Consider the following 57,671-nt stretch of genomic DNA (forward strand, 5'->3'; position numbering starts at 1 on the left):
CTATATTAACAGTCAGTTTACCCAGGTGCTTCAGTTTCCAAACAGTAACACTGCAAAGAAGGTTTTATCTGAGAGTGTTTTAAAGGGTAGTACGTGTACTGTGACTGTTAATAATGTTCAGGTTCCTGAGGGTTGGGAGTGGAATCTTCCGAATCCGGTAGTGCAGAAGGTGACGGAGAATACTGAGGTGCAGGTTGCTGTGGATGCTCTACCACCAGCACCAAAGCCAGCACCGTCAGAGCCAGCACCATCAGAACCAGCACCATCAGAACCGGCACCATCAGAGCCAGCACCATCAGAGCCAGCTCCAGCGCCAGCTCCAGCGCCAGCTCCAGCGCCAGAGACGGAGATGGAGACGGAGATGGAGACAGCACCGGAGACAGCGCCATCACCGGCACCAGCGCCAGAGTCAGAGACGGAGTCAGAACCGGTACCACCGGTGATGCCGGAACAGCCAGCACCGTCAGTGCCTGTTGTGCCGGAAACACCGGTAGCACCGGAGTCTGTTGCGCCAGTAGAAACGCCTGCGGATAGTAGTGAAACAGGTGCTAGGACACTGGTAAACACGGGTGCCGTGGGAACGGTTGTACCGTTGTTGGGTGGTGTTTTTGTTCTTTTGGGAGCTGGTGTTGTGATTATCACCGCTCACCGCCGCCGCAGCAGTAGGGCATAGTTTAGCTACTGTGTTTTAACACGACAGTTCAGAGAGAACCCCTTGGATTCGCTCGTGCGAGTTCGAGGGGTTCTCTGCGTTTAGATTGTGTGCACTGTTAAGCAACCTCTAAGTAATCATTTACAGTGCGAACGCACGCAAAACTCCAATTACTCAGCGAGACGATAGTAAACTATTTGCGTAATTGAGCGATCTGCTGCGCTCAGCGTTAGACCACGAGCAGAGGAATTAAAATGCCTGTTAATACAGAAGATCCTTACGCACCAAACACGCCGGATTCAGACCCCGCAGAGACCGCCGAGTGGCAAGAATCGCTCGACCAGCTCGCAGAGCAACGCGGTCCGAGTCGCGCACGCGAAATTATGACCTCGCTTTTGGCTCGCTCTCGCGAGCTGCACTTAAACGTACCGCAGGTGCCAACAACGGACTATGTGAACACAATTGCGTCGGTTAATGAGCCAGAGTTCCCCGGTGACGAATCTTTAGAGCGCGAGTATCGCTCGTACATCCGCTGGAACGCGGCCATGCTCGTGCAGCGTGCGCAACGTCCCGGCGTTGAGGTTGGCGGGCATATTTCGACCTACGCTTCAGCCGCGTCACTGTACGAGGTAGGCTTTAACCATTTCTTCCGCGGGCAGGATCATCCCGGTGGCGGCGATCAGATTTTTGTGCAGGGGCACGCCTCACCCGGGATATACTCGCGCGCCTTCCTGGAGGGACGCCTCACAGCAGACCAGCTTGACGGTTTCAGGCAGGAAGTGTCGCACCCCGGCGGTGGCATCCCGAGCTATCCGCACCCGCGTTTAATGCCTGATTTTTGGCAGTTCCCAACCGTTTCTATGGGGCTTGGACCAATTAACGCTATTTATCAGGCGCAGTTTAACAAGTACCTCACCAATCGCGGCATTAAAGACTGTAGCGACCAGCACGTGTGGGCTTTCCTTGGCGATGGCGAGCTTGACGAAGTTGAGAGCCGCGGGCAGCTGCAGGTTGCGGCAAATGAAGGGCTCGACAACCTCACTTTTGTTATCAACTGCAATCTGCAGCGCCTTGACGGTCCTGTGCGCGGTAACGGTAAAATCATCCAGGAGCTTGAAAGCTATTTCCGCGGTGCGGGCTGGAACGTAATTAAAGTTGTTTGGGGGCGTGAGTGGGATGACCTGCTCAACCGCGACAAAGACGGCGCACTGCTGAATCTGATGAACACAACCCCGGACGGTGACTTCCAAACATACAAAGCCGAAAGCGGCGCGTATATTCGGCAGAACTTCTTCGGGCGCGATCCACAAGCCCTGAAACTGGTTGAAAACTATAGCGACGATCGAATCTGGGCGCTGCGGCGTGGCGGGCACGACTATCGCAAAGTTTATGCGGCCTATAAGGCAGCAACCGAGCACAGGGGTCGCCCAACCGTAATTTTGGCGCACACTATCAAGGGTTACGGTCTCGGGCCGCACTTTGAGGGTCGCAACGCAACCCACCAGATGAAAAAGATGACGGTTGACCACATGAAACTGTTCCGCGACACAATGCGGATTCCTGTTACCGATGCGCAGCTAGAGGCCAACCCGTATCAAGCGCCATACTACCGCCCTAACGAAAACAGCGATGTAATAACCTACATCAAGGACAGGCGGCGACAGCTCGGCGGATACGTGCCGCAGCGCCGCAGTAAGTACACGCAGCTTGAGCTACCAGAACAAAAACGCTACGCAATAGCCAAAAAAGGTTCCGGCTCGCAAAAAGCAGCAACGACTATGATGTTTGTCAGGCTGCTAAAAGACCTAATGCGCGATCCTAACTACGGACCACGATTTGTGCCGATTATTCCGGATGAAGCGCGCACCTTTGGGATGGATAGCTACTTCCCCAGCTCTAAAATTTACAACCCAAACGGGCAAACATACACCTCCGTTGACCGCAACCTGCTGCTCGCCTACAAAGAGAGCGAGCAGGGCGTGCTGCTGCACGTTGGAATTAACGAGGCGGGCGCGGCTGCCGCGTTCACTGCCGTCGGCACATCCTATGCAACCCAGGGTGAGCCAATGATTCCGATCTATATTTTCTATTCAATGTTTGGATTTCAGCGCACCGGCGACGCTTTCTGGGCGGCGGGCGATCAAATGACCCGCGGCTTCCTAATCGGCGCAACCGCCGGGCGCACAACGCTCACCGGCGAAGGGCTACAGCACGCTGACGGACATTCGCTGCTGCTGGCATCAACAAACCCGGCGGTTATTTCGTACGACCCTGCTTACGGCTACGAAATCGGTCATATTATGCGCTCCGGGTTAGAGCGCATGTACGGCAGTGAGCATGAAGATCCAAACGTTATGTACTATATAACCGTCTACAACGAACCAATTGTGCATCCTAACGAGCCTGAAAATGTTGATGTTGAGGGCATTGTACGCGGTATTCACCGCGTACACGAGGGTGCTGCCGGAGAGTACAAAGCCCAGATTCTAGCTTCCGGCGTTGCTGTGCCGTGGGCGATTGAGGCCGCTGAGCTGCTGCACCGAGATTGGAAAGTTAGTGCCGATGTATGGAGCGTCACAAGCTGGAGCGAGCTGTATCGCGACGGAGTGCGCGCGCGCGATACGGCCTTTGCAAATCTCGATAAGCCGGCTCCGCAGCCCTATCTGACGCAGAAACTTGCGAATGCCAAGGGTCCTTTTGTCGCTGTCAGTGACTTTGAAAGCGGCGTACCAGAGCAGATCCGCGCCTTTATTCCGGGTGATTACAGCGTGCTCGGCGCTAACGGTTTTGGCTTCAGCGACACCCGCGCCGCAGCTCGCCGCAGTTTCAAAATTGACCGCGAATCAGTTGTTGTGAAAGTGCTGCAGCAGCTTGCAGCGCAGGGCGAAATTGCCGACTGGATACCTTTTGAAGCCTACAAAAAATACCGCATATCAGAAATAAACGCCGGTTCAACGGGCAGCACCGGAGGCGACTCCTAAGCTCGCTCACCCGTTAAAAACTAAGCCGTTAAAACTAAGGAAGAAGAGTGTAATGATTGTAATTGCGTGCCCTGGTCAGGGCTCACAAACCCCCGGCTTTTTAGAGCCGTGGCTTGCCGGCAGCGACGCTAAACGCTGGCTGCGCGAGATGTCAGAGCGGATCGAAATCGACCTGGTCAAACACGGCACAGTTAGCGATGCTGAGACTATCCGCGCCACCAACATTGCGCAGCCGCTAATAGTTGCCGCGGGGATTCTCTCGCTTAACTCCATCAACGCTGAACTTGCCAAACTGGACACTGCAACAGCTGCGGTCGTGCAGCAGCGACTGTGCTTTGCCGGGCACTCCGTTGGCGAGATCACAGCCGCCTACGGTGCCGGTGTTTTTAACGCACTAGCCGCGCTCGAGTTTGTTGCGGCGAGATCTCGCGCAATGCAGCGGTGTGCCGGCGCATCCGCTACCTCGATGGCTGCAGTTTTGGGCGCTGCCACCCCAGAACTGCAGCAGCGCTTGGAGGAGCTGCAATTAACCGTCGCAAACTACAACGGAGCCGGGCAGCTGGTGGTTGCTGGTGCGCTCGCAAACGTTGCCAAGCTGGTTAGCGATCCGCCCGCAAAAACTCGAGTTATCCAGTTGCGCGTAGCCGGCGCTTTTCACACTGACGCAATGGCACAGGCGCGTGATGAGCTGACGCAGGCGAAGCAGGAGTTCTTAATCGAGGATCCTAAGGTACCCCTCTACACAAACAGAGACGGCAGCGTTGTTGATTCTGGCAGCGCATATTTAGAGCTTTTGATTTCACAGATCGCAACCCCAGTGAGGTGGGATCTGTGCATGGAATCACTGCTGCAAGACGGCGTGTCGCAGCTGGTCGAGCTAGCTCCCAGCGGGGCGCTATCCGGGCTTGCAAAGCGCGCCATGAAAGGGGTTGCAATATCTAAGATCAGCACTCCGGAGGACGTTAAAATTTTAGTTACCAAGCTTACAGCAAACGCACAAAACGATTAGGGCATAACATGAACATTAAACTTCAGCAGACAGAAACCGCGCCGGGATCCCGAATTCTCGCGATGGGAGCGGCTCGCGGGGAGCTTGCGGTGACAAACAACGAGCTGGTTGCAGCGATCGATTCTTCTGACGAGTGGATTCAACAGCGCACCGGAATTGTAACCCGCAAGCGCGCCAAAAAAGGCACCAGCGCACTAGATCTGGCCGTTAGTGCGGCGCAGGAGGCGATCACAAAGTCGGGTGTTGACCCCGTAGAAATCGGTCTTGTAATAGTTGCGACAATTAGCAACGTGCAGCAGACCCCGTCCCTTGCGGCCGTGCTGGCCGATAAGGTTGGCGCGATCAACGCTGCCGCTTACGACAGCAACGCCGCCTGTGCCGGCTACTGCTACGGTATCGCGCAGGCGGACGCGATGATCCGCTCCGGGCAGGCTAAATACGCGGTTGTTATCGGTGCTGAGAAGCTCTCAGATGTGGTGGATCCAAGCGACCGTAGCATTTCTTTCCTGCTGGGCGACGGCGCGGGCGCGGCAGTGCTGGGCGCTGCCAGCGAACCCGGGGTTTCGACGACCGTGTGGGGTGCTGACGGATCGCGCGCCGCGGCAGTTGGCATGAACAACACGCTTATTGAGTTCCGTGATGGAGAGGCGGCATGGCCGACCCTGCGTCAGGATGGTTCCAGCGTGTTCCGCTGGGCCGTCTGGGAAATGGCGAAAGTTGCCCGCAAAACCATGGAAGCAGCGGGCATCGAGGCGAAGGATCTAACCGCTTTTGTGCCGCACCAGGCAAATATGCGCATTATTGACGAGTTTGCAAAACAGCTGGGACTGCCAGAGAGCGTTTTGATTGCCCGCGATATTCGCGAAACCGGCAACACTTCAGCGGCGTCCATTCCACTAGCGATGCATCAACTGCTGGCAGAAAACCCCGAGGCCAGCGGTGGTTTGGCGCTGCAGATTGGATTTGGTGCGGGGCTTGTTTACGCATCCCAGGTGGTGCGTTTGCCGTAAAAACACTAAAATACATATTTCAGATATAATTTAACGTAAAATCGTTAGCGGGAACTTTTTTTATTTACTACAAGGAGACACATATGGCATTTACCACCGAAGAAGTACTTAGTGGTCTGGCAGAGCTTATTAATGATGAAACCGGTATTGCGCCAGAGGTTGTTGCGCTGGAGAAATCTTTCACAGACGATCTTGACATCGACTCAATCTCGATGACAACAATTGTTGTTAACGCCGAGGAAAAATTCGATGTTAGAATCCCTGACGAAGAAGTTAAAAACCTGCGCACTGTTGGTGACGCGGTTGAATTTATCACAAAGGCGCAGGTCTAATTTTTAGACTAAAGATGTTGCGCGGGCACGTTTTCTAACTTTAACGTCCCGCGCAGCTTTTGTGTACGTCACAGATTTGCTGGAGTATTAACATGACCAAAATTGTTGTAACTGGAATCGGCGCAAGCACCCCCCTGGGTGGTAACGTGCCAGACACCTGGCAAGCTTTGCTCGCTGGTAAATCTGGTGTGCGCACACTAACTCACGAGTGGGTTAGCAAGTATGAACTGCCTGTTACCTTTGCGGGTGAGGCGCTTGTGCGCCCCGCAGAAATCCTGCCACGACCGCAGGCTAAAAGGCTGGATCCGGCAAGTCAGTTCGCCGTTATCGCCGCGATTGAGGCTTTCACTAACGCTGGCAACCCCGAGGTTGACTGCGATAGGCTCGGAGTTGATTTTGCGACGGGTATCGGTGGCGTGTGGAGTCTGCTTAACGGGTGGGACACCCTGCGGGAACGCGGACCGCGCCGCGTGCTGCCTATGACAGTGCCAATGCTCATGCCAAACGCCGCAGCTGCCGCAGTTTCGATGCATTTTAACGCGCGCGCGTACGCGCACACTGTTGCGTCCGCTTGCGCATCCAGCACGGAATCACTTGTGCACGCGATCCACAATCTCAAAGCGGGACTGGCGGATGTTGTTATCGCCGGCGGCACAGAATCCGCTATCCATCCGGTCACAGTTGCTTCTTTTGCGGCGATGAAAGCGCTGTCAACTCGCAACGACACCCCAGAAACAGCCTCACGCCCCTACAGTATTGACCGCGACGGTTTCGTTATGGGCGAGGGCGCGGCTGCGCTCGTGCTCGAAACAGAGGCGCACGCCAAAGCGCGCGGCGCACGCATTTATGCAGAGTTTGCGGGCGGCGGTATTACCGCTGATTCTTATCACATTACCTCTAACGACCCCGAGGGTATTGGCGCGCAGCGCGCAGTTGATCTGGCACTTGCCGAGGCCGGTGCGCAACCGGCAGAGGTAACCCATATTAATGCGCACGCAACCAGCACCCCCGTTGGCGATATTGCAGAGTACGCCGCACTGCGGCGCGTCTTTGGTGATCGCGTTAACGAGATTCCGGTGTCGGCAACGAAGAGCTCAACAGGGCATTTACTCGGTGGCACGGGTGCTCTGGAGGCTATTTTCACGGTGCTCGCGGTTGCTAATCGCACTGCCCCGCCAACGATAAACACTGTTGAGCAGGATCCTGAAATTCCGCTAAATATTTCAGCCGCGCCTGTTAAGCTTGGATCAGCGGATCAGCTTGCAATCAGTAACTCATTTGGTTTTGGCGGGCATAACGCGGTTATTGCGGTGCGCAGCTACTAACACTTAGCAAGTATAAGGGTGTGGCGAAAGGTTTACCTTTCGCCACACCCTTATTTGGCTGGGATACCTGGACTCGAACCAAGAACAACTGAACCAGAATCAGCCGTGTTGCCAATTACACCATATCCCAACAGTGTTTACAACATCGTAAAATTATACTCACAGTCTTGCTAAAAAATCAAATAAAACCACCGAATCAAAACGAACCACCTATTAGCCAAATAAACATCCAATTTATCTAACAACTGCCAAAGGAGTTATTAAGCACCAAACCATTACATATTCAGTTTATTTTCAGCCTCTTTTAGTATGTTTAAGCCAAGCTAGAAATAGCCAGCATTAGCAACACAGCTAACGCCCTGCACGGCAGATTTTACAATTTGCCAAACTCTGCAGGAACTGTTTTCTGCAGAGTTGCTGAAAATAGTCAGGTGCGGGTTATTCCCAAACAACCGGGATTTACCATAAGGAGGTAACAGTGATTACAAATAAGCTAAAGCAGGGATTGTATCAGCACTGGTCGTCTGTGCTTTAACTATATCAAGCCCAGGAACGGTGCGAGCCGAATACGGGTTAAAGAGTGATCTAAAACCGGCGAGGATTTATTGTGTTTAGAATAGGGAATATAAAAATCCACGGTAATACATATGCGCTTTTTTCCGCCGGACTAATATCGGTGGTTTACATCTGGCATAACTCTGGCGTGGGCGGGAGCATAGCAATGCTCGACTCGGAGCTATAATTCTAAACATCCTTTTAGTACGGCGCGAAAACCGGGAAAACAAGCATAACTAGTATTCACCTGGCGGGTCGGTCGCACAGCTTAAAACCGCAACCGACCCGCTGTTTTGAAAGTTTTTCATAACGCAAAGATGACGGTTTAGTAAAGATTTAATAACGCTTTTTTTGGTATATCCCAGCTAAGGCGGCTAAAATATTTATGTGCAAAATAATAAAAATATCAACAAAATTGCAGGTCTCGGTCTAGTAGGAAGCGTCTTAGGGTCCGCTTTAACCCCGCTCGCAGCAGCCAACGCAACCTTCTGGCAATCAGATCCGCGTTGCGTTGAAATACCCGGACCAATTATGCCGCACGATCCAACCGACGATCAGATAGCGGCGGCGCAAACCGCGGTGCAAAAGGCACAGCTTGCGCACGCAACAGCACAACAGCAAGCACAAGCGCAGGAAACAACGCTTGCCGCAGCAGCTCAAAAGCAAACTGCTGTGGCACAAGCCGCACAAAAAGCAAAGGCAAACACGCAACTCGCACAGCAGCGGGTAGCCACCGCCCTGCAACAGGCGCAGCGCAAAAGCGTGGCAGAACTTGCCGAGGCAAATAAAAACATAACAGATATTCCGCAGCAGATTAGCACGCAACAGACCGCAAAGCAGCAGGCGCAAAAACAGCTCGAACAGCTCGCCGCTGCAAGCGAGGAAGCCGCCGCTAACAGCATAGCCGCAAGAGAAGCGTTACGCGGCGCGCTAAGCTCAGTAGACAGCGCGCTCGTAAACGATCCGGCTACTGCCGAGAGAATTAAGCAGCGATTAGCCGAACTGCCACAAGAAATTGCGGCTCTTGATAAGCAACTTAAAGCCGCACAGCAGCAACAAAACGACCTAATTACCGAGATAGTGAAGCTGCAAACGCGGGAGCAAGACGCGCAACGCGAAGTTGATCAGGCGCAGACTGAGCTGCAAAATATAACAGCACAGCAGCATGAGACAAAGCACAAACTAGCCGATCTGCAGCAACAAGTGGCCAAAGCTCGAGAAGATTATGAAAAAGCGGCTGCGATAGAAGAGAGCAAAACTGAAGCAGCTAAAACAATCGAGCAAGAGATAAAAGAAACTGCAGCAGCTATTGCTGTAACAACTAAAAAATCTCAAGAGCTAGCACGCCAGATTGTAGATCTTGAAAGCGAGCTTACCGAGGCAACTACGACTCAAGATGATCTCAGAGAAAAACTCAAAACGCTTACCGAGTCAAGCACAATCGCTCAAACGTTAAAAGAACAGCTTTCACACCAGATCAAACAGCTACAGCAAGAGCTCGCACAGAACGAAACTGAGCTAGCCCAAGCACAGGATGATCACAAGCAGATCAGCGACACAATAGATAAGGCAAAAGCAAAACCTGCTGGTCAGGTTTCCGCAATGCCAGCTACTGCGCCAGCAACCTCCGCGCAAACTAAACCAGATGCAAAACCTGCTGCGCAAATACAAGATGCCGAGCTGCTCGCTGATATTACAGCGCAACCGGCTACGCTGTTCCGATCCGCCGCCGGAAAAGCTCCGGTGCGCATCACAGAAATTGAGCAGCTACCCAAGCGAAGCTATGAGTACACCATAGGTGTTAAAATGCCAAACGGCGACGAAGCAAGAATGCCAGTAACCAGCGTTTCAGAAACGGTTGAAAACGGGATTACACAGTACAAATTCAGCGCAGAGTTGCCGGGTCAAAACGGCACTGCACGCACAGTTAGCGTGTCTGTAACCCAAACAGCTCCTGTTGTTGATAACACCTACACATCGTTTGCAAGCCTGCTTAACGCTATGCAACAAAACCCGGCAGGTAACTTCAAACTCGGCAAAAACGTGTATGCGGATGAGGTTCCAGCACCAAACGAACCCAGCTACCTAGCAACACCCTTTACAGGAACTTTTGACGCCCAGGGGTTTCAAATTCACGGGCTCAAAAAACCCCTGTTTAGCGAACTAGCGGGCGCGCAGGTTAAAAATCTTGAGCTCACAGGTGTGAACATCGTAAGCACCGCTGCCGCCACCGCAGCGCTCGCACAAACCAGCACCGCTGCCACTGTTATTGAGCAGGTACACGTCAGCGGAAACATCGAAGCGGCGCAGCACGTAGGCGCAATTGTTGCAAACGCCTCACAGCTCACCGCAACGGGCGTTTCAATGGTTGGCACAATCACCGTGAAATACAAAGGCAACGAGTCTAACGTTGGCGGGCTTTTCGGCAACTTCTCCGGTGGTAAAATAACCGACGCCAGCTTCCAGGGCACTATTAACACAATGCACGGCAGAGACAATCGCAACCGAGTTGGCGGTATTGCCGGTCGCTTGGTAGATGGCTCCGCTGCGCACAGGGTCTACGCCGGAGGGCAAATTAACAACGTGAACGGGCACGGTCAAGTTGGCGGGCTCATCGGCTCTCTGTGGAGCGGCAGGCAAGGCACACTAAATCGTGCGCTGAGCGCAATGCAAGTGAACGGAGGAACTCTAATTCATGGTGACACCGGGTTTAGGGGCAAGATTCAGCAAGTGTTCATGCTTGAAAATGAAAGCTCCGGAAAAACGGATCGAGGCGGCAACTACGGCAGAACTATAGCACTTAATGTTGCTGAACAGTTCATGCGTGACGGGCTTCAACTCTCACGCGATGCCCGCGTCGTTGCCGCGCAGCAGGCATCAGCGCAGTTCAACAAGCCAGAGGCCATCGCCGAAAGAATACAAGCCTACCACAACTATTCACTGCTACTCCCCTACGCTGATGCAGCAACCGTTGTGAAAGCAGCTAACAAACTTGATGCGGCGGATGCGCTGGTTACCAAGGTTTTGCGCTCGGTTACTGCAACCGCTAACGGAGCACCGCTTGTAACAACAGCTACCCAAGCAAAGCGGATTGACGCGATTCTGCTGCACTTCAGCGACGGCACAGTCGAGAAACGCGCGGTTCAGCTAACACAAGACTCGCTCAAGTCTGACGGGTTAGCAAATTATTTGATGTCAGATGCTCTCCCCTACACGCCACGACAGGTGAGTGAGCTTAGCGCCACAGATTACAGAAATATCGCTTCTGAACTGCGTCGAGTTAAGTTTGATAATATTGACATCGTAAAACTTTACGGCGCTGATGCTTGGCAAAACGAGCTACAAAAACGACACGAGCGCGCAGTTGCTGAGGCAACCAAGAAAAACCGCCCTGCGCCATCTGAGCAGAGCACTCTAGCACAAATGCAACAGGACTACCGTGGGCTGCTGTATTTGCGTGAAACCATTGAGAAACAGCGCGATCAGCTGGCTTCGCAAATCGCAAAAGTGCTAACCCTTGACGGCTTTGTTGTTGCTGATAGGCGCACCCAGGAGCAGCTGATTATCAAGGCTATGCAAAACAAAGCAGCCCTGGTGCTCGGTCTTGCCTATGTCAACAAGTGGTATGACATTAATTTCGGGTCTGTGAATCTACGTGATGCACTGATATTCAATCCGGAGTACTACGGTCTCAATAGATCCGCTCTTGACACCCTAATTCGTCTGGGAAGTAGCTATAATCTACTTAATCCGCGCAACACTCTAAAAACATATGAACAGCTTTTTGCGGTAGAAACAGGTCACAGCGATATTGCAACCCTGCTTGAGCAGCTACGACAGCAGCACACCACGACGGCTAGCTTTGATGACTGGTTTAAACAAACCACAAAAGCGTACATCTTAGAAACGCCATCAACAGCTAACCCTGATGCTAATGTGCTTGCATCTGATAGATTCACTAAGAACTCCCGCTTCAGGAATGGCTTGCTGCCAATTCTTACCGTCAGCGAGAACAGCCTTTTTGTTGTTGTTAATATGACAAGCGTGGCGCTTGGCACTTTCCAACGCTACTATGACGCAACGACAACAACAGCTGCGGATGTGCCAGCTAAAATCGCTGAGGTTAAAGATCGCATCGGTGAATACGCTAAGAAATATCGTGACTATTACGATATGTGGTATCGCATCGGTAACGAAAAGATGCGCGAGAAACTCGTCAATGCGATTCCTGTGTGGGACGGCTATCTCTCACCTAAAGGCTGGAGAGAGAGCTACGGCTCAAAAAGCTTCCGCGCTATTGAAGAGTTCTTTGGTCCTATCGGCAGGTGGTATCCGGCAAACGGAACGTACGGATACTCTAACCACAGCGAGACCTTTATGGTTGTGCGTGGTATCCTCAACGGTGTTAGCACCTACACTCATGAAATGGTACACAACCTTGACCGCCACGTTTTCCTTGGCGGAGAGAAAACACGCCGCCGTTCAGAGCCTGAGCTTTACCCAACTTCGCTGCTACAAAACCCTGATTCAGCCTCGCACGATGTGTTCGGCTTCAACCAGGCTGATAATTTCACCCCCGGCGCAAACGACAGCTACCTGCACAATAAGAACCCTGACCGCTTCCAGAGCGTTAACGATCTTAACGAGTATTTCAAAGGCTATTTTGAAGCACTGCACCTGTTAGAAAACGCTGAGGCAGAAGCAATCTTGAAACGTAGCACAGCGGATCAAGCAAAAATTCTGGCGCGCCTCGGCAACCATCCAACCGGCACAATTCGCCACCTTAACTCTTATGATCCGCTAACACAGCAGGATATTGAGGCAATGAACCTGCGCAGTATCAGCGACCTGGTTGAAAACTCGCTGATGCTTACACGACAGCTACGCGCAACGGGTGAGGTGCAAGAACAGAACGGATACTGGACGATCCCGGTGCTTGATCCGCTATACGGAACAGCAGAATCTGATCTTGGCATAACAGGCGAGAGCGCGTTTAGACGCAACGCGTTTGAGCTACTCGCAGCGCGCGGTTACGAGGGCGGATTTGTGCCGTATGCCTCAGATAAATATGGCGCTGCTGCGGCTGCTGAGGGAGCTCGCAACCTACCAGACACCGCTATTATGCCGCGCATTTTTGAGGGCCAGTTCACCTCTTTGAAAGATTATAAAAAAGACGCCTACGCGCAGAATAAACTACGCGCGGAGTCTAAGCTGAAAGAGGTTACGCTTAATGATTTCCGCGGTGAAACAATAACAATCCGCAATTACGCAGATCTGCTCAGCCAGTTTGAAAAGTTCCTGCAGCAGGACTTTGAAAAGAATAAGTATCGCGCGCAAGACTCCGCAGCTTATCGCTTCAAAGAGGCTCTGTTTAGCCAGTTTATGCGCGACAGCGAAGAGTTTAGAAGCTCTATCTTCACCGATGGCAAACAGCAGACCGCCGCCCCAGCGCGACACCACGCTGTGTTGGGAGCGGTTGCGGATCGCCCGGTGCTATCCCTTGCAAACTATTTTGCTAGTATTGCAGATACCAGCAACAAAACCTCTGACACCCCGCCAGATCAGCTCACTGATGATGATATACAGCAGTTGCAGGATATTCTCAACAGACTGACGCAGGAGATAACCACGCTCACAGCGGAAATATCTGAAAAGCAGGCAAACTTGCAAAACTTGCGGGCATTGCACACGCAACAGGAGGTACTTCTTGAGCAGCTTAGGAGCGATATATCCGAAGCTTCCACGACTTATTACGATGCGGAACAGAAGCAACGCGCTCTCACAAGCCAGCTTGAGCTAAAACGCGAACAGGCAGTTGAAGAACAGGGCGAGTACGCACAATTACAGCAAACGCTCGCAGAAAAAACAGCTCAACACGGACAGCTTACAGTTGATGTTCTCATTGTGCTTGCTGCGGAAACTGCTGCAAAGAAAAATGTCTTGGATGAGTTCTTAGCACATCAGGAGCGTGCTGCTGCTATGCTCGCTGAGGTCGATAAGGCTCTGAACAGCGCAACCGCAGCTCACGGTCAAAAAACACTGCAGCTAGCAACTCTGAATAAAGAATTACAGTTGCAGGAAGCTGCGGCGCAGAAGGTGATGCAGGAAGCTATTGTCATTGCTCACAAATATACTGAGACAGCAGAAACACAGAAACAGCTAACAACTCTTGAAGCGCTCGCTAACACTGCTGCAGCTGCTGCTGCGGATGCAGCAGCAGCTCAGGAAAAAGCCGCTGATAATATGCGAAAAATAGCGGCTGCTATAAGCTCGCTAGAAGCGCAGCTTGCCGCAGCAAACAAGACAGTGTCTGAGTTGCAAAAAAAGAACGGGGTAATTTCTGCGCTTAGCGTAGAAACTCTGATTCAGCTTGCGCCTCAGGTAACTCCTCTGTTTCCTGAACTAGTTGATCCGCTTAATAAACTCGCAGCCGCAACAGCTGCGCTAACAGCAACGGAAAGTAAACAGGCGGCCACAGGAGCGGCTGTGCGCGAGGCAACTGCGCAGCGTGATAGCGCTGCAGCAGGGGTTACAGCCGCGCAGCAGCAGCTAGCACTCTTAACAGCTGAGCTGAACAAACTATTAGCTGAGCAGGCTGCGGCTAAACAGGCTGCAACAAGAACTCCCTACGTGATCGCAGAAACTCTGGTGCAAGATCCGCCGCCAATCTATGTGATACCTGCCGTGCAAACTGTATCCGAATCTACTCAGCGCATAGCTTCGCAGGAACCAACACAGCCGCAGCAGAGTATTGCGCACAGACTCGCCACAACGGATAACCCTGCCGCGCAAACTGTGCCCGAATCTACTCAGCACATAGTTTCGCAGGAACCAACACAGCCGCAGCAGAGTATTGCGCACAGACTCGCCACAACGGATAACCCTGCCGCGCTCCCGCTGCTGCTGGGCGCTTTAACTCTCACTGCCGCGGGCATTGCTCCAACAAGGGTGCGCAATAAGCGTAAAAACTAAACCATAGAGTTATTTGCCCACAAGTTGCAAAGTAATACGGCTCTCCAACTGTGAGAGTCGCATTATTTTTTAGCGCGCCAGTTTAATACATGATTTCTCAATCTGTGCTGCAACACCAATAATTACACCACTACTCACACCCTGCTACCAAGCTAAGCAGCGGCACAATATCGTGCAATCGGCTCTGTTAAATCCTGCGTAAAGAACTAAAGCTCCCACAATTACAGTACGCTCGTTGAACCGCTGCAGTTGGAATTTGTAATTGAGATTTTAGTTTCTCAACTTCCTAATCTTTATTAGAGCTTAAACTAGAATAACAGCACGGCAAAACTTAGTTCACATCAAGCATCATAAATTCAGTTTTATTAACGGATCATTACGTACTGTTAATAAATATCGATGCTCTAATTTTGTGGGCGATACTGGATTCGAACCAGCGACCTCTTCCGTGTCAAGGAAACGCGCTAACCAGACTGCGCCAATCGCCCATTTAATTGGAGGTGGCGACGGGATTCGAACCCGTGTATACGGCTTTGCAGGCCGCTGCCTCGCCTCTCGGCCACGCCACCGTAGTTTTTGTTAGCTTAGGTATTTGCTTACCGTCCACCAGAGCGGATGACGAGACTCGAACTCGCGACCCTCACCTTGGCAAGGTGATGCGCTACCAACTGCGCTACATCCGCACATTGCTTTTTACAATACAGACAACTATACACTAAAAACTGTAAAAACTAAAATCGCGCAACACGGTTATTTTGGCAAAGCTTTAAATCCCCTCTGTAAAATTAACAATTCAAGCTACACTCATTAATAACAAACGCACACAAGCGTATAAAATTAATGTACTACCCCCTACGAGATAATAGAACCGTGAGCACTAAAAAGTCCAGAACCATTAGCCGGGCAGTCACCTCGGTTCTTCTGTTGTGCCTGCTTCTCGGCGCGTTCTGGGCTTATTCGAACAGGCAGCATCTTAGCAACTTCATCAGCGCACAAACTTTCAACGCCAGCGGCCGCATTGCTGAAATTGCGCAAACGCTCGAGTTTACAAACACGGGCAAAATCGTGTTCTACGCAACGCACCCTGCCGTGCACACGGGTTTAGAATTTAAAGAGAGCTGCAGCCACGTCACATCGCAGGAAGCCACCCACGTGCTCGGCTGCTATCTGCCAAAGAGTAACCGCATTAATCTACTATCTGTGGCGGATGAGCGCCTCAACGGCATTATGGAAGTTAGCGCCGCACACGAAACGCTGCACTCCGTATGGCAGCAGCTCCCGCAGGAAGAACGCGACACTCTCGCAGAAAAACTGCAAAAACTATACGACCAGATGCAAACAAGCAGCCCTGATTTTGTAACAAGAATGAGCGTGTACAGCGATCTACCCCGCCACAGTTTTCAGAATGAACTCCACTCGATTATGGGAACAGAGCTTGACAATCTACCAGAATGGCTTGAAAACCACTACGCAAAATGGTTTCAAAACCGCCACAAAATAGTTAAGCTGCATCGCGGATACGACAGTGTTTTTAAACAGCTACAGGAAGAAAGCGACGATATTACAGCCACGCTAAAAAGTATGCACGAAGAGTACAGCACGCGCCAGGCGCAATTACAACAGGACATAGTCAGCTACAACTCCGATTTTAAACAGTTTATCCAGCGTAACGAAAACTATGAGTTTAGTGATGATGAAGCGCTGTTTTATCGCACAAAGGCCGCGTATGAGCTACGCCGCTCGCAGATAGAACAGGAAATTGAAGAACTCCAAAAATACGCTGTAGAATACGAAAACCTACGCGCTGAGCTAAACGAAATCCATAAAACGTCCGCTGAGCTCAGCGACCTGCTCGACAGCAACCTTGCAGAGCTTAACTCCGCCGGTTAAAACTCCATGCTAACGCCACCGATTAGCACCGTAACTGGCGGCGATAATGAGAATCGACAGCCTAGAACGGTAGCAGCGGATCCACAGCCATTGCAAGAGAAAGCAGAGTCAAATACCCGATTGAACCGTGGAAAACGCGCATCGGCTTGCCATCGCGCCCACGAATAGCGTTGCTATACAGCAGGTGCGCTTCAACAATGACATAGCCACCCAGAAGCATAGCCGCGCCAGAATACACGATCCCCATAGGGTAAATCGGAATCAACAGCAGCGATGCCGCAACGGTCGCCCAAGTGTAAAGAATAATTTGCAAGCTCACAGTGCTTCTGGTCCGCACAACCCCGAGCATAGGAACTTTAGCTGCCGCATAGTCCGCGCGATACTTAATCGAAAGTGGCCAGTAGTGAGGAGGGGTCCAAAGGAAAATTACGAGGAAGAAAATCCAGGGGGTCAGCTCTAAACTACCCGTTACCGCGGCCCAGCCAATAAGTACGGGGAAACACCCAGCAATACCGCCCCACACAATATTTTGCTCGCTGCGTCGTTTTAACAACAGCGTATAAATAACAACATAAAAAAAATTCGCCGCCGCCGAGAGCAAAGCAGCCAGCCAGTTGGTCGTAAAAAACAGCCAGATAACCGAAACAATCCCCAAAACCCAAGCAAAAATCAGCGCATTGCGCTCAGAAACATCGCCCGTTACGAGCGGTCTGTTTTTAGTGCGGCGCATTTTACGATCCATATCACGATCGATATAGCAGTTAAACGCACCCGCGCTGCCAGCGCTCATTGCCCCGCCAATTAAAGTTGCAACAACCAGCCACAGACTGGGCATACCGCGCTCCGCAAGAATCATCGCGGGCACTGTCACAACCAGCAACAGCTCCATAACGCGAGGTTTAGTTAGCGCAATATAAGCCTTTATTGTGCGCTTAAAATTAGGAGCGCCACCCTGAGTGTGATCGCCCCTTGCAGCGTGCAAAGATCCAGTAACCATTTCTTATTCAATTCTACTCTTATCCAGGGGATGAGTTGCTGACACCTTTTCTAGAATTATCAAAGCTAAAAACAACTAGACTAGAAATAGATTGTGTGTATTTACGGCGGGCGTGTTTTGTGCTGTCACAGCCTACGCTATCCCCACACTTTTAACCCCAGCAACAAGGAGCAGAATGCAACCCCTAGAGTGGAACGATCTTGACGATTTAGCCGTGAACACAGCTCGCGTGCTTGCCGCTGACGCAGTAGAAAAAGCGGGCAACGGTCACCCGGGCACGGCAATCAGCCTGGCTCCCGTTGCATACCTGCTATATCAGAAAGTGATGCGGCACGATCCGCAGAATAAAAACTGGCTGGGGCGCGACAGATTCATTCTCTCCATCGGGCACTCCTCACTGACGCAGTATGTGCAGCTATATTTGGGCGGATTTGGGCTCGAGCTGGATGATATTAAAGCCCTGCGCCAGTGGGGATCTAAAACCCCGGGCCACCCAGAATACGGGCACACTGACGGGGTCGAAATTACCACAGGACCGCTCGGGCAGGGGCTCGCATCTGCAACGGGGTTTGCATACGCGGCGCGCTACGAACGCGGTCTGTTTGACCCCGAAACCGCTGCGGGCGAGAGCGTTTTTGACCACTATGTTTACGTGCTCGCCGGTGACGGCGATATTCAAGAGGGCGTGACCGCGGAGGCGGCGTCGCTCGCCGGACACCAAAAACTCGGCAATCTCATCGCAATTTACGACTCAAATCAGATTTCAATTGAGGATGACACCGATATCGCATTCAGCGAGGATGTTGCGGCGCGCTACCGCTCCTACGGCTGGCAAGTGCTCGAGGTGAACTGGCGCAAAGATGCCGCCTATCGTGAGGATGTTGCAGAGCTTTACGCCGCAATCGAGCAGGCACAGCAGGAAACGGACAGACCAACGCTGATCATTTTGCACACGATTATCGGCTGGCCAAGCCCCAACAAGCAAAACACGGGCGGTATTCACGGCTCCGCGCTGGGTGGCGCAGAGCTTGAGGCGCTTAAAACAGAGCTAGGTTTTAACACTGCGGCAACATTTGCTGTTGCAGACGAGGTAATTACGCACACCCGCAAGCTGCGCGAACGCGCAACCGCCGAGGTTGCAAACTGGAAAAACAGTTTTAACGCCTGGAAAACCCAGAACCCCGAGCGGTATGCGCTGCTGCAGCGACTGGAAAATCACAAGCTCCCGGCGGATATTGCGCAGGCACTCCCCGAGTTTAGCAGCGAAAAAGCCATCGCAACCCGTGCCGCGAGTGGCAAGGTGCTGGCCGCGCTAGGTCCTGTGCTGCCCGAACTGTGGGGCGGATCCGCTGACCTGGCAGGATCAAACAACACAACAATTCCAGACTCGCTGAGTTTTGTGCCGGCAGAGCACAGCACCAAGGCGTGGCAGGGCGGTCCCTACGGTCGGGTTTTGCACTTTGGCATCAGGGAACACGCGATGGGCGCCATTCTTAACGGCATTCAGTTGCACGGCAAAACCCGCGCCTATGGCGGTACCTTCCTGCAGTTTGCCGACTATATGCGACCCGCTGTGAGACTCGCTGCGCTAATGAACATTCCGAGCGTTTTTGTGTGGACTCACGACTCAATCGGGCTGGGCGAAGACGGACCAACACACCAGCCAGTTGAGCACCTGGCAGCACTGCGCGCGATCCCGAACCTTGCTGTTGTGCGCCCCGCCGACGCAAACGAGGTCGCAATCGCCTGGCACGAAATTCTGAGCCGTCACGCGGGTCCCACCGGTATTATTCTAAGCCGCCAAAACCTGCCCGTTTTTGAGCGCGGCAACGCGCTCGCCGATCGCGAACAAACCCGCCGCGGCGCATACGTTCTCGCACCCGCAAACAAGACCGTTGCCGACGTGATCTTAATTGCCACCGGCTCCGAGGTTGAAATTGCGCTCGCCGCGCGCGAGCAACTCGCAGCAGAGGGTATCGCGGCAAGCGTTGTTAGCGCACCCTGCCTGGAGTGGTTTAATGAGCAGGATACCATCTACCGCGACAGCGTGCTCGATCCGCGTGTAATCGCGCGCGTTGTTGTTGAGGCTGGCATTTCAATGGGCTGGGAACGTTATGCGGGCGCGGCTGGTGAGTATGTGTGCGTGGAGAACTTTGGCGCGTCCGCCGATTACAAGCGGCTGTATCAGGAGTATGGTTTAATTCCGGAAGCAGTGACCGCGGCGGCAAAACGCAGCATTAACAAGGCGCTCTAGGAGGAAAGATGACGCAAACGCCCAACACACAAAAACTGAGCGATGCCGGAGTTAGTATCTGGTTGGACGATATTTCGCGCTCTCGCCTGCGCAGTGGTAATCTTAAGGAGCTAATCAGCAATTATAACGTGGTTGGGGTGACTACCAACCCCGCTATTTTTAACAACGCGATCAGCAGCGACAGTGCTTATCAAGCGGATCTTAGTGCGGCTGCCGCAACCGGGCTATCCCCCGCACAAACCGTGATGCGCCTCGCCTGTGAGGACGTGAAAACCGCCTGCGATCAGCTGCTCGATGTGTACCAAAAGAGCCACAAAAAGGACGGCTACGTTTCAATCGAGGTTGAGCCTGAGCTCGCGCACAACACCGCGGGCACAATCGCTCAGGCGGCGCAACTCTGGGAGCGCATCAGCCGGCCTAATCTAATGATCAAAATCCCGGCAACAACCGCAGGGCTTGCCGCCATTACTGAAACCATCGGCGCTGGTATCAGCGTTAATGTCACCCTGGTTTTCAGCCTTGAGCGCTATCGTGAAGTTATTACTGCGTTTTTAAGCGGGCTTGAGCTTGCGCAGCAGTGCGGGCATGACCTGGCTCAGATTGCATCGGTTGCCTCGTTTTTTGTGAGTCGCTTTGATACTGCAGTAGATCCGCTCCTCGCGAGGAGCGACTATCCGCAGGCAGCACAGCTCACGAGTAAAACCGCTGTTGCTAATGCGCGGCAGGCGTACAAAATATTTTTGGATTCCCTTACAACACCCCGATTTAAGGCGCTGCGGGCGGTCGGCGCACAGCCACAGCGCCTGCTCTGGGCCTCAACCGGGGTTAAAGACGCTAAGCTACCCGCGAGCTATTATGTCACCGAGATTGTTGCGGCGGACACTGTGAACACTATGCCCGAGCAAACGCTTTTTGCCGCCGCTAAAACCAGCGATACAATTTCACCAGACAGTGTTACCGCGAATTTCGCAAACTCTGCGGCAATAATTGCGAGGCTCGCAACATACGGCATCAGCTACGACGATATAACAGCCCAACTCGAGCGCGAAGGCCTCGAAAAATTTGAGCGGGCGTGGCACGAACTGTTACAAACTGTGACTCAGAAACAAGCGGAGGCGCTCTCTAACAATGCGCAATAAGCGGATAGAATTTGGGTCTGGAATCTGGCAACAAGCGTATCACGAGGCTATGCAGCGCCTGCTTGCAAGAGGGTTTGCCTCTGCCCTCGCCAAAAAAGACGCCGGCCTGTGGGGCGCTAAAAACGCTGCGGAGTCGGCTATCCGCATGGGCTGGCTTGATTTTGCGGAGCGAGCGGATGAGATTATCGCGGCAGCAGCAGAGCACCGCGCGCTGTTAAACTCGCGTGGTATTAATCAGATTGTGCTGTGCGGCATGGGCGGATCCTCGCTCGCACCAGAGGTTATAAGCGAATACTGCAACGTTGGAATCACGATTCTCGACTCCAGCCACCCAGCACAGGTTGCTAGCGCGCTAAATCGCGATCTGCATAGCACCGCGGTTGTTGTGAGCTCAAAATCCGGTTCAACGATTGAAACTCGCAGCCACCTTGAAACTTTTGAGCGCGCATTTCAAGCCGCCGGCATTGACCCCGACGAGCGAATTATTATTATCACCGACCCCGGCTCGGCACTTGCCGAAAAATACACGGCAACTAAGCGGCGCGTGTATTTAGCGGATCCCAACGTGGGCGGCAGATTTTCGGCGCTAATCGCCTTTGGGCTGGTGCCGCCAACCCTGGCGGGAGCAGAGCTTGCGCCAATTGTTTCTGAGGCTGAGCAACTGTTACCCAAGCTGCTGCAAAACAGTCCGGAAAATCCCGCACTCCAGCTCGCAGCTCGGCTGTACGCCGCCCTGCCCCAAAAAATGTGCTGCGCAATAATCGCCAACCAGCCTGAACTCGCAGGATTCGGCGACTGGATCGAGCAGCTCGTAGCAGAATCAACGGGTAAACACGGCAGGGGCGTTTTGCCGATATCCATAACCCCACAGAGCTCCGAAAACACGCTTTTTGTGCCTAATAATATGCTGCGCATCTTTATTGACCACCCGGTGACACACCTCGCGAGCGATGACGTGCTAATTCGCGGCGGAATCGGCGAGATTATGATTCTGTGGATGGTTGCCACCACAGCTCTCTGTTACCTGCTCGAGGTCTGCCCTTTTGATCAGCCCGATGTTGAGAGCGCAAAAATCGCCGCCAGAAAACACTATCAGGAAGTCGATAAGAACACGCTCGCAAACGGCACCGCGCTAAGCGACTGCGCAGCAACACAGCTCACAGCCGGACCGACAGAAAGCTCGCTGCGTGGTATTTACGAGCGGATCACAACCGCACTCAGCAGCAAAAAATACGGCTACCTGGTTGTGCAGCTGTATTTTAACCGCACTGCTGAAAATATTTGCACGGCAGAAAAACTGCGCAGTGCTCTGGCTGCAAAACTACGAGTTCCCGTTTCGGCAACCTTTGGTCCACGTTACCTGCACTCAACCGGGCAGCTGCACAAGGGCGGACCGCAGCAGGGCTTGTTCTTACAGATTATTGATCTGCCACAAAAGGATACACAACTGCCAGAGGTCGATGCGGCGCTATATTCGCGCCTGTTGCTTGCGCAACCGCACGGCGATGCCGCAGTGCTCAGGCGGCACGACCCCGACAGGGTAATTCAGCTCATAACAACAGACGCGGGCAAACTAATACAACTGCTGCAAGAGTTTACCGCGCAATAGTTAAAGGGTGTGACAGCGGCAAGTAAGCGCGGCAGTCACAGCCCTCCTGCAAATTTTAACTAGGTCTTATTTTGTTTCATCGCAAGACCCCGGCGATCACGCAAGCGCTGCAGCGCCTCTTCTAGCAGCTGCTCAGCCTCTGCCTCTGTGCGGCGCTCTTTAACATAAGCCAGGTGCGTTTTGTACGGCTCGTTTTTAACCGCAATTGGAGGATTGTCTTTGTCGCGCCCCGCCGGCAATCCGGTTTTTGGCGAGTCGATCTCCTCTGGAATATCTGCCGGGTCAATGTCAGCCGCGTAGTAGCGCACAGTTTCATTACCCTCGGCATCCCAGTAGGAGATACCTATTCGCTCAACCCGGACACCGTGATCAAGCTCACCGACAGAACCGTACCCCACTCGCGCACCGCGAATAGCCTGATTATTTCCTGCCATACGTTAACCCCTAAACGGCCGCAGGTGCGAGCTTTGCGAGCACGCCCAGCACAACAACACAGGTGAACCAGACCAGCGCCACAACAACTGTGATTCTGTTGAGGTTGCGCTCGGCAACACCGGAGCTGCCCAGATTAGATGTAACACCGCCGCCGAACATATCCGAAAGACCGCCGCCGCGCCCCTTGTGGAGCAAAATAAACAGCGTTAAAACAAAGCTGGTGAGCACTAACAACACGGTTAAAATTATCTGAGTAATTTGCACAGTAATCTTTCTAGTAATAATCAAAAAGTCGTATACACAACAATTCTACTTTAATACAGTATATCGCGAGTCGCGCATACAAGTAATCCACAACTGCTTAATCGCCTTACTCTGCTAAGCCCGTCTGATACTGAACTATCTTGGTGAACTCGTCAATCTTCAAACTCGCACCGCCGACTAAAGCCCCGTCAACATCAGGCTGCTGCATAAACTCGGCGATATTGTCACTCTTCACCGATCCGCCATAGAGAATGCGAGTTGCGGATGCAACCTCCTCGCCGCGCAGTTCGCGCAGTTTTGAGCGGATATGTGAGCACATTTCTTGCGCCTGGGCTGCCGTTGCGGCCTGTCCGCTCCCGATTGCCCACACAGGTTCGTAGGCAATTACGAATTCCGCACCCTCTGGCACCTCGGCAAGAACCTCTGTTAGCTGCACCAGCGGCACGACCGTGCCCTGCTCCTCGCGCTGCTGCAGGCTCTCACCGACGCATATAACCGGGGTGATTCCAGCGGTCAGCGCGGCAGCTGATTTTTTGCCCACGAGAGAGTCGGTTTCCGCGTGATACTCACGGCGCTCAGAGTGTCCAACAATCACATAGCTAACATCTAGACTGCTCAAAAAAGCAGCCGCAATGTCGCCCGTGTACGCGCCTGATTGCTCGTGCGAAACATCTTGTGCGCCAATTTTTATGGGCAGTTTTTCGCTGGCCACAATAGTTTGCGCAGAGCGTAAATCGGTGAACGGCGGGAACACCGCGACCTCGGTTACTGAACTATCGTAAGCGGTGTTTTTAAGACTCCAGGAGAGTTTCTGTAAAAACGCCAGAGCCTGCAAATGATCGTAGTTCATTTTCCAATTGCCTGCTATTAGCGGCTTGCGCTGTGTGTTCATGCTATTTCCTCCAAACCGGGCAATTTTTTGCCCTCTAAAAATTCTAGGCTGGCGCCACCGCCCGTTGAAATGTGCGTGAAATCAGCGTCACTAAAACCAAACTCACGCACCGCAGCGGCAGAATCACCGCCGCCAACAACCGCAACACCCTGCACTTTAGTGAGTGCCTGCGCCACGGTTTTAGTGCCCTGCGCGAACGCCGGCATTTCAAACACGCCCATCGGTCCGTTCCAAAATACGGTCTTGGCAGCTACGATCCGCTCGGCAAAATCTCTTGCGCTCTCAGGACCGATGTCAAGCCCGATACCGTTGTCACCGAACTTAGACTCCGCAATTTTAGCTGAGCTAACAACAGCAAAGGGAGAATCGGCGGCAAAGCGCTGCGCAACCACAATATCGCTGGGGAGCACAATTTCAACACCCTTTTCAGCCGCCCGGGAGAGATATTCGCGCACCGTATCGAGCTGATCTGATTCGAGCAAACTCGCGGCAACATCGTAACCCTTGGCTTTAAGGAAAGTGAAAACCATACCGCCGCCGATCAACAGCGTATCCACGCTGTCTAGTAGGCGATCAATAACGCCGAGCTTATCAGAAACTTTTGACCCGCCGAGCACAACAATATAGGGGCGCTCAGGCTCATCAATTAGTTTTTTGAGCATTTCAACCTCGGTGGCAACAAGCCTGCCCGCCGCCGCCGGCAGTAACCGCGCAACATCCGTTACGCTCGCCTGCTCGCGATGCACAACACCGAAGCCGTCAAGCACAAAAACATTCGCAAGAGCTGCCAGCTGCGCCGCAAACTCCGCGCGTTCCTGCGCGTTTTTGCTCGTCTCTGCGGCGTTGAAGCGCAGGTTTTCAAGCACCAGCACATCACCCTCAGTAAGCTCTGCAACGACCTCCTGCGCCTGCTGCCCTACCGTGTCAGCAACAAACCGCACATCAACTTCTAAAAGTTCGGTGAGCCGCTGCGCAACTGGTGTCAGCGACAGCCCATCAACAACTTTACCAGCGGGACGCCCAAGATGGCTTATCACAACAATTTTAGCGCCGCTTTCGCGCAGCTCATTAATCGTGCCGAGCGCCGCTCGCACTCGCCCGTCGTCCGTTATTTTGCCGTCTTTTAGCGGCACATTGAGATCAGCCCGCAACAAAACAGTTTTGCCCTGCAGTGCCCCTAGGTCACTAAGTGTGCGCATATATAAACTCCAGCTCTAAAGTTTTGAGGGCAACGCTGTTACCTGCGTAAAACCGTTGCCCTTAGTCATTTTTTTAACACTTAAGAAAGACGCTCGCTGATGTAGCTGGTAAGCGTAACAAGCTGATTAGAGTAACCCCACTCGTTGTCGTACCAGGCTGAAACTTTAACCAGGCTGCCCTGCACCGCTGTTAGTCCGGAATCAAAAATTGACGGATGCGGATTGTGCACAATATCGCTGGAAACAAGCGGCTCTTCGCTGTACTCGAGAATGCCCTGCAGCCTGCCGCTCTGTGATGCTTTGCGATAGGCATCATTAATCTCTGCCGCGGTTAAATCATCACGCTCAGCAATCAGTGTTAGATCAACGATTGAACCCACCGGAATTGGCACCCGGTAAGAGCTGCCGTCAAGTTTGCCGTCGAGTTCAGGAATAACCGCACCAATAGCAGCCGCCGCGCCCGTTGAGGTTGGTACAATGTTTGCAGCCGCCGCGCGTGCACGGCGCAGGTCACTGTGCGGCAGATCCTGCAGGCGCTGGTCTGCGGTGTAAGCGTGAGCGGTCATCATAAAGCCCTGTTTAATGCCAAAGTTCTCGTTAAAAACGTGAGCCAGCGGAGCTAAACAGTTGGTTGTGCACGAGGCATTAGAAACGATGTCATGCTTTTCAGGGTCGTAACTGTCTTCGTTTACGCCAACAACAAACATTGGCGCGCCGCCCTTAGCCGGAGCTGAAATAATCACCTTTTTAGCGCCCGCTGTAAGGTGCGCACCCGCGCCCTCCACCGTCGTAAACCGACCCGTGCTTTCAATCACAATGTCGATATTAAGCTCGCCCCACGGGAGATTCTTGGGATCTGCCTCGCTACAAACTTTAATTTTTTTGTTGTTAACCGTGATGCTGTTATCATCGTGGCTAATCTCTGCGTTAAACAGTCCGCCAACAGTATCCCTGCGGAGCAGGTGCGCAAGTGTTTTAGTGTCTGTCAGGTCATTAACAGCAACTACTTCGAGATTCACGTTTTGCTCAACAAGCGCGCGCATATAGTTACGCCCTATCCTGCCAAAACCGTTAATAGCAACACGTGTGCTCATATAAAGATCACTTGCCTTTCAGTTGTATAAAAATGAACCGGAGACTTTACCGTAAAGCAAAGCCCCGCACTATTGTTTTACGAAATATTAATTTTACTTTAGCTTTAGATTAGACCAGAAGTCTGAGTGCGCGCGCGTGCAAGACGATCCTGCACGTTCTGCCAGTTCACAATCTTCCAGAATGCGTCTACATAGTCGGCCTTCACGTTTACGTAGTCAAGGTAGAAAGCGTGCTCCCACATATCAAGCATTAGCACTGGCACGCTGCCGGCCGGGAAGTTTGCCTGCTGGTCAAAGAACTGCTGCACGTTAAGACGCTGCCCGAGCGTATCCCACACAAGAGCAGACCAGCCAGAACCCTGAATCCCCAGCGCGTTAGCAGAAAAATGCTTACGGAAACCCTCAAAAGAGCCAAAGAACTCGTCAATAGCGCTCGCGAGCTCACCCTCGGGGCGCGAGTCACCCTCCGAGGTTAGGTTCGTCCAGAAAATCGAGTGGTTAACGTGACCGCCAAGGTTAAAAGCAAGGTCTTTTTCGAACTTGTTAACACCGCTGAAATCATCCACCGCTCGCGCCTGCGCAAGCGCCTCAAGCGCCGCATTAGCGCCGGTCACATACGCGTTATGGTGTTTGCTGTGGTGCAGCTCCATAATCCGCGCACTGATATGCGGCTCAAGCGCGCTGTAATCGTACTCTAGCTCTGGTAGTTTATAAACTGACATACTAATCCTTAAATATCGGTTGCCGTAAACAGCCCAATTAGACTGGCATACCTAGCATTCTAGCCCAGCCGCCTCACACCTGCTTCAGTTTTTAGGCGACCCTGAAATATCCGCGCCCGTGTTTCGACCGCTATCAATATCCGCGTTTGTGTCCGGAATGCCTTTTTTCTCGGCAACTTTATCCGCGGTTTGTAACAGGCGTCGGATCCTGCCAGCGACTGTGTCTTTGGTGAGGGGCGGATCTGCTTTCGCGCCCAATTCCTCAAGACTTGCCTCGACATACTGCAAGCGCAGCTCACCGGCCTCGCGCAGTTTCGCTGATACCTGCCCGTCAAGAATCTCGAAAGCGCGCTTAATCCGCTTCCGAGCCACAGCAGAAGCCGCCGTAGAACGCTGCAGATTGGCGTCGTCAAAGTTTACAAGCCTGTTTGCAGCGCCGCGGCGGGCGCGCTCGAGCTTGGCTTGGTTTAGCTTGTTCGCGTGCATATGAGCACCTATCTCCTGCAGCAGCTTCACAACATCTTCGCCCTCGCGTATGTGCACCCTAACAGCTCCGCGCGTCTCACGCATTACGGACTTAACATTAAACCTGCTGATAGCACCCATAATTCCAGTTGCAAGCAGGTGGTTACCGCACTCAAACTCCAGACTGAGCGAGTTGCCCTTTCTGATGAGACTGCCGCGCGCCAAAAACGCACCGCGCAGCATTCCCCGCATCTCTTCGAGCGAGCCTGTCATAATGCTGTTTGGAAACCCCAGGATGTTTCTGCCCCGCTTAACATCCCAAATACCGGTTAAGCGGGTAATTTCAGCGCCCCGCGCGATCCGCACCGAAAAGCGCGGATTTTCCTTATTGCCGGGGCTTTTGAAGCCCTCACTCGCAACCCCGTACACCTGAGACAGCGCCTGTCGCACGCGCACAACAGTGTACTCATTGCGCAAATCAACCTCGTACACCGGCGCTAACCTGCCCGCAATGCGGCTCATACTGCCCGCCAGCCGCAGGATGGTTACCAGCTCAGCTTTGCGCACGCTCGCGTGCTGCGTTTTTACGCTACACAGCTCCCGATACACCAGACTGGTGTAATCAACGATCCCATCCCCCACAGAGCTGTCCTTTCTAAAATCTTATTCGCAAGAAAATATTGTACGCCAAATAGCGCCAAAATATTTACACCCAAACTGTTTTTGCCAGGCTCTAAACAGGCTGGTCATATACCGATGCCGGTCATATACTTGTGTAAAGAAAATATTACACAGAACCGAAAGAAGCACTTTGACAAAAGCAATCGAGTGGATCAGCACCCCCGCAGGCGGTTTTTTGCGCCTCATCGATCAGCGGGCGCTGCCAGCGACAACAGCTTATTTAGACATCACAACCGTAGCACAACTAATTGACGCGGTAAAGACCCTTGCTGTGCGGGGCGCACCCGCGCTCGGAGCCGCTGGCGCGTACGGGATTGCCGTGGCGATGCTAGAAAGCAAACGCGATGGCTGGGGCGAAGCGCAATTGCGCGCCGCTTTTGAGCAGCTAGCGGATGCGCGCCCCACTGCGGTAAATCTCGCATGGGGCGCAAAACAGGTTGCCGCGCAGTATTCACATGGGTTTGAGGCGGTGCTTACAGCCGCGCACAAAATTGCCCGCGCAGACGAAGCGGCAAACCGCAAACTGTCGCAGCTCGGGGCAGACTGGCTCACAAGCAAACTGGGCAAGCACAAACTGCGCGCAATCACCCACTGCAACACGGGAGCACTCGCAACAACCGCCTGGGGCACCGGGTACGGCATTTTGCACGAGCTGCATACGCGCGGCCAGCTTGAGATGGTGTACGTCGACGAAACCCGCCCGCTTTTGCAGGGCACGCGCCTCACCAGCTGGGAACTGACGCAGGATGGCATTCCACACCTGGTGCAGGTTGATGGCGCTGCGGCGAGCACGATTCTGCGCGGGTTAGTTGATTTTGCCATAATCGGAGCGGATCGCATCACCGCAAACGGTGACAGCGCCAATAAAATAGGTTCGCTTGCGCTAGCTCTCGCCTGCGCACGCGCACAAATCCCCTTTATTGTGGCGGCTCCATATTCCACTGTTGATGCTACAACCGCAAGCGGTGATTTAGTTGAGATTGAAAACCGTGATGACGCAGAGGTTTTGGAACTTGCCGGAGTTAAACTGGCAGCCCCGGGAGTCAAAGCCTTTAACCCAGCCTTTGACGTGACCCCGCACGACCTGATATCCGCTATCGTCACAGAGCGCGGCGTGGTTGAACCGGCAGTTACACAACAGCCGTTATTCGCGCCCTAAATCACGGTGCCGCAGCGAAACCTGCACACCCTCAAGCTCAGCGAGCTTTACCGCCAAAAAATTAGCTGAGGCAACCGACCTGTGCTTGCCGCCGGTGCAGCCGACCGCGAGCATAGCGTGGTGCTTGTTTTCACGCTGATAGCCCGCAAAAACCGGCTTTAGCGCTTCGCAGTACCCGTCAAGAAACTCGCGCGCACCCTCACGGCTCAGCACAAAATCACTAACGGCAGCATCAACCCCCGTTAGATCGCGCAACTGCGGATCCCAGAACGGGTTTGGCAAAAATCGCATATCGACCATTAGATCCGCATCCGCCGGAGTGCCGTATTTGAAGCCGAAACTCTGCACAACAAGGTGCAGTTTGGGCGCGGTGGCGGTGTCAAAAAGGTCTCTGATATGGGTTGTGAGCTGGTGCACGTTAAAACTTGTTGTGTCAATAATGTAGTCGCTTATCTGGCGCAGCTCATGCACCCTCTCGCGCTCGGCACGGATGCCGTCGATCAGGCTTCCCTCACCCATCAGCGGATGTGGTCTGCGCACAGAATCATAGCGGCGCACAAGCACCTCGTCGGTGGCCTCTAAAAACAGCAGGCGCACCCGCGCTTTGCCTGATAGCTCGGCAATGGTTTCACGTACGCTCCTGGTGATGTCGCGCCCGCGCGCGTCGATTACCGCCGCTATCTGTGACAGTGCGCCGTCTGTGCGCTCTGCCATATCCGCCACCGTTGTAAGCAGCCGCAGCGGCAGATTGTCAACAACATACCAGCCCATATCGTCGAGCGTTTTTGCCGCAGTGGTGCGGCCCGCGCCAGACATACCGGCGACGATTAGGATATCCTGTGTAGCTTCTGTCTGCATTTTGCCCTCATAACAGTATTAAAACGTGCACTCGCAAGTAACAATAATGTTACCCCCTATTCGCGAAAAATAATGCTCGCATAACCATCGGTTAGGTTTGCTCGAGTGCGGCATCCCCTTGCAGCTGCTCATAAATCTGAGCCTCGCCAACGCCGTCAACTGTGGCGATTATCTACCGGCTATACCGGATCAGGCGCAATGTCTCCGTGCAATTGCTCGTAAATCTGAGCTGCCAGAGTCTCACCAACACCGTCAACCGCGGCAATTTCCGCAGCGGAAGCGGCGCGCACCCGCTTGCTCGACCCGAAATGGCGCAGCAGCTTTTGCATCCGCACTTTGCCAACCCCCTGCAGCGTAGCCAAATCGCTCGTGATTGCCGCGGCTCTCCGGGCGCGGTGAAAGGTTATTGCGAAGCGGTGTGCTTCGTCGCGGATTCGCTGCACCAGAAACAGCACCTCGCTGTTGCGCGACAAAATAACCGGAAATTCACTGCCGGGCAACCACAGCTCTTCAAGCCGTTTAGCAATGCCGCACACCGCAATATCGGTGATCCCGTGCGCTGCGAGCGCAGCGCGGGCCGCCTGCGCCTGCGGCGCGGCACCGTCAATCAAAAACATCTGCGGACGCTCACGCGCGGGCGCGTCTGGCTTGCTCAGTGCGGCAGCCCGGCGGCTAATAACCTGGTAGATCGAATCAACATCGTCATTATGATCCTCCAGCTTATAACGCCTGTAGGCTGATTTAACCGGCAGCCCGTCTTCAAAAACAACCAGTGACGCAACAACCTCCGTGCCCTGCAGGTGCGACACGTCAACGCACTCAATGCGCAGCGGCGGCTCCGGCAGCGCAAGCGCCTCTTGCAGCTGTGCGAGCGACTCAGTGCGACTGATCAGGTCGTTGGTGCGCTTGAGTTTATAGCGGATCAGCATCTCCCCCGCGTTGCGCACCGCAGTCTGCATAAGCTGCGCTTTTTCACCGCGCAGGGGTTTTTGAATCGCAACCCGCCCCCCGCGCGGGCGCAGCTGAGAAAGTACCTGCGACACACTCTCGAGATCGGGAATGTTTTCTGACACTAAGATTTCAGGGGGCGGTGGATTATTCGCGTCGTAAGCTGTTTGCACCGCCTGCTGTAGCAGTTCTTCTTTTGTGGCTTCAAGACCGATATCAACCCGCCATGATTTCTCGCCGCGGAGCCTGCCGTTAATAACAATAAAATGGTGCACAACAGCGACCAGCTCGTCAGCGTAAATACCGAAAAAGTCAGCGTTTGTGTCCGCTCTGAAAACAATGTTGTTACGCTCAATAATTAAGTTCAGAGCCCGTATTTGATTGCGCAGCACAGTCGCTTTTGCATAGTCTTGCACCTCAGCCGCCGCACGCATTTCACGCTCGATTTCATGGATTTTAACGGTGTCAAGGCGGTTCAAAAATCGCACCATATCTGCCACCGCGGCATCGTGCTCTTGCCAGCTCACAAGCATTGAGCAGGGCCCGTGACACCTGCCAATTTGCCCGGCAAAACAGGGCTTGCCCGAGCGCATTGCGCGGTTATACTCGGAGTCATTGCAGGTGCGCACGGTAAACGCCTGGTTAATCAGGTTTACCGTTTCTTTTAGCGGACCGGCTTTGGGATACGGACCGTAATATTTAGCGCCTTTAATACGCGGATTGCGCGTGATTATCAGGCGCGGTGCTTTACTGCCGAGTGTTACGACCAGATACGGGAAGGTTTTATCGTCACGAAACAGCACGTTATAACGGGGCTGCTGTCTTCTGATCCAGTCCTGTTCGAGCACAAGCGCTTCTGTGTCGCTGGCAACAACAGTCCAGCTTAGAGTTGCCGCGCGACTTAGCATTTGCTGGGTGCGCGGCGCTAGCCGCTGGTAGGGCTGAAAATAGTTTGCCAAGCGACTGCGTAGATTTTTGGCTTTGCCAATATAAAGCACCCGCCCAATGCTGTCAGCAAAGCGATAAACTCCAGGAGAACCCGGCACCTCCCCCGGAGCGGGCTTAAACTTCTCCCGATTATCCTGCATTTTAACCGTTTTTTTGCGCTAGAACTTCTTTTAGGAAGCGCCCCGTGTGGCTTTCAGCAACCTTTGCCACCTTTTCCGGTGTGCCCGTTGCAATAACAGTGCCGCCGCCTGATCCGCCCTCCGGGCCAAGATCTATAACCCAATCCGCGCAGCGAATAACGTCGAGATTGTGTTCAATAACCAGCACCGTGTTGCCCTTTGCAACCAGCTCATTAAGCACAAGCAGCAGCTTGCGCACGTCTTCAAAGTGCAACCCGGTTGTGGGCTCATCAAGCACGTAGATTGACCTGCCGTTAGAGCGGCGTTGCAGCTCTGTTGCCAGTTTTACACGCTGCGCTTCACCACCGGAGAGCGTTGTTGCGCTCTGCCCCAGCTGCACATAGCCCAGCCCCACATCAACAAGGGTTTGCAAGAACCTGTGAATGCTCGTAATCGCCTGGAAAAACTCGGCGGCCTCGCTAATTGGCATTGCGAGCACCTCTGAAATATTTTTACCCTTGTATTTAACCTGCAGGGTTTCTCGATTGTAGCGTTTGCCATGGCACTGCTCGCACTGCACAAAAACATCGGGCAAAAAGTTCATCTCAATTTTAATTGTGCCATCGCCTGCGCAAGCCTCACAGCGACCGCCCTTAACGTTAAAGCTAAAACGCCCCGCCTGATAACCGCGCGCTTTTGCCTCGGGAGTTTCGGCAAACAGCTTTCTTATTTTATCAAAAACACCCGTGTAGGTTGCCGGGTTAGAACGCGGTGTGCGTCCGATTGGTGCCTGATCAACGTGCACAACCTTATCCAGGTGTTCAATTCCGGTAACACGGGTGTGCTTGCCCGGCACCTGGTGCGCACCGTTCAGCTGGTTTGCCAGCACCCTGTATAAAATGTCGTTTACAAGCGTTGATTTGCCCGATCCGCTCACGCCCGTCACCGCGGTAAAAACTCCGAGCGGAAATTTCACAGTAACGTTTTGCAGGTTGTTTGAACGCGCGCCAACCACCTGCAACTGCCGCTTCGAGTCGATTTTGCGCCGTTTTGCTGGCATTTCAATAGCTTTTGTGCCGGCTAGATAGACTCCCGTAACAGAGTTTGTGTTACGCTTCAGCTCGCGCACCGTTCCCGAGTGCACAACCTCGCCACCTTCAACGCCAGCTCCCGGACCAATATCAACAATCCAGTCTGCCGCGGCGATCGTTTCCTCGTCGTGCTCAACAACAATCAGAGTGTTTCCCAGATCGCGCAGTTTCAGCAGCGTCTCAATTAACCGCCGGTTATCGCGCTGGTGTAGCCCGATAGAGGGCTCATCGAGCACGTACAGCACACCAGTTAGCCCGGAACCTATCTGGGTGGCAAGGCGAATCCGCTGCGCTTCCCCTCCTGACAGTGTGCCCGCAGAGCGCCCCAGTGTTAAGTACCCGAGCCCGACCTCAACCAGAAACTCAAAACGCGCTCTGATTTCACGCAACACCTGCGCCGCAATTTTCGCCTCGCGCGCAGTCAGCGTTACTCCGTTAAAAAACTCCTGCGCGTCGAGCAGGCTGTAGTCTGTGACAGCGGATATTGACTCACCGTTAACGGTCACTGCGAGCACCTCGGCTTTTAATCTCGCTCCTTTGCACACATTGCACGGCACATCGCTTAAAAACTGTGCCCAGTGCTCGCGTTGCACATCGCTTTCAGCCTCGGAGTGGCGGCGCTCAACAAAAGGAATTGCTCCCTCAAAACCACTCTTATAGCTAATCTCGCGCCCAAAACGGTTTTTATAAAGCACCTTAACCGAAAAATTATTGCCGTACAGCAGCGTTTCTTTAACCTTGTCACTGAGCTTACGCCACGGAGTGGTGAGCTTGAACCCGTGCTCATCTGCGAGCGCCTGCAGCATTTTCACGTAGTGCTGGTAAAGCCCCTGCCCTTTTGTAGACCAGGGCAGTAAAACCCCCTGCTCCAGCGACAGCGCGGCATCGCCGATCACCAGGTCCTCATCGGCCTGCATACTGTAGCCGAGCCCCGAACACGTGTCACAAGCCCCAAAGGGCGCATTAAAAGAAAAAGTGCGCGGCTCAATCTCGGTTATCTGCACCGGGTGATTATTGGGGCAGCTGCGGTGCTCACTGAATTTCTGCGGCGGCAGGCTCGTTTCCCCCTCGCGCGCCGGAAAATCCACTTCAATCACGCCGCCGGTTAACCGCAGCGCAGTTTCAAGCGAATCAGTGAGTCGTCCCAAAATTTCTGGCTTTGCAACAAGCCGGTCAACAATCACAGAAATATAGTGCCAGTCTTGCTTTTTAAGTTGCGGCGGATCACTCAACCGGTGCATTTCACCGTCAATAATCGCACGCACAAAACCGGTTGCCGCAAGCTCCGCGAGCAGATCAACAAACTCACCTTTTTTCTTAACCACAACGGGTGCTAGAATCTGAAACCTGGTACCGGTTTCCAGCTGCATTAATTGATCTGCGATCTGCTGCACGGTTTGCGCCTGGATCCGCTCCCCGCAGGTTGCACAGTGCGCGATTCCGATCCGCGCCCAGAGCAGCCTCATATAGTCGTATATTTCGGTGATAGTACCCACTGTTGAGCGCGGATTTCTGTTAGTTGATTTTTGATCTATCGATACTGCGGGGCTAAGCCCTTCAATAAAATCAACGTCGGGGCGATCCACCTGCCCTAAAAACTGCCGCGCGTACGCGCTCAGTGACTCCACATACCGCCGCTGCCCCTCGGCAAAAATGGTGTCAAAAGCCAGACTTGACTTGCCCGAGCCCGAAAGCCCGGTAAAAACAACCATGCTGTTACGCGGGATCGCAAGATCCACATTTTTAAGGTTGTGCACTCGCGCGCCACGCACCCTGATCTGATCGCTGCGGGTGTTGCTACCGGTTGTTAAAGAATCTTTCACAGCATAAAATCATAACGCAAAATTATGAAAAATCGAACAAATGAGCTATTTTTGAGCCGCGCGGATCCGCTTCAGCTCCCGCTTTAGATCCTGCAGCTCGTCACGCAACCGCCCAGCCAGCTCAAACTTCAGCTCCTCGGCGGCAGCTAGCATCTGCTCGGTGAGGTTTTTAATTATCCGCTCAAGCTCGCTCAAATCAGTGCGAGCACCGCTGCGCGACTGCTCACTCCCGCGAGTGCGCCGCGCCACAATCTCCTCAGTATCCGCCGCCTCCCGCGCGAGCACTTCAGTAATATCACCGAGTTTTTTGCGCAGCGGAGTCGGGTTAATACCGTGCTTTTTGTTGTGCGCGAGCTGTATTTCACGCCGCCTGTTGGTCTCCTCAATAGCGGTTTGCATCGACTTTGTAACCCTGTCAGCGTACATATGCACCTGTCCGTTCACATTGCGCGCCGCGCGCCCGATGGTCTGAATCAGCGAGGTTGTTGAGCGCAAAAACCCCTCTTTATCAGCGTCTAAAATAGCCACCAGCGAAACCTCGGGCAGGTCAAGCCCCTCACGCAGCAGATTAATTCCGATGAGCACATCAAAAACTCCGGCACGCAGCTCGCTCAACAGCTCAACCCGCTTCAACGTGTCAACGTCAGAATGCAGATAGCGCACTCTGATGCCGGCTTCCTCCATAAAATCGGTGAGCTGCTCAGCCATTTTTTTAGTCAGGGTTGTTACCAAAACGCGCTCGTCCTGAGCCGTGCGCAAACGTACCTGCTCAAGCAGGTCATCAATCTGCCCGGTGCTCGGTTTCACAATAATTTCAGGATCCACCAACCCCGTCGGCCTGATAATCTGCTCAACAACCCCGTCCGCGCGCTCCAGCTCATATTTGCCTGGGGTTGCCGAAAGATACACGACCTGCCCGATCCGCTCAGTAAACTCCGCAAACTTTAGCGGTCTGTTATCGAGCGCGCTCGGCAACCTAAATCCGTGCTCAACGAGCGTCCGCTTACGCGCTGCATCGCCCTCGTACATTGCGCCCAGCTGCGGCACCGTAACGTGCGACTCGTCGATCACGGTCAAAAAATCGTCGGGGAAATAGTCAAGCAGGCAGTTTGGCGGCTCCCCGTGGCTGCGCCCATCCATGTGCATTGAGTAATTCTCCATGCCGCTGCAAAACCCGATCTCCTCCATCATCTCGAGGTCGAATGTTGTGCGCATTCTGAGCCGCTGCTCTTCAACCAGTTTTTGCTGTTTTTTCAGCTCTTTTGAGCGCACCTCGAGCTCCGCACTAATCTGCTCCATCGCGCGCTGCACAACGTCGCGGCGCGCCACATAGTGCGACCCCGGGAAAATCGAGATCGTATCAACCAGCCGCAGCACATCACCCGTCAGCGGGTGTAAAAAACTGAGCCGCTCAATCTCGTCACCGAACATTTCAATGCGGATCGCCAACTCCTCATACATCGGAATAATCTCAATAGTATCCCCGCGCACCCTGAAATTGCCACGGCTAAAATCAATGTCATTGCGCTGATACTGCATCTCAATGAGGCGACGGATCAGAAAATCCCGCTCAATTGTGTCGCCAACCGCGAGCGGTAACATCGCTTCGTAGTATTCTTCGGGCTTGCCCAGACCGTAGATACAAGACACGCTCGCAACCACGACAACATCACGACGACTCAGCAGCGCATTGGTTGTGGAGTGTCCGAGCCGCTCCACCTCGGCGTTAATGCTCGTGTCTTTTTCTATAAAAGTGTCCGTCTGCGGCACATAGGCTTCGGGCTGATAGTAGTCGTAGTAAGAAACAAAATACTCAACCGCGTTGTGCGGCAGCAACTGTCGAAACTCGTTGGCCAGCTGAGCTGCCAGGGTCTTGTTGTGCGCTAGCACCAGGGTTGGGCGCTGCAGCTTCTCAATCAACCAGGCTGTTGTGGCGGATTTTCCCGTGCCGGTGGCGCCCAGCAGCACAACATCGCTCTCACCCTGCTCTAAGCGATCCGCAAGCTGCGCGATAGCGCGCGGCTGATCGCCGCTGGGCTGATACTCACTAACAACCTGAAAGGGTTTAAAACTGCGCGTTGGCTCCATCGCTGCTAGAACCAGAGCGCCAGTTCGCGCTCCGCAGCAACCGCGCTATCACTGCCATGCACCAGGTTTTGCTGCACTTTCACTCCCCAGTCACGCCCCAGATCACCGCGAATAGTGCCCGCTGCCGCCTCTGTTGGGTTAGAAACTCCCGCGATATTACGAAAACCCTCGATAACACCCTCGCCCGCAGCGCGTACCACAACAACGGAACCCGAGCTCATAAACTCCAGCAGCGGCTCAAAAAACGGTTTTCCCTCGTGCTCTGCGTAGTGCTGCGCCAGCAGCTCCCGCCCGGGAGTAAACATCCGCAAATCTAGTATTTGATAGCCCTTAGCCTCTATACGCCGCAGGATTTCACCCGTCAGCCGTCTTTTCACGCCGTCTGGCTTAATTAGAATAAGTGTTTGCTCTGCCATCTTCACTCCCCAACTTCATATCCCACGATGGGGTTTTGTACAACTGCTATAAGCTCGCAAAAAGCGCACGCTCTCTATCAATTTTAGCGCCCTTAATCATACAGTAAACCCACAGCGAGCCAAACATTAACGCAACCGCGAAAATCGGGGTCAGGAAAAACCCACCCAAAAATACGATCACCTGCACCGCCCAACCGATGTAAATGCCGATTTTAGTGCGACGCATTAGCGCGAGCGCGAGAATGCACAGCCCGCACACCGCAACTCCGGCGATAATTCCGAGCTCTGGCGGATCCAGAAGCCGCAGCCCAAAAATCGCCAGCCCCACTAAAAACACCACGATTAGCTCAAAGCCGAGCGTAACCGACGCCAGCGCCCGCTGTGTGGAACTACGCGCGCCGGATCCCGCAATGCCCGTTACCGAGCTGTATCCCAGCTGTTCTGAGGGTGATAATCGCAGGTCGGCGTCTTTTTTAGGGTCTTTTTGCTGTGTCATCCGCTCACCACTTTTCTGTGTAGGCTGTTGCAATTGCGGTGCCCGCGAGCACAACCGACCCGGCTATAACCACGGTGCGATCGTCGCCCTGCTGCGCCCACTCTCGCGCGGCTGCAAAACCTTCGGTGTCATACTCAACAACCTGCGTCTGTAAATTTGGGAACTCGAGCTGCAGGGTTTCGGCGTGGGCAAAAAGCTCGTCAAGCCCAAGACTGCGCGGCGAAGACACCGGTACCAAAATCAACGAATCTGCAACGCGCGCAAACTCTCTGAGCACTCCCAGCGCGTCTTTTTCAGCGAGCACACCGGCAACAAAGCACACCCCACCGGTAAGGTTAAAGCTCTCCTGCAGCGCGGCGCACAGGGTTTTTGCGCCCTGCGGATTGTGAGCGGCATCAACCACAACAGCCGGATCCGCCCCAATAAGTTGCAATCTGCCGGAGCTGGTGACGCTCGCGAAAGCGGTCTGCACTGTTTCTGTCTCGAGCGCACGCCCAAAAAACGCGCTCACCGCAGTTAGCGCCGTGGCAGCGTTCATGCTCTGGTGCTTACCCAACAGCGGCAGCAGCAGCTCCCTGTAGGTGTCTTTTGCAACACGCACCGACATCATTCTGCCGCCAACGGCGGGCACGTCTGAGGTAATCTCAAAATCAACACCGCAGCTTAGCAGTTCTGCGCCCCGCTGCGCGGCAGTTGCCGCGAGCACCTCTTGCGCCTGCTGGCTCTGCTGGGCACTCACAGCAATCGCGTTTTCGTCGATAATTTGCGACTTTGTTTGCGCAATGCTAGCAATATTATCGCCCAAAATATCGGTGTGATCAAGGTCAATCGAGGTGAACACCGCAACCTCTGCGCGCGCAATATTCGTGGCGTCCCACTCGCCACCAAGCCCGACCTCAACAACGGCAACATCAACCGGAGCGTCAGCGAAAATCTCGTACCCGAGCACCACCAGAGCCTCAAAAAAGGTTATTGAACCCTGCCCAGCGACCGCGAGTTCACTGTCAACCACCTGCAACGCTGGCTGCAGATTTTGCCAGGCGCGCGCCAGCGTTTCACCATCAACAGGCTCGCCGTTTATCTGAATTCGCTCGGCAAAACTTACCAGGTGCGGGCTCGTGAAAAGCCCCGTGCGCAAACCGTGCGCGCGCAACAGCGCCTCGGTTAAACGCGCAGTTGAGGTTTTGCCGTTGGTACCAGCAATCTGAATTATCGGATACGTCGCCTGCGGCATTCCCGCAAGCTCCGCAAACCGCCGCACCGGCTCTATCCGTGGTCGCGGATTAGCCTCCCCCGCACGCTGTAACAGCTGCTCATAAACTGCCTGCGCTGCGTCCCCGGTGTCTGCGGCAAATGCCGCAATACGCGCGGGATCGGGCACATCCGCCAGCTGCTCCGGAGCCACGAGCGAGGGGTCGTCATCATCCTCAAAAAAAGGGTTCAGCAACTTTTCAAACTCGGCCGCCTCGCGCTGCTCCTGCTCGGGAGTAATTCCGGCAGCCAGTGTCGCCTCCTGCCAGGGGTCGCGAGCTAGCTCGCTATTGCGCTCGTACTCAGTCAATCTACTACCTTACTTTTCAGTAAAAACTGAAACTGCCACCGTGATCGGATCTTTTTTAACGCCAATAGCCTTTGTCACACCAACGCTGCGATACCCGTCGGGCTCGTCTGTAACGCCCGCGGCGGGCGCAATTTGCGCAGTCTCACTAACGCTCAGCTCAACCGCGAGGGTCTCCTGTTTAATCATCGCCTCGTGCGCCACAATTGCGGACGCGTATTCGGCAAGCACTGTGAGCCGTAGTTTAATCCTGTCGCTAACGTTCAAACCCACGCTCTTGCGGGCTTCCTGCACGGCTCGCACGGTGTCACGCGCTACGCCCTCGGCTTCCAAATCCGCTGTTATAGCGGTGTCCAGCAGCACAAATCCGCCTCCCGCGGTGAGCGCAAGCGCCTGCTCACCGACCGCATTATCGGCTGCCACAAGGGTCAGCTCGTACTCTCCGGCAGCCAGCTCAATACCGCCCGCGCTAACAACGCCGTCGGTCTCTGACCAGTCCCCCGATTTTGCCGCGCGGATCGCCTCCTGCACGCGCTTGCCAAGGCGCGGCCCGGCAGCACGCGCGTTAACCGTGAGCGCAACGCGCACCCCGTACTTGGCAGCGGTGTCATCGGCGAGCTGAATAAACTCGATGTTGCGCACGTTCAGTTCGTCCTGCAGCAGCTTGGCAAAGGGGCGCAGCGAATCCGCCTGCGCACTCACAACCGTCAGCTGTTGCAACGGTAAACGCACCCGCAGCTGCTGTGCTTTGCGCATACTCAAAGCTTGCGAGGTGATCTGGCGGATCTCGTCCATCGCGGCCAGCAGCTCGCTATCGAGCGGAAACTCGCTCGCCTCCGGCCAGTTGGCAAGGTGCACAGAACGCTCTGCGGTCAGGGCTCGCCAAATATGCTCGGTCATCATCGGAGCCAGCGGCGCGGCCGTGCGGCAAAGCGTCTCAAGCACCGTGTAAAGGGTGTTAAAAGCCGCCTGATTTTCTGGTTTGCCATGCTCGCCGCTCACACCCTCCCAGAAACGCTCGCGGCTGCCGCGCACGTACCAGTTGGTGAGAATTTCGGTAAAATTGCGCAGCGCGGCACACGCGGTTGCTGTGTCCAGGTTTTCAAGGGCACGCTCGGTTTCTGCAATGACAACGCGCAATTTGCCAAGAATATATTTATCCAGCGGATGCGCGCTCGAGGTGTCTCGCTTAGGGCTGTTGCCATCAGCATTTGCGTACAGGCTGAAGAAATACCAGGTGTTCCACAGGCGCAGCAGGAACTGCCGCGAGCTCTCGCGAATACCGTTTTCTGTGACCACCAGGTTACCGCCGCGAATCACCGAAGATGACATTAAGAACCAGCGCATTGCGTCTGACCCATCCCGCTCAAAAACCTCGTTCACATCAGGATAGTTGCGCAGTGACTTTGACATTTTATTGCCGTCTCTGCCTAGCACAATGCCGTGGCTGGCAACGTTTTTGAAGGCGGGACGCCCGAAAAGCGCCGTCGACAGCACGTGCTGCACATAGAACCAGCCGCGAGTCTGCCCGATGTACTCAACAATAAAATCGGCCGGCTGGTGCGTGTTAAACCACTCTTTTGCCTCAAAAGGATAGTGTGCCTGCGCAAACGGCATTGATCCGCTATCAAACCACACGTCGAGCACGTCTTCAATGCGGCGCAGTTTGGACTTTCCTGTTGGATCGTTCGGGTTTGGCTTCACCAGCTCGTCAATATACGGGCGGTGCAGATCCACTTCCCCCGACTCGTTGCGCGGCAGTTTCCCAAAGCCAGACTCGATTTCAGCGAGCGAGCCGTAAACCTCAACGCACGGATACTCCGGGTCATCACTAACCCACACCGGAATCGGTGTGCCCCAGAACCTATTGCGACTGATTGACCAGTCGCGCGCGCCCTCCAACCACTTTCCGAACTGCCCGTATTTGACGTTGGCAGGCACCCAGTTAATTGACTCGTTGGCGGCGATTAGTTCGTCTTTGATCTCTGTAACCCGCACAAACCAGCTCGAAACAGCCTTGTACATAAGCGGGGTGCGACAGCGCCAACAGTGCGGATAGGAGTGCTCATAACTGGCCTCGCGCAGCAGTTTGCCCTCTTTTTTAAGCACGTTAATTATGGTGCGGTTTGCCGCGAACGCCTGCACCCCAACAATTTCTGCGAGCGGACCGTCACTGAACACGGGCAAAAACTCTGCCTCCTCATTAACGGAAAGAATCACCGGAATGCCGTAGCCGGCGTTGATGAGCATATCTTCTTCACCGTAGGCCGTTGCCTGGTGCACAATGCCTGTGCCGTCTGTTACTGTGACGTAGTCTGCCACCGTCACAATCCAGGCGTTTTCGGTGCCCCATGTTGCAGCGTCGGCGTAGGTGTCCCAGAGCGGCTCATACTGCAGGCGTTCAAGCTCGGCACCCTTAAACTCTGCTATTGTTGTAATCTCTGCTGCGTCTTCGTATCCGAGTTCTTTGGCGTACGCGCCAAGCCGTGCCGCCGCCAGCAGGTACGCGCCCTGCCCCGGAACGGCGCCATCCGCCGCACCGTTAGGACCAGCCTGCACAACAACGTATGCAACCTCTGGGCCAACAGCAACAGAAAAGTTCGTCGGCAGAGTCCACGGAGTTGTTGTCCACGCGAGCATTTTCACCCCCGCAAGCCCGAGCTTTGCAGCAGCCTCGCCGCGCAGCTTAAAGGTCACCGTGACGCTCGGATCCTGCCGCATCTGATAAACGTCATCGTCCATGCGCAGCTCGTGGTTTGAAAGCGGGGTTTGATCGCGCCAGCAGTACGGTAAAATCCGCTGCCCCTCATAGACTAAGCCTTTTTTATAGAGCTCTGCAAAAGCCCAGATCACGCTCTCCATGTACTCGATATTGAGCGTTTTATAGTCGTTCTCAAAATCAACCCAGCGCGCCTGGCGGGTCACATATTCTTCCCATTCGCGAGTGTACTGCAAAACAGAGTCACGCGCTTTTGCGTTGAACTTCGCGATCCCCATGTCGAGAATCTCTTGTTTTTCGGTCAGCCCGAGCTGCTTCATAGCCTCCAACTCGGCGGGCAGACCGTGCGTGTCCCACCCAAAACGGCGCTCAACTTTTTTGCCGCGCATCGTCTGAAAACGCGGGAAAACATCTTTTGCATAGCCCGTTAACAGATGCCCGTAGTGCGGCAGCCCGTTAGCAAACGGTGGACCGTCGTTAAAAACCCACTCGGCAGCGTTCTCCCGCGCCGCAATTGAATCCCGGAAGGTGTTATCCGCGCGCCAGAACTCGAGCACCTGCTCTTCTATTTCTGGCGGGTTGTAGCTGGCACTGATTGGCTCAGCGGATGCGCTCACGGGGGTGTTAGAACGCGGAAAAATCATTTGGCCACCTCTCAACAGTCATGGAATTACTACTGTGCCGGGACGAGAAAACTCCCGCGGTACCACCCTGCGTTGCTAAAGCCACTTAATTTAAGGCTTAACGCGCCCGCACGCTCAGATCTAATAAGCGCAACGCGCCGTTCTGCTGAGAGCTCCCCGGTGATTGCCGGATCACAGCCGATAACTAGAATTATACACCAGCTATACGACAAGAGCTTGTGTGGCAGCGGTCGTAGGTGAGCTGAAAATCTCGGTCACATTCCCGCTCTCAACTATGCGTCCCCTGTCAAACACGTAAACCCTTGTCGCAAGCGCGCGCACGCTGCTCATCTCGTGCGAGATTAAAAGCGTGCTCAGCCCGCGCTGCGCCTGCACCCGCTGTAAAAGCTGCACAATCGCAAACCGCGACTGCGCGTCAAGAGCTGCCACCGGTTCGTCCAGAATCAACAGCTCCGGATCCGCCGCGAGCGCACGCGCCAGCGCCAGACGCTGCACCTGCCCACCGGAAAGCTCCGCAACCTTTTTACCCACGACCTGCGGCGGCAGCTGCACTGCCGCGAGCAGTTTAATCGCCCTCTCTTGCGCCTGTTCTTTTGTTATCCGCTTGGATTCCGTGCGGCGCGCTGCGGTGTTTAGCGCCTCGCCTAAAACCTGCGCGACCATCATGCCCCGGAGCATTGAACTGCGTGTATCCTGCGGCACCCAGGCAGCACGCGGGGGTTGCCTCGCTACCCCCGCGCGGTGCGTTACGTACGGCACCAGCCCGAGCACGGTTTTTGCCGCGGTTGTTTTGCCCGAACCAGACTCCCCTATAAACGCGGTAACCGCGCCTTTTTGCAGGCTAAACTCCAGCTCATGCACCGCATTTTCGCCCCTGCGATAGCCCGCGCTAAACGCAAAGTCGTAACTACTAGCTACGCTGCCAGCTGCCGCACCCGCGGTGTCCACAGCCTCCGTTTTGCTGCGGCGCAACAGCTCTGCCGCGGTGCACTCACGCAGCACACCAGATTCAACCAGCAGGATACGATCCGCGTATTTCGCCACTATCTCGGTGTCGTGCGAAATCAGCAGCAGCCCCGCGCTGTCCTGGCGCGCGCGCAACAGTGTCTGCAGCACGCGATTACCAATGTGCGGATCGAGCGCGCTCGTGGGCTCATCCGCAATAATCAGCTGCGGCTCGCACACAAGCGCCGCGGCAATCAAAACCCGCTGCCGCATCCCGCCAGACAGCTCGTGCGGATACATTCGCAGCAGCGACTCGTCAGCTCCCGCCAGTTGCAGCGCGGCAGCCAACTGCGCGGCGGTCTTTTTAGTGCCGTTCAAAAGAGCCTGCTCAGCGAGCGCCGCTCTAACTTTCTGCAGCGGATCCAAACTCGCCTGCGCGTCCTGATTAACATAGCCAAGATGTTTACGACGCAGCTGCGCAAGCTGGCGATCGCGCAGCTGCGGCTCGGAGCTAACTGCAACCCCCGCAAAATGCTGGCTGTCGACCTGCGCGCGCAACGGCGCGTCGAGCAACCCCACAAGCGCCCTGACCAAAATCGTTTTACCGGCTCCGGAAGCACCCACAAGCGCAACCGTCTCGCCCGGATACACGCGCAATTGTGCAGCACACACAAGCTGCTTGCCCACGGGGTCATAAACTCTTAAATTAGCAACGTCTAAAATCGGCTCTGTCATTTACAGCCACTTTCTCTGCAGCTGCTTACCGCGCAGCATAAAGTACGCAACAACCGCAATTAGCGACACGCCCGGGAACAGAAGCGGCCACCAGGCGCGATTAACATAAGTTTTGCTCTGGCTGAGCATCGCGCCCCAGTCGGGATCGGGCGGGGTGAGTCCGAGACCCAAAAACGTCAGCCCGGAAATCATCAAAATCGCAACCCCCACACCAACCAGCGCCAATGCAAACACGGGACGCACCGCCGTTGGCAGCGCGTACACAAAAAACCTGCGGCACCTCCCAACCCCCAGCACTTTCGCGGTTATGTATGCTTCTGTGAGCACCGCATTGCGCGCACTCACGGTTGCAATACGGGCGTATCCGGGAATTGTCGCCAACGTCACCGCGAGCGTCACACCCCACAACCCGGTGTTCGTGTACGCAACAATCAGCAGCGCAATCAGAAACTCCGGCAGCGTCATGCCCGCCTCGGTGATGCGCATAAACAGACTGCGCTCCCAGCCCGATCCAAACGCGGCTATTGTACCCAAAACCGTACCTATTAGAGCCGCTCCGAACGCGGCCACAACACCTGTGAGCACGCTGCTGCGCGCGCCGTGAATGATCCGCGCGAGTAAATCCCGCCCGGTTTGGTCGGTGCCAAAGGGATGCGCCAGGCTGGGTGCGGCGAGCACCTGCGCGGCATCGGTGGCTAACGGATCAACCCGCGTTAAAAGCCACGGCGCAACAATCATCAGCACCAGCAGCACCTCAAAACAGAGCACCAGCAGCGCCGTCGGTTTCAAAAATCTACGCATTATTAGCTCGCAATCTAGGATCCGTCGCCAACAGCAGCAGCTTCAACAGCTGCCCGAGGGTCGCAAACAGCACCGCCGCGAGTGCGACCAGACCTAGCACGGTTGGCATATCGCGCTGCACAACCGCGTCCAGCGCAACTCTGCCAATACCCGGCCGCGCAAACACGGTTTCGGTGAGCACAGCGCCCCCAAACAGGCTGCCCACAATGTTTGTTACCAGCGTGCTCACCGCAGGAACAGCGTGTTTTACGCCGTGCCGCACCGCATATCCGGCGCGGCTCATGCCCCGCGCGCGAGAACTCAGCGCAAATGCCGTCCGCTCGCTAGCCTGCAGCTCAGCATCAACAACCTGCCCGAGCAGTCCGGCTATTGGCAGCGCAAGCGCCGTCGCCGGCAGAATCACCGCGCTAAAGTTTTTTGCGCCGCCGGTGGGAAACCACCCCAGTTTAAACGCAAACAGCATTAGCAGTAAATAGCCAACCCAATAGCTGGGAGCGCTCACTCCCAGGGTGTGCAGGGTCATTAAAACCCGCTCACGCCAGTAGCTCACAACCCCCCACTGTGTGCCAGCGCGGCTAATAACCTGCCCGAGCAGTACCAGCACCAGCGCAAACAGCATCGCCACAACCGCAAGTTGCACGGTCGGCATCAGCTGCCTGCCAATAATTTCTGCAACCGGCAATTTTTGGTGGTAAGAATATCCGAGATCCCCGGTTAGAAAACTGCCTAGGTGTCGCAAATACTGCTGCGGCAGCGGATCCGTCAGCCCCAGCTGTTCACACAAAGCCTCTTTTTGAGCCTCGCTAATTCTAGCAAGCGAACCGAGCCGCACGCTCACGGGGTCTCCGGGCACCAGTGCTAAAGCAAAGAAACTGGCAGTAACGGCGATAAAAACCGTGAAAATAATCTGCCCGAGTGAGCTTAAGAGCGTGCGCAGTACCCACAGCGCAGGGATTTTTTTACGCATCTGTGTGTTGCCCATTTTGGAAGCAAAACGCCCCGCACTAAAACCGTTTTGGCTCTGCTTGTGCGGGGCGCGCAGCTGCGTCATCTGTTACGGTTACGCTATTTCTGCCACGTTGAAGAACAGCGGACGACCGTAACCGTCAAATTCGAGTCCTTTAACGTGTTTGTTATTAATTGTGATGTACGAAATCTGGTGCAGCGGAATAATTACCGCCTCCTCGTTCGCCCACTTCACAATTTCGCTGTAGAGCTTGGTGCGCGCTGCGGCAGTGTTTGCGGCAGCTGCGGCCTCAAGCTTTTTGTCCAGTTCTGGGTCAGAAATGTGTGACGCATTCTGGAATCCTTTGCTGTGCAAGTGGTTGCGCAGGGCGTCAGGATCCACGGCCATGAAGCTCCAGTCGGTTAAATCCATATCACCTGCGGTGTAGCGCTTCAGGTATTCACCCGGCTCAACAACCTCATTAGTTACAGCAACGCCGATTTTGCGCCAGTTGTCAATCACCAGATCAGCAAAAGCCTGAGTTTCGTCAGAGCGCGGTGTCCAGCTAACCCAAGACAGCTTCAGTTCTTTGCCGTCTTTTTTACGCACAGCGTCCGGGGTGTCGCGCACCCAACCTGCCTCGTCAAGCAGCTTTTCAGCCTTTTTCACGTCAAATGACGCTTTTGTTTTAACATCAACAAACGGGGTTGCCGGAGTTAGCACGCTGTCTGCGGGCGCGACTAGATCGCCGTAAACAGCTTTTGTTGCTGCCGCTTTGTCAACGGAGTAGTTTAGCGCCTGGCGCACCTTAGTTTCTTTTATTCCGTCACGGTTTGTGTTCAAGTACACAGAATATGGCAGACCCGGCACGTCCTGCGCGTGCACAGTTTCTTTAGACTGTGCAGCGGCAAGCGGTTTTACCTGACTTGCAATCTGTGCCTCGTTGTTTTCAACGCGAACGGTTAGCAAGCTGTCGTCGGCAACAAAACCTAGCTCGAGTTTAGCGGCGCTGTCGGCGATGCCGGTAACGCCCTCAGGATACCATTTGTAATCCGAGTTGCGCTCGTAGCTAACTCCTGAGCCAGCAACCAGCTCGGTCATTTTCCACGGGCCGGAGCCAACGCTAATGCCTGGTCCGCCGGTGGCTAGTTTATCAGCGTTTTCACGCAGTGCTTTTGGCGAGTACATCCCAAGACCCGAGCTTGAGGTGTTGTTCAAAAACGGCACAAAAGGCTGCTCAAATTCAACCTCTGCGAGGTATTCGCTCATAACATTAACACCCTTAAACGAGCTGCCGCCGAGCAGATCCTTAGCGGCAGCTGATTCGGTCTCCAGTGCCACAATATGCTCAAAGTTAGCTTTCACCGCCTCAGCGTTAAACGGTTCGCCGTCGTGGAACTTCACATCGTCACGGAGCTTGAAAGTAACTTTTTTACCGTCTTCGCTAACCTCCCACGATTTTGCCAGCCACGGTTTCAGCTCGCCCTTGTTATTCAAGAACGTAAGCGAGTCAAGCACCAAACGCCCTATCATAAAGCTGGAATCAAGCTGGCTCCGGTGTGGATCCATGTGCCCGTTATCGAGGTTAGCGCCCGTAATCACCCACTTCACAGTGCCATCTTGCACAGTGTCAGCGCTGTTCTGCTCTGCTGTGTTAGCGCAGCCTGCCATTAGCAAAAGCGCGCTTGCGGTAAGGATTGTCGCAGCTGTCTTAGCGCTGCGTTTTACTATATGCACCATTTGCCTTTCGTAAATTACATATTTATGGTTTTTAAACCGCTTAAAAGACTAACAGACCAGAGCAATTTTGAATAGATATGTTTTTATGCCCGTCCCCAATAGTTTTAACACCGCGCACAATAAAAATAGGTACACTATAAAAGCAGTAAAACAAATATTTTCCAGGAGCGATTAATGAATCAAATTCCTTCAAAACCTCAGCTTGAAGGGCTTGAAGCTAAGTGGTGTGAAATTTGGGAGCGAGAAGAAACATACGCGTTCCCTCGCACAAACGCAGACCGTGATAGTGTTTACAGTATTGATACGCCCCCTCCAACCGCATCTGGCTCACTGCACATCGGGCATGTTTTCTCATACACTCACACCGACACTGTGGCTCGCTATCAGAGAATGCGAGGTAAAAAGGTTTTCTACCCGATGGGCTGGGATGATAACGGTCTGCCAACCGAGCGCCGCGTGCAAAACTACTACGGCGTGCGTTGCGATCCATCGCTGCCCTATCAAGCGGATTTTGAACCACCGCAGCGCGGAGGCGATAATAAAACCAGTAAAGCCGCAAATCAGCTCCCAATTTCACGCCGCAATTTTATTGAACTGTGCGAAGAACTCACCGCGGAAGATGAGAAGCAGTTTGAGCAGATGTGGCGCACGCTCGGTTTGAGCGTTGACTGGAAGCAAACATACCGCACAATCAGCGCAGATTCTATTGCTACTTCACAGCGCGCTTTTATCCGCAATTTTAACAGCGGGCAGGCGTATTTGGCACAGGCTCCTACGCTCTGGGATGTGACCTTTCGCACCGCCGTTGCGCAGGCAGAACTCGAAGATCGAGAGCTGCCGGGAGCGTATCACACGCTCGTTTTCCGCACAGCAGAGGGAGCCGCGCTAAACATCGACACAACTCGCCCAGAGCTACTCCCAGCCTGCGTTGCTCTCGTGGCTCACCCTGACGACAAGCGCTACCAACAACTTTTTAACAAAACCGTGATCAGCCCACTGTTTGACGTTGAGGTGCCAGTGCTTGCGCACCGCCTGGCACAGCCAGATAAGGGAACAGGTATTGCGATGGTGTGCACCTTTGGCGACGTTACAGATGTTATCTGGTGGCGAGAGCTGAATTTAGCAACCCGTAGCGTGCTAGGTTTTGACGGCCGGTTCGTGCAGGATCCGCCCGAGGCGATAACCTCTGCAGCCGGGCTTAGCGCCTGGGCAGAGCTCGCCGGAAAAACTGTGTTTAGCGCAAAAGAGGCGATTGTTAAGCTGCTGCAGCAGAGCGGCGAGATACTTGGCGAGCCGCGCAAAATATCGCACCCCGTGAAGTTTTTTGAAAAGGGCGACAAGCCGCTTGAAATCATACCCACTCGCCAGTGGTATATTAAAAACGGCGCTCATGATCAGGCGCTGCAACAGCGCCTGATCGAGCACGGCAAGGCACTGCTGTGGCATCCTGCTTTTATGCGAGTGCGGTACGAAAACTGGGTTTCCGGGTTAACCGGCAACTGGCTAATTTCAAGGCAACGCTTCTTTGGCGTACCGCTGCCCGTCTGGTACGCAGTAGATGCGAGCGGCGAAACCGACTACAACACGGTGCTGGTGCCCGATGAGCGCGCGCTGCCCGTTGATCCGGCAAGCGATGTGCCCCCCGGCTACACCGCAGCGCAGCGCGACATTCCAGGTGGCTTCACCGCCGAGGTAGATGTTATGGACACCTGGGCAACATCCTCGCTAACGCCTCAGCTTGCTGGTCAATGGGAGCGCGACCCGGAGCTGTTCAAGCTCGTGTTCCCATTCGATCTGCGCCCACAGGGGCAGGATATTATCCGCACCTGGCTGTTCAGCACTCTTTTGCGCGCCGAGCAGGAACACGGCGCACTACCGTGGCGCAACGCTGGTATTTCCGGGTGGATTCTAGATCCGGATCGCAAAAAAATGTCAAAGTCTAAGGGCAACGTGGTCACCCCGATCGGAATGCTCGAGCAGCACGGCGCCGATGCTGTACGCTACTGGGCGGCTTCCGCTAAGCTCGGGGTTGATGCGGCCTTCGATCCGCAACGCCCGACGCAGATTAAAATCGGGCGGCGCCTCGCAATTAAGGTGCTCAACGCGGCAAAGTTTGTGCTGGGTTTTGATGCAACCGCTCTAAGCGACGAGCCGGCCGCAGTCACTGAGCCGCTCGATCGCGCAATGCTGGCGCAGCTCGCGGATGTGATTACGCAGGCAACCGAGGCTTTCGAACAGTACGATCACGCTAAGGCGCTGAGCGTCACCGAAACTTTCTTCTGGATCTTCTGTGACGACTACCTCGAGCTTGTAAAAACCCGCGCGCACACCGCAGACGGCGCACAGCAGCTTTCTGCCATTGCTGCTCTGCGGATCGCCTTACGCGCCCTGGTCAGGCTACTGGCTCCTTTTACACCATACGCAACCGCTGAGGTGTGGTCGTGGTTTAACAGCGGATCGGTGCACACCGCCTCCTGGCCCGCTGCCGATGAGTTTAGCGCCGCTGTTGCAGGTGCTTCTGCAGAACTGCTAGAGCTTGCGGGCGAGGCAATAATGGGCATTCGCGCCGCCAAAAGCGAGGCGAAAGTGTCGCAGCGCACAGAGGTTGTTTTCGCTAAAATAACAGCTCCCGTAGCGCAGCTCGCACTGCTTAACAGCGCAAAGCAAGACATTACCGAGCTTGGCAAGGTGCAGCGGTTAGAGCTCGCCGAGGGCACAGATAAAGTCACCGTCTCAGAAATCGAGCTGCGGCAGGTATAATGCGATTGGGCACTAGTTGGCGTATCGGTACGGCAGAAATACCCACGGGTGTTCCTCCGCAGCTGCACGATCTTGTACGCCAGTCCGAGAGGAATTGGGATGCAGCCTGCCAGGGCATCCCAACACCGGCTCACCAGAGCACTCCCGTAGTAACTCGACAAAGCGGCGCAGGCACGAATCCGAGCGACCCGGTAACCTCGCAGGGCGACCCTGCACCCCAGCAGCACACTATAAATCCCCTGCGTGGCGGATACTGGAAACTAACCTGGCTTGAAAACGAGCCGCGCCTTAGTGTAACGCCCCCTGCCGGGTGCGCTACCGCACAGGCGCTGGCTGATAAGTTTAACATCGTGCATGCCCCCAACCCCGAACCGCGCGAAATTACCGCGGAGCTAGGATTTTCTGAGGCAGATGATGACTGGATCTAAAAAATCACGACCTAAGCTGTTAGCCATTGCGAGCATTCTCACACTAGCTTTAAGCGCGTGCAGCTCTGTAAACGGCGACAATAAACCAGACCCCGCTAAATCTGCTGAATCTAACAGTTGGCAGGACACGGAAAAGGATCAAACCTATCAGCGAAATCAGAAAAGACCGCATTCACTGCCCGCTGCTGCGTTATATGCCCCAGCTGACAAGGAGATTTATGATGCGGGTGAGCGCACTGCCGGGTCGTGGTTTATTGTTTATGCTGTGCCGCAGGCTGATCAAGCAGACGCACTGCGCGAAAAACTTATGAGCGCTTCCGGGTATGTTAGCGACGGCGAAACAAGCACTGATGCTCACGGCTTTGTTTCGGCACACTACTCAAAACCCGGTTTCACCGTCCTTACTGTTACAGCGCCCGATCCGCAAAACGCAGCCGGAGCGCTGCTAAGCCTGGAAATAGCAGCAGCCGCGCAGGAATAATCGTGCCATTAAACAAACCATTCCGCGCCGTAGATGCTACGCCGCGCCCGTGGTGCTCTTTTTAATGCCGCGTTTTTTGCGAAGCACCCGGGGCTGCGCCGATCCGTTAATCACATCAACGGTTATTAACACTTTCACAATCGTGTTGTCAGATGGCGCGTGAAACATTACGGGAGCTAACACGCGCTCCAGAATCGAACGCAGACCTCGCGCGCCCGTGCCGCGCGCAAGCGCCTGCTGCGCAATCTCTGCGAGCGCATCCTGCGTAAAGTCAAGCTCAATCCCGTCAAGCTCAAACAGGTACTTGTACTGCTTAATCAGGGCATTGCGCGGTTCTGTAAGAATTCGCACAAGAGACGTTTCATCTAGCGGATCAACGCTCGTGATCACGGGCAAGCGCCCGATCAGCTCAGGAATTATGCCGTACTTTTGCAGGTCTTCTGGCTCTACCTTTGAATAGGCATCTCGCGCCACTATTTTATCGCCGATTTCAGCGCCGAAGCCAATTCCACCGCGCCCCAAACGCTTCTGCACAACCTCATCAAGGCCGGCAAAAGCACCGGCAACAATAAACAAAATGTTGCTCGTGTCAATGTTAATGTGTTCTTGATCAGGCATTTTACGACCGCCCTCGGGTGGCACGGCAGCTACAGTTCCCTCAAAGATTTTAAGCAGCGCCTGCTGCACTCCCTCACCTGAAACGTCTCGCGAGGTTGAGGGACCGTCAGATTTACGAGCTATTTTGTCTATCTCGTCAATATAAACAATACCGTGCTGGGCTTTGGCAACGTCAAAATCCGCTGCTCTTAACAGCCCCGACAGAATGCTCTCAACATCTTCTCCAACGTACCCCGCCTGCGTGAGAGCGGTTGCGTCGGCTATTGTGAAGGGCACGTCAAGCTGTTTGGCGAGCGCCTGCGCCAGCTGAGTTTTACCGGTTCCTGTGGGCCCGATTATCAGCACATTAGATTTTGAGATTTCAAGATCTTGTGCTTTATCATCTTGCCTGGCGAGTTTACGACTGTTTTGCACCCGCTTATAGTGGGTGTAAACAGCGACCGCAAGAGCCTGTTTTGCGCGATCTTGACCGATCACATACTGGTCTAGAAACTCCGCAATCTCACGCGGTTTTGCCGGGTTTAGCGCAACTTCAGAGCTGCTCTCTGAGGTTTCGCGGGTTGCAATTATTTCAGCACAGGTTGCAACGCACTCGTTACATATGTAAACGTACGTGCCCGCGATTAGCTGCTCAACCTGCTTCTGTGTTTTGCCACAGAACGAGCATTTTAGGGTATCACCCGAATCACTAATTTTAGCCATTTATCGCCTCCAAACTATTTAACAATGTTAAACATTTTTAGCGGCAAAATCGCATACCCCGCCGCAAAGCTAAAACTTTTATGAAGCCTGTGCTTCTTTACGGCTTTTTAGAATCTGATCTATTAGCCCGTATTCAAGCGCTTCCTGCGAGTTTAGCATTTTGTCACGGTCAATGTCTTTTTTAACATCCTCAACACTGCGATTGGAGTGTTGCGCGAGAGTTTCTTCAAGCCATTCACGCATCCGCATAATTTCTTTTGCTTGAATCTCAATGTCAGATGCTTGACCGCGCCCCGCCTCACCTGTTGCGGGCTGGTGGATCATAACTCTCGCGTTCGGCAATGCAAGACGCTTCCCTGGCGCGCCGCCCGCCAGCAAAACAGCGGCTGCGGATGCTGCCTGCCCCAGGCACACCGTTTGCACCTGCGGTTTAATGTACTGCATGGTGTCGTAGATTGCGGTCATCGCAGTGAATGAGCCGCCCGGAGAGTTAATGTACATCATAATGTCACGATCCGGATCTTGGCTTTCGAGCACCAATAGCTGCGCCATAATGTCGTCAGCTGAAGCATCGTCAACCTGCACGCCCAAGAAAATAATCCTGTCTTCAAAGAGTTTTGCGTACGGATCCTGTCTTTTGTAACCGTATGCTGTGCGCTCTTCAAAGGTTGGTAACACATAGCGCGCCTGTGGCATATTGCGTAGTACGTTTGGTTTTTGTGAAGTGTTCAACATGCTTTTTATCCTCTGTAATTAATTTTTAGTGCCTGCGCCACCGACAACGTCGTTTGCTGATTCTCGAATATAATCAATAAAACCGTACTCAAGCGCTTCTTCTGCGTTGAACCAGCGATCGCGATCTCCGTCAGCGTGTATTTGCTCAACAGTTTTGCCCGTGTTTGCTGCGGTAATTTCAGCCAGGCGCTGTTTCATTCCCAAAATCAGTTGCGCCTGTGTTTGAATATCGCTGGCTGTGCCACCGAATCCGCCGTGCGGCTGGTGCAACAGCACCCTGGCGTTTGGTGTTATATACCGCTTACCGCGTGTGCCCGCTGTGAGTAGGAACTGCCCCATCGACGCTGCCATGCCGATACCGACTGTGACAATATCATTTTGCACAAACTGCATCGTATCGTAAATAGCCATTCCGGCAGTGATCGATCCGCCGGGAGAATTAATGTATAAATAAATATCAGATTTTGGATCCTCCGCAGCTAACAGCAGAATTTTTGCACAGATTTCATTAGCATTAGAGTCGCTCACCTCTTGACCCAACCAGATAATGCGATCTTTTAGTAAACGATCAAAAACACTAGCCTGTTGCGCAGCCTGATTATTCATTTTAATTGCCACTCACTTTCTATTAGTACAATTACGAGAATACTAGCATTTGTGAAATTTATCTCGTTTGTTCGCCAAGGGCAAACTATTTGCCCTGCTGCGACAAGACCCGGTTGCACATTTTGCGCAACCGGGTCTTAGAAACAATTAGTTATTTAACTGCTGAGCTCTCATCATGAGCTGCTCCAGCGTTACTGTCGGAATCGTCTGACTCCTCATCAACGCGGGTGAACTCGCTAAGATCAACAATATTGCCGCTCTTATCTTTAACGGTTGTTTTACCAAGCGCAATAGCAAGTGCCTTATTGCGTGCAACCTCGCCGGAGATTACGCCCAGCTGTCCGTTCTGAGAAACCATCTGTATAAACTGTCCAGGCTCAATGCCGTACTGCTGTGCCGCTTGGAAAATATAAGCGCTGATCTCGTTTTGAGTTGGGCGCACATTTTCCTGCTCGATAATCGCGTCAAAGAGAATCTGCATTTTAACCTGTTTTGCAACTTCAGCTTTGATTTCAGCGCGACGCTCTGCGTCGTTTTCAACGCCCTGGTTTGCAATGTGCTCTTGCGCGCTTTCAGCAATAAACTCATCGGAAAGCTCAATTTTTGAACCGTCAATTAATTTTTCAATGAAAATATCGCGTGCCTGAACTCCCTGCTCAAAAACTGCCCGCTGCTGCACTCGTTTAGCAATGTCTTCGCGCAGTTCTGCTATGGTTTCAAACTCGCTCGCAAGCTTTGCAAACTCGTCATCAGCTGCCGCAAGCTCGCGCTCCTGCACGACATTTACGGTAACCTCAATCTCAGCGTCCTGACCCTCGAACTCACCGCCCAGCAGCTGTGACTTGAATGTGGTTTTTTCTCCTGCTGTGAGGGTTTCAAGCGCCTCATCCATCCCGTCAAGCATATTGCCCGCACCAACCTTGTATGAAACTCCCTCAGCACGATCCACCTCTTTGCCGTCGATTGATGCAACCATGTCAATGGTTACATAGTCGTCTTTAGCGGCTGCGCGCTCAACATTTTTAAGCTCACCGAAGTTTTCACGCAGTTTATCAAGCTCTGTTTTAGTTGCGTCTTCTGCAATATCAGCATCGTCCACGTTGATAACGTAGCGTGAGTACTGCGGCATTTTAAACTCTGGACGCACCTCAAGCTCAAATGCGAGCACAAGCTCACTCTCGGGATCTTTAGGGTCAAGCCACTTTTCAACATCTGCGGTTGGACGACCGAGCGGACGCTCGCCTGATTCCTTAAGCGCTATCTGGAAAAAATCATCAAGTGAGTTATTAAGTGCCTCTTGAATAACAGCGCCTTTGCCAATACGCTTATCAATAATGGGTGCGGGCACGTGACCTTTACGGAAACCGGGAACTGAAACCTGGTTTGAAATGTTCTTATACGCATCTTTTAGATAAGGCTCTAAATCTGCCTCTGTGAGCATCACAGTGAGTTTTGCGCGGGTTGAGCTTAGCTTTTCAGCTTTGTTAATCGGCAAAATTAAACCTCTCGTTTGATCGCTTATACAAAATAATAAGTTTTGTTTGTGTCGGTCAGTCGGGGTGACAGGATTCGAACCTGCGACCTTCCGGACCCAAACCGGACGCTCTAGCCAAGCTGAGCTACACCCCGAGGCAATCGGGAAACCGACCAAACCAACACAAGCAATTGCCATTACAGCACACTTACATCTTAACTATTATACCCGATCAAGCTGAATAAGCGCCACAAACAACCGACCTGTGCGTTAACAAAAAATTAACGCACACCGACACAAATTGCGAGATACTGAAATACTAGCACAAACTGGAGCAACTTACCCGCAGTTGCGCAACTGCGGCACAAGTTATCCCTAAAACAAAGGCGACCAAACAACGTTAAGCAGTCTGGTCGCCCTCTGTAACTTTCAACGAGGAGAGCTGTGCGGGGCGCTTGAAACAGTATCCGCGCTGCTTGCAGAACATATACAGCAGTATCGCAACGAGGAAAACAGCCCCGGATAGGGCATTATTAGCCACCACCAAAATCACCAGTATCACCGGCGCAATCACCGCTGCCCCGATAATATTAGCGCGCCTGCGATGCTCTGATTTGCTTGCCTTAATAATTGAAAAACGTAACCAACAATTGCCGCGTGAGCCAAAATCAGGATTCCAAGCAGGTCGTGTTCAGCAATCTCCACGACAAAACCACACCCCTGAATCGCCTAAAAATATCCCAGTATTGACCCGTAACACAGTACCTCAGCAAGAGAAAAATACCCAAGATGTGTATGCTTGCGCAAAAACATCAGCACCGCTCTTCTTTCACAAACACCGGTGTTTACCAAGCCTCTGCTCGCGGCAAATCCGCGCTCCGCCGGGCAAACACAGAATTGCAGTATCACCGCCGCTGTGTACAACAAGCTAACAGACGAACATAATGAAGGATAGTGAAACGCTATAGCTATCGCAAAGCTCACAGGCGCAGCAGCCAGATAACAGCCAACGGACAAAACCACCACCACCGGCGACAGTGCTGCTCCCCCGGTTGGACTCGAACCAACAACCTGCCGGTTAACAGCCGGCTGCTCTGCCAATTGAGCTACAAGGGAATGTCGATTGACATCAATAAACTATACAGCAATCCAAAACAAAGCGCAAATAGTCTCAGCGATCCTCGTTATCACCCTCGATTTTGCGCGCCGCTGCCTCGCCAAAAGCTGTGCTGCGCAGAATATCCGCCATCTGTTTCACATACTCGTGACCGGCACCGACAAACACGCTCTGCAAAAGACCCTCACCAACGGCCTGCCCGTGCTGCATAATCAGCACCCGATGCGGCGGCAGACCGC

Annotated in this window: 39 protein-coding genes, 6 tRNA genes and 3 pseudogenes (1 of these 48 running past the window's edge); 16 read left to right on the forward strand and 32 right to left on the reverse strand. The window is 53.8% G+C overall.

Translation table 11 applies throughout. From position 1 onward, the window contains the following. The 6 genes and pseudogenes from KJY78_RS04685 to KJY78_RS04710 form a co-directional block, all read left to right on the forward strand. A pseudogene (locus KJY78_RS04685) lies at nt 1–673 on the forward strand (hypothetical protein); the annotation flags it as partial. A 233-nt stretch (nt 674–906) separates the two neighbouring features. Then, nucleotides 907–3,633, forward strand: a complete 2,727-nt coding sequence (aceE, locus tag KJY78_RS04690; RefSeq protein ID WP_214337459.1) for a pyruvate dehydrogenase (acetyl-transferring), homodimeric type — start codon at nt 907–909, stop codon at nt 3,631–3,633. Nucleotides 3,634–3,685: 52 nt separating this feature from the next. Next, a complete protein-coding gene (locus KJY78_RS04695; protein ID WP_214337460.1) occupies nt 3,686–4,642 on the forward strand; it encodes an ACP S-malonyltransferase in 957 nt (318 codons plus the stop codon). An 8-nt stretch (nt 4,643–4,650) separates the two neighbouring features. Then, nucleotides 4,651–5,652 (forward strand): beta-ketoacyl-ACP synthase III, encoded by a 1,002-nt coding sequence (locus KJY78_RS04700; protein ID WP_214337461.1) that lies wholly within the window; start codon nt 4,651–4,653, stop codon nt 5,650–5,652. Between the two features lie 83 nt (nt 5,653–5,735). Then, nucleotides 5,736–5,984 (forward strand): acyl carrier protein, encoded by a 249-nt coding sequence (locus KJY78_RS04705; RefSeq protein WP_214337462.1) that lies wholly within the window; start codon nt 5,736–5,738, stop codon nt 5,982–5,984. 92 nt (nt 5,985–6,076) lie between these two features. Further along, nucleotides 6,077–7,309 carry a beta-ketoacyl-[acyl-carrier-protein] synthase family protein gene (locus KJY78_RS04710; protein ID WP_214337463.1) on the forward strand — a complete coding sequence of 411 codons (1,233 nt, stop codon included), beginning with the start codon at nt 6,077–6,079 and terminating at the stop codon, nt 7,307–7,309. Between the two features lie 55 nt (nt 7,310–7,364). On the opposite strand, the gene KJY78_RS04715 is transcribed toward KJY78_RS04710, so the two are convergent. Next, a tRNA-Gln gene (locus KJY78_RS04715) sits at nt 7,365–7,439 on the reverse strand. An 812-nt stretch (nt 7,440–8,251) separates the two neighbouring features. Between KJY78_RS04715 and KJY78_RS04720 the strand changes: the two genes are divergently transcribed. Then, nucleotides 8,252–14,836: a ZmpA/ZmpB/ZmpC family metallo-endopeptidase gene (locus tag KJY78_RS04720; protein ID WP_214337464.1), complete on the forward strand. Its 6,585-nt coding sequence runs from the start codon at nt 8,252–8,254 to the stop codon at nt 14,834–14,836. Between the two features lie 413 nt (nt 14,837–15,249). On the opposite strand, the gene KJY78_RS04725 is transcribed toward KJY78_RS04720, so the two are convergent. The 3 genes from KJY78_RS04725 to KJY78_RS04735 all read right to left on the reverse strand — a co-directional run bounded on the left by KJY78_RS04725 (nt 15,250) and on the right by KJY78_RS04735 (nt 15,519). Beyond that, nucleotides 15,250–15,324 (reverse strand) — tRNA-Val (locus KJY78_RS04725). A gap of 7 nt (nt 15,325–15,331) precedes the next feature. Beyond that, nucleotides 15,332–15,405: transfer RNA gene (locus KJY78_RS04730), tRNA-Cys, on the reverse strand. Nucleotides 15,406–15,446: 41 nt separating this feature from the next. Beyond that, nucleotides 15,447–15,519, reverse strand: a tRNA-Gly gene (locus KJY78_RS04735). A 187-nt stretch (nt 15,520–15,706) separates the two neighbouring features. Here KJY78_RS04735 and KJY78_RS04740 point away from each other — a divergent pair. Next, complete coding sequence (locus KJY78_RS04740) at nt 15,707–16,726, forward strand: coiled-coil domain-containing protein (protein WP_214337465.1); 1,020 nt, start codon at nt 15,707–15,709, stop codon at nt 16,724–16,726. A gap of 61 nt (nt 16,727–16,787) precedes the next feature. Here the strand turns inward: KJY78_RS04740 and KJY78_RS04745 are convergent, their stop codons facing one another. Next, nucleotides 16,788–17,723 carry a heme o synthase gene (locus KJY78_RS04745; protein WP_214337466.1) on the reverse strand — a complete coding sequence of 312 codons (936 nt, stop codon included), beginning with the start codon at nt 17,721–17,723 and terminating at the stop codon, nt 16,788–16,790. A gap of 175 nt (nt 17,724–17,898) precedes the next feature. On the opposite strand from KJY78_RS04745, the gene tkt reads away from it, so the two are divergent. Genes tkt through KJY78_RS04760 form a run of 3 tightly spaced genes read left to right on the forward strand, consistent with a single transcriptional unit; the run spans nt 17,899 to nt 22,725 of the window. Next, nucleotides 17,899–19,977, forward strand: coding sequence for a transketolase (tkt, locus tag KJY78_RS04750; RefSeq protein WP_214337467.1), 2,079 nt, complete (start codon nt 17,899–17,901; stop codon nt 19,975–19,977). Between the two features lie 8 nt (nt 19,978–19,985). Next, nucleotides 19,986–21,116, forward strand: a complete 1,131-nt coding sequence (gene tal / locus KJY78_RS04755) for a transaldolase (RefSeq protein WP_214337468.1) — start codon at nt 19,986–19,988, stop codon at nt 21,114–21,116. Continuing rightward, a complete protein-coding gene (locus tag KJY78_RS04760; protein ID WP_214337469.1) occupies nt 21,106–22,725 on the forward strand; it encodes a glucose-6-phosphate isomerase in 1,620 nt (539 codons plus the stop codon). The genes tal and KJY78_RS04760 overlap by 11 nt, the downstream gene beginning before the upstream one ends. A 59-nt stretch (nt 22,726–22,784) precedes the next feature. Here KJY78_RS04760 and KJY78_RS04765 read toward each other — a convergent pair whose 3' ends face one another. From KJY78_RS04765 to whiA, 7 genes are all read right to left on the reverse strand, one after another. Further along, on the reverse strand, nt 22,785–23,159 hold the full coding sequence (locus tag KJY78_RS04765; protein WP_214337470.1) for an RNA polymerase-binding protein RbpA: 375 nt from the start codon (nt 23,157–23,159) through the stop codon (nt 22,785–22,787). Between the two features lie 10 nt (nt 23,160–23,169). Next, complete coding sequence (secG, locus tag KJY78_RS04770) at nt 23,170–23,424, reverse strand: preprotein translocase subunit SecG (protein ID WP_214337471.1); 255 nt, start codon at nt 23,422–23,424, stop codon at nt 23,170–23,172. 106 nt (nt 23,425–23,530) lie between these two features. Next, nucleotides 23,531–24,316 carry a triose-phosphate isomerase gene (tpiA, locus tag KJY78_RS04775; RefSeq protein WP_214337472.1) on the reverse strand — a complete coding sequence of 262 codons (786 nt, stop codon included), beginning with the start codon at nt 24,314–24,316 and terminating at the stop codon, nt 23,531–23,533. Then, nucleotides 24,313–25,515: a phosphoglycerate kinase gene (locus tag KJY78_RS04780; protein ID WP_214337473.1), complete on the reverse strand. Its 1,203-nt coding sequence runs from the start codon at nt 25,513–25,515 to the stop codon at nt 24,313–24,315. The genes tpiA and KJY78_RS04780 overlap by 4 nt, the downstream gene beginning before the upstream one ends. A gap of 80 nt (nt 25,516–25,595) precedes the next feature. Further along, nucleotides 25,596–26,609 carry a type I glyceraldehyde-3-phosphate dehydrogenase gene (gene gap / locus KJY78_RS04785; protein ID WP_214337474.1) on the reverse strand — a complete coding sequence of 338 codons (1,014 nt, stop codon included), beginning with the start codon at nt 26,607–26,609 and terminating at the stop codon, nt 25,596–25,598. A gap of 104 nt (nt 26,610–26,713) precedes the next feature. After that, the gene (locus KJY78_RS04790) at nt 26,714–27,331 is read right to left on the reverse strand and encodes a superoxide dismutase (RefSeq protein WP_214337475.1); all 618 of its coding nucleotides are present in this window, start codon (nt 27,329–27,331) and stop codon (nt 26,714–26,716) included. Nucleotides 27,332–27,415: 84 nt separating this feature from the next. Beyond that, entirely contained in the window at nt 27,416–28,438 is a 1,023-nt protein-coding gene (gene whiA / locus KJY78_RS04795; protein ID WP_214337476.1) for a DNA-binding protein WhiA, read from the reverse strand. A gap of 169 nt (nt 28,439–28,607) precedes the next feature. Between whiA and mtnA the strand changes: the two genes are divergently transcribed. Further along, entirely contained in the window at nt 28,608–29,636 is a 1,029-nt protein-coding gene (mtnA, locus tag KJY78_RS04800) for an S-methyl-5-thioribose-1-phosphate isomerase (RefSeq protein ID WP_214337477.1), read from the forward strand. On the opposite strand, the gene rapZ is transcribed toward mtnA, so the two are convergent. The 13 genes and pseudogenes from rapZ to KJY78_RS04860 all read right to left on the reverse strand — a co-directional run bounded on the left by rapZ (nt 29,622) and on the right by KJY78_RS04860 (nt 48,442). Next, nucleotides 29,622–30,494 (reverse strand): RNase adapter RapZ, encoded by an 873-nt coding sequence (gene rapZ, locus KJY78_RS04805; protein ID WP_214337478.1) that lies wholly within the window; start codon nt 30,492–30,494, stop codon nt 29,622–29,624. The genes mtnA and rapZ overlap by 15 nt on opposite strands. Before the next feature lie 179 nt (nt 30,495–30,673). Beyond that, nucleotides 30,674–32,530 (reverse strand): excinuclease ABC subunit UvrC, encoded by a 1,857-nt coding sequence (uvrC, locus tag KJY78_RS04810; protein ID WP_214337479.1) that lies wholly within the window; start codon nt 32,528–32,530, stop codon nt 30,674–30,676. Nucleotide 32,531: 1 nt separating this feature from the next. Further along, on the reverse strand, nt 32,532–35,423 hold the full coding sequence (uvrA, locus tag KJY78_RS04815) for an excinuclease ABC subunit UvrA (protein WP_214337480.1): 2,892 nt from the start codon (nt 35,421–35,423) through the stop codon (nt 32,532–32,534). A 45-nt stretch (nt 35,424–35,468) separates the two neighbouring features. Then, a complete protein-coding gene (gene uvrB / locus KJY78_RS04820) occupies nt 35,469–37,511 on the reverse strand; it encodes an excinuclease ABC subunit UvrB (protein WP_214337481.1) in 2,043 nt (680 codons plus the stop codon). Between the two features lie 5 nt (nt 37,512–37,516). After that, nucleotides 37,517–37,927, reverse strand: a complete 411-nt coding sequence (gene ndk / locus KJY78_RS04825; protein ID WP_214337482.1) for a nucleoside-diphosphate kinase — start codon at nt 37,925–37,927, stop codon at nt 37,517–37,519. Between the two features lie 46 nt (nt 37,928–37,973). Beyond that, nucleotides 37,974–38,423, reverse strand: a complete 450-nt coding sequence (locus KJY78_RS04830; RefSeq protein WP_214337483.1) for a DUF4233 domain-containing protein — start codon at nt 38,421–38,423, stop codon at nt 37,974–37,976. Between the two features lie 4 nt (nt 38,424–38,427). Next, the gene (locus tag KJY78_RS04835) at nt 38,428–39,984 is read right to left on the reverse strand and encodes a bifunctional folylpolyglutamate synthase/dihydrofolate synthase (RefSeq protein WP_250544193.1); all 1,557 of its coding nucleotides are present in this window, start codon (nt 39,982–39,984) and stop codon (nt 38,428–38,430) included. Nucleotides 39,985–39,993: 9 nt separating this feature from the next. Continuing rightward, entirely contained in the window at nt 39,994–43,344 is a 3,351-nt protein-coding gene (ileS, locus tag KJY78_RS04840; RefSeq protein WP_214337484.1) for an isoleucine--tRNA ligase, read from the reverse strand. Nucleotides 43,345–43,757: 413 nt separating this feature from the next. Next, nucleotides 43,758–44,460, reverse strand: a pseudogene (locus KJY78_RS06880) (ATP-binding cassette domain-containing protein); the annotation flags it as partial. A gap of 39 nt (nt 44,461–44,499) precedes the next feature. Continuing rightward, nucleotides 44,500–45,024, reverse strand: a pseudogene (locus tag KJY78_RS06885) (ATP-binding cassette domain-containing protein); the annotation flags it as partial. Then, nucleotides 45,025–45,825, reverse strand: coding sequence for an ABC transporter permease (locus tag KJY78_RS04850; RefSeq protein ID WP_214337486.1), 801 nt, complete (start codon nt 45,823–45,825; stop codon nt 45,025–45,027). It abuts the pseudogene before it with no gap. Beyond that, entirely contained in the window at nt 45,818–46,876 is a 1,059-nt protein-coding gene (locus KJY78_RS04855; protein WP_214337487.1) for an ABC transporter permease, read from the reverse strand. Before KJY78_RS04855 ends, KJY78_RS04850 begins: the two co-directional genes overlap by 8 nt. A gap of 9 nt (nt 46,877–46,885) precedes the next feature. After that, on the reverse strand, nt 46,886–48,442 hold the full coding sequence (locus tag KJY78_RS04860; RefSeq protein WP_214337488.1) for an ABC transporter substrate-binding protein: 1,557 nt from the start codon (nt 48,440–48,442) through the stop codon (nt 46,886–46,888). 243 nt (nt 48,443–48,685) lie between these two features. Between KJY78_RS04860 and valS the strand changes: the two genes are divergently transcribed. From valS to KJY78_RS04875, 3 genes are read left to right on the forward strand one after another with little or no spacing between them, the layout of a single operon-like run. Beyond that, a complete protein-coding gene (gene valS, locus KJY78_RS04865) occupies nt 48,686–51,271 on the forward strand; it encodes a valine--tRNA ligase (protein ID WP_214337489.1) in 2,586 nt (861 codons plus the stop codon). Further along, entirely contained in the window at nt 51,271–51,699 is a 429-nt protein-coding gene (locus tag KJY78_RS04870; RefSeq protein WP_214337490.1) for a hypothetical protein, read from the forward strand. The genes valS and KJY78_RS04870 overlap by 1 nt, the downstream gene beginning before the upstream one ends. Further along, nucleotides 51,683–52,180: a hypothetical protein gene (locus tag KJY78_RS04875; protein WP_214337491.1), complete on the forward strand. Its 498-nt coding sequence runs from the start codon at nt 51,683–51,685 to the stop codon at nt 52,178–52,180. The genes KJY78_RS04870 and KJY78_RS04875 overlap by 17 nt, the downstream gene beginning before the upstream one ends. A gap of 36 nt (nt 52,181–52,216) precedes the next feature. Here the strand turns inward: KJY78_RS04875 and clpX are convergent, their stop codons facing one another. The 5 genes from clpX to KJY78_RS04900 all read right to left on the reverse strand — a co-directional run bounded on the left by clpX (nt 52,217) and on the right by KJY78_RS04900 (nt 56,470). Next, nucleotides 52,217–53,500 carry an ATP-dependent Clp protease ATP-binding subunit ClpX gene (gene clpX / locus KJY78_RS04880; RefSeq protein WP_214337492.1) on the reverse strand — a complete coding sequence of 428 codons (1,284 nt, stop codon included), beginning with the start codon at nt 53,498–53,500 and terminating at the stop codon, nt 52,217–52,219. A gap of 78 nt (nt 53,501–53,578) precedes the next feature. After that, entirely contained in the window at nt 53,579–54,235 is a 657-nt protein-coding gene (locus KJY78_RS04885) for an ATP-dependent Clp protease proteolytic subunit (protein WP_250544194.1), read from the reverse strand. Between the two features lie 18 nt (nt 54,236–54,253). Further along, nucleotides 54,254–54,841 (reverse strand): ATP-dependent Clp protease proteolytic subunit, encoded by a 588-nt coding sequence (locus tag KJY78_RS04890; RefSeq protein WP_214337493.1) that lies wholly within the window; start codon nt 54,839–54,841, stop codon nt 54,254–54,256. A gap of 151 nt (nt 54,842–54,992) precedes the next feature. Beyond that, complete coding sequence (tig, locus tag KJY78_RS04895) at nt 54,993–56,336, reverse strand: trigger factor (RefSeq protein WP_214337494.1); 1,344 nt, start codon at nt 56,334–56,336, stop codon at nt 54,993–54,995. Nucleotides 56,337–56,395: 59 nt separating this feature from the next. Then, nucleotides 56,396–56,470: transfer RNA gene (locus KJY78_RS04900), tRNA-Pro, on the reverse strand. Between the two features lie 300 nt (nt 56,471–56,770). Here KJY78_RS04900 and KJY78_RS04905 point away from each other — a divergent pair. Further along, nucleotides 56,771–57,247, forward strand: a complete 477-nt coding sequence (locus KJY78_RS04905) for a hypothetical protein (protein WP_214337495.1) — start codon at nt 56,771–56,773, stop codon at nt 57,245–57,247. Nucleotides 57,248–57,358: 111 nt separating this feature from the next. On the opposite strand, the gene KJY78_RS04910 is transcribed toward KJY78_RS04905, so the two are convergent. Together KJY78_RS04910 and KJY78_RS04915 are read right to left on the reverse strand one after the other, a co-directional pair. Further along, nucleotides 57,359–57,431 (reverse strand) — tRNA-Asn (locus KJY78_RS04910). Between the two features lie 55 nt (nt 57,432–57,486). Beyond that, nucleotides 57,487–57,671: the 3' portion of a hypothetical protein gene (locus tag KJY78_RS04915; RefSeq protein ID WP_214337496.1), read on the reverse strand. It continues 55 nt past the right edge of the window; only the last 185 of its 240 coding nucleotides appear in the window; its start codon lies beyond the right edge, outside the window; its stop codon occupies nt 57,487–57,489.

The sequence above is a fragment of the Canibacter zhuwentaonis genome (assembly GCF_018531145.1).
In the GTDB taxonomy this organism is placed as follows: Bacteria; Actinomycetota; Actinomycetes; order Actinomycetales; family Microbacteriaceae; genus Canibacter; species Canibacter zhuwentaonis.

Excerpts from the sequence above, each read along its gene's own strand:
- aceE (WP_214337459.1), top strand. The coding sequence starts at position 907 with ATGCCTGTTAATACAGAAGATCCTTACGCACCAAACACGCCGGATTCA.
- KJY78_RS04695 (WP_214337460.1), top strand. The coding sequence starts at position 3,686 with ATGATTGTAATTGCGTGCCCTGGTCAGGGCTCACAAACCCCCGGCTTT.
- KJY78_RS04700 (WP_214337461.1), top strand. The coding sequence starts at position 4,651 with ATGAACATTAAACTTCAGCAGACAGAAACCGCGCCGGGATCCCGAATT.
- KJY78_RS04705 (WP_214337462.1), top strand. The coding sequence starts at position 5,736 with ATGGCATTTACCACCGAAGAAGTACTTAGTGGTCTGGCAGAGCTTATT.
- KJY78_RS04710 (WP_214337463.1), top strand. The coding sequence starts at position 6,077 with ATGACCAAAATTGTTGTAACTGGAATCGGCGCAAGCACCCCCCTGGGT.
- KJY78_RS04745 (WP_214337466.1), bottom strand. The coding sequence starts at position 17,723 with ATGGTTACTGGATCTTTGCACGCTGCAAGGGGCGATCACACTCAGGGT.
- tkt (WP_214337467.1), top strand. The coding sequence starts at position 17,899 with ATGCAACCCCTAGAGTGGAACGATCTTGACGATTTAGCCGTGAACACA.
- tal (WP_214337468.1), top strand. The coding sequence starts at position 19,986 with ATGACGCAAACGCCCAACACACAAAAACTGAGCGATGCCGGAGTTAGT.
- KJY78_RS04760 (WP_214337469.1), top strand. The coding sequence starts at position 21,106 with ATGCGCAATAAGCGGATAGAATTTGGGTCTGGAATCTGGCAACAAGCG.
- KJY78_RS04765 (WP_214337470.1), bottom strand. The coding sequence starts at position 23,159 with ATGGCAGGAAATAATCAGGCTATTCGCGGTGCGCGAGTGGGGTACGGT.
- tpiA (WP_214337472.1), bottom strand. The coding sequence starts at position 24,316 with ATGAACACACAGCGCAAGCCGCTAATAGCAGGCAATTGGAAAATGAAC.
- KJY78_RS04780 (WP_214337473.1), bottom strand. The coding sequence starts at position 25,515 with ATGCGCACACTTAGTGACCTAGGGGCACTGCAGGGCAAAACTGTTTTG.
- gap (WP_214337474.1), bottom strand. The coding sequence starts at position 26,609 with ATGAGCACACGTGTTGCTATTAACGGTTTTGGCAGGATAGGGCGTAAC.
- KJY78_RS04790 (WP_214337475.1), bottom strand. The coding sequence starts at position 27,331 with ATGTCAGTTTATAAACTACCAGAGCTAGAGTACGATTACAGCGCGCTT.
- rapZ (WP_214337478.1), bottom strand. The coding sequence starts at position 30,494 with ATGCAGACAGAAGCTACACAGGATATCCTAATCGTCGCCGGTATGTCT.
- uvrC (WP_214337479.1), bottom strand. The coding sequence starts at position 32,530 with ATGCAGGATAATCGGGAGAAGTTTAAGCCCGCTCCGGGGGAGGTGCCG.
- uvrB (WP_214337481.1), bottom strand. The coding sequence starts at position 37,511 with ATGGAGCCAACGCGCAGTTTTAAACCCTTTCAGGTTGTTAGTGAGTAT.
- ndk (WP_214337482.1), bottom strand. The coding sequence starts at position 37,927 with ATGGCAGAGCAAACACTTATTCTAATTAAGCCAGACGGCGTGAAAAGA.
- KJY78_RS04830 (WP_214337483.1), bottom strand. The coding sequence starts at position 38,423 with ATGACACAGCAAAAAGACCCTAAAAAAGACGCCGACCTGCGATTATCA.
- ileS (WP_214337484.1), bottom strand. The coding sequence starts at position 43,344 with ATGATTTTTCCGCGTTCTAACACCCCCGTGAGCGCATCCGCTGAGCCA.
- KJY78_RS04850 (WP_214337486.1), bottom strand. The coding sequence starts at position 45,825 with ATGCGTAGATTTTTGAAACCGACGGCGCTGCTGGTGCTCTGTTTTGAG.
- KJY78_RS04855 (WP_214337487.1), bottom strand. The coding sequence starts at position 46,876 with ATGACGCAGCTGCGCGCCCCGCACAAGCAGAGCCAAAACGGTTTTAGT.
- KJY78_RS04860 (WP_214337488.1), bottom strand. The coding sequence starts at position 48,442 with ATGGCAGGCTGCGCTAACACAGCAGAGCAGAACAGCGCTGACACTGTG.
- valS (WP_214337489.1), top strand. The coding sequence starts at position 48,686 with ATGAATCAAATTCCTTCAAAACCTCAGCTTGAAGGGCTTGAAGCTAAG.
- KJY78_RS04870 (WP_214337490.1), top strand. The coding sequence starts at position 51,271 with ATGCGATTGGGCACTAGTTGGCGTATCGGTACGGCAGAAATACCCACG.
- KJY78_RS04875 (WP_214337491.1), top strand. The coding sequence starts at position 51,683 with ATGATGACTGGATCTAAAAAATCACGACCTAAGCTGTTAGCCATTGCG.
- clpX (WP_214337492.1), bottom strand. The coding sequence starts at position 53,500 with ATGGCTAAAATTAGTGATTCGGGTGATACCCTAAAATGCTCGTTCTGT.
- KJY78_RS04885 (WP_250544194.1), bottom strand. The coding sequence starts at position 54,235 with ATGTTGAACACTTCACAAAAACCAAACGTACTACGCAATATGCCACAG.
- KJY78_RS04890 (WP_214337493.1), bottom strand. The coding sequence starts at position 54,841 with ATGAATAATCAGGCTGCGCAACAGGCTAGTGTTTTTGATCGTTTACTA.